At 66.1% G+C, this 57,671-nt stretch carries 45 protein-coding genes and 3 pseudogenes (2 of these 48 only partly in view); 20 read left to right on the top strand and 28 right to left on the bottom strand.

The genetic code is table 11. The annotated features are described in order from the left end of the window. The 4 genes and pseudogenes from EET10_RS13595 to EET10_RS30830 all read right to left on the bottom strand — a co-directional run. Positions 1–843: pseudogene (locus EET10_RS13595) on the bottom strand (IS1634 family transposase); its annotated part reaches 525 nt to the left of the window's first position; the annotation flags it as partial. 66 nt (positions 844–909) lie between these two features. Continuing rightward, positions 910–1,722, bottom strand: coding sequence for an IS21-like element helper ATPase IstB (gene istB, locus EET10_RS13590; RefSeq protein WP_122501800.1), 813 nt, complete (start codon positions 1,720–1,722; stop codon positions 910–912). Continuing rightward, complete coding sequence (gene istA, locus EET10_RS13585) at positions 1,719–3,239, bottom strand: IS21 family transposase (protein ID WP_122501925.1); 1,521 nt, start codon at positions 3,237–3,239, stop codon at positions 1,719–1,721. The genes istB (EET10_RS13590) and istA (EET10_RS13585) overlap by 4 nt, the downstream gene beginning before the upstream one ends. Before the next feature lie 166 nt (positions 3,240–3,405). Continuing rightward, positions 3,406–3,561, bottom strand: a pseudogene (locus tag EET10_RS30830) (IS1634 family transposase); the annotation flags it as partial. Between the two features lie 210 nt (positions 3,562–3,771). Between EET10_RS30830 and EET10_RS29185 the strand changes: the two are divergent. Both EET10_RS29185 and EET10_RS13575 read left to right on the top strand, forming a co-directional pair. Beyond that, a complete protein-coding gene (locus EET10_RS29185) occupies positions 3,772–4,470 on the top strand; it encodes a hypothetical protein (RefSeq protein WP_136624735.1) in 699 nt (232 codons plus the stop codon). Between the two features lie 115 nt (positions 4,471–4,585). Continuing rightward, on the top strand, positions 4,586–5,995 hold the full coding sequence (locus tag EET10_RS13575; RefSeq protein ID WP_036402124.1) for an IS1380 family transposase: 1,410 nt from the start codon (positions 4,586–4,588) through the stop codon (positions 5,993–5,995). Positions 5,996–6,555: 560 nt separating this feature from the next. On the opposite strand, the gene xerD is transcribed toward EET10_RS13575, so the two are convergent. The 12 genes from xerD to EET10_RS13515 form a co-directional block, all read right to left on the bottom strand. Next, complete coding sequence (gene xerD / locus EET10_RS13570) at positions 6,556–7,497, bottom strand: site-specific tyrosine recombinase XerD (protein ID WP_036403317.1); 942 nt, start codon at positions 7,495–7,497, stop codon at positions 6,556–6,558. After that, positions 7,494–8,117, bottom strand: a complete 624-nt coding sequence (locus tag EET10_RS13565; protein WP_036403320.1) for an NUDIX domain-containing protein — start codon at positions 8,115–8,117, stop codon at positions 7,494–7,496. Before EET10_RS13565 ends, xerD begins: the two co-directional genes overlap by 4 nt. Continuing rightward, entirely contained in the window at positions 8,110–9,882 is a 1,773-nt protein-coding gene (locus EET10_RS13560) for a CTP synthase (protein WP_036403322.1), read from the bottom strand. The genes EET10_RS13565 and EET10_RS13560 overlap by 8 nt, the downstream gene beginning before the upstream one ends. A 167-nt stretch (positions 9,883–10,049) precedes the next feature. Next, complete coding sequence (locus tag EET10_RS13555; protein WP_063466507.1) at positions 10,050–11,003, bottom strand: copper transporter; 954 nt, start codon at positions 11,001–11,003, stop codon at positions 10,050–10,052. A 22-nt stretch (positions 11,004–11,025) separates the two neighbouring features. Then, positions 11,026–12,207: a putative cytokinetic ring protein SteA gene (steA, locus tag EET10_RS13550; protein ID WP_063466508.1), complete on the bottom strand. Its 1,182-nt coding sequence runs from the start codon at positions 12,205–12,207 to the stop codon at positions 11,026–11,028. Between the two features lie 161 nt (positions 12,208–12,368). Beyond that, positions 12,369–14,126, bottom strand: a complete 1,758-nt coding sequence (recN, locus tag EET10_RS13545) for a DNA repair protein RecN (RefSeq protein WP_122502216.1) — start codon at positions 14,124–14,126, stop codon at positions 12,369–12,371. A gap of 3 nt (positions 14,127–14,129) precedes the next feature. Further along, positions 14,130–15,065, bottom strand: a complete 936-nt coding sequence (locus EET10_RS13540) for an NAD kinase (RefSeq protein ID WP_063466510.1) — start codon at positions 15,063–15,065, stop codon at positions 14,130–14,132. Then, on the bottom strand, positions 15,062–15,871 hold the full coding sequence (locus EET10_RS13535) for a TlyA family RNA methyltransferase (RefSeq protein WP_099188377.1): 810 nt from the start codon (positions 15,869–15,871) through the stop codon (positions 15,062–15,064). Before EET10_RS13535 ends, EET10_RS13540 begins: the two co-directional genes overlap by 4 nt. An 8-nt stretch (positions 15,872–15,879) precedes the next feature. Continuing rightward, a complete protein-coding gene (locus EET10_RS13530) occupies positions 15,880–16,056 on the bottom strand; it encodes a hypothetical protein (protein ID WP_099188375.1) in 177 nt (58 codons plus the stop codon). Positions 16,057–16,080: 24 nt separating this feature from the next. Beyond that, positions 16,081–17,091, bottom strand: coding sequence for an HAD-IIA family hydrolase (locus EET10_RS13525; protein ID WP_036403332.1), 1,011 nt, complete (start codon positions 17,089–17,091; stop codon positions 16,081–16,083). A gap of 7 nt (positions 17,092–17,098) precedes the next feature. Further along, positions 17,099–17,929: a tetratricopeptide repeat protein gene (locus EET10_RS13520; protein ID WP_099188373.1), complete on the bottom strand. Its 831-nt coding sequence runs from the start codon at positions 17,927–17,929 to the stop codon at positions 17,099–17,101. A 79-nt stretch (positions 17,930–18,008) separates the two neighbouring features. After that, positions 18,009–18,359, bottom strand: a complete 351-nt coding sequence (locus tag EET10_RS13515; protein WP_036403337.1) for a DUF732 domain-containing protein — start codon at positions 18,357–18,359, stop codon at positions 18,009–18,011. A 554-nt stretch (positions 18,360–18,913) separates the two neighbouring features. On the opposite strand from EET10_RS13515, the gene EET10_RS13510 reads away from it, so the two are divergent. The 12 genes and pseudogenes from EET10_RS13510 to EET10_RS13465 form a co-directional block, all read left to right on the top strand. Further along, positions 18,914–20,170, top strand: coding sequence for a YcaO-like family protein (locus EET10_RS13510; RefSeq protein ID WP_099188371.1), 1,257 nt, complete (start codon positions 18,914–18,916; stop codon positions 20,168–20,170). Next, positions 20,167–21,633, top strand: coding sequence for a TfuA-like protein (locus EET10_RS13505; RefSeq protein ID WP_036403342.1), 1,467 nt, complete (start codon positions 20,167–20,169; stop codon positions 21,631–21,633). The genes EET10_RS13510 and EET10_RS13505 overlap by 4 nt, the downstream gene beginning before the upstream one ends. A 444-nt stretch (positions 21,634–22,077) precedes the next feature. Beyond that, positions 22,078–22,428 (top strand): PPE domain-containing protein, encoded by a 351-nt coding sequence (locus EET10_RS13500; RefSeq protein WP_136627673.1) that lies wholly within the window; start codon positions 22,078–22,080, stop codon positions 22,426–22,428. 4 nt (positions 22,429–22,432) lie between these two features. Further along, positions 22,433–22,951: a hypothetical protein gene (locus tag EET10_RS29180; protein ID WP_136622940.1), complete on the top strand. Its 519-nt coding sequence runs from the start codon at positions 22,433–22,435 to the stop codon at positions 22,949–22,951. A 4-nt stretch (positions 22,952–22,955) separates the two neighbouring features. Next, positions 22,956–23,387: a hypothetical protein gene (locus EET10_RS30220; RefSeq protein ID WP_136624734.1), complete on the top strand. Its 432-nt coding sequence runs from the start codon at positions 22,956–22,958 to the stop codon at positions 23,385–23,387. A gap of 153 nt (positions 23,388–23,540) precedes the next feature. Further along, a complete protein-coding gene (gene istA, locus EET10_RS13490) occupies positions 23,541–25,079 on the top strand; it encodes an IS21 family transposase (protein WP_122502215.1) in 1,539 nt (512 codons plus the stop codon). Between the two features lie 54 nt (positions 25,080–25,133). Then, positions 25,134–25,889 carry an IS21-like element helper ATPase IstB gene (gene istB / locus EET10_RS13485; protein ID WP_122502214.1) on the top strand — a complete coding sequence of 252 codons (756 nt, stop codon included), beginning with the start codon at positions 25,134–25,136 and terminating at the stop codon, positions 25,887–25,889. Positions 25,890–26,211: 322 nt separating this feature from the next. Then, complete coding sequence (locus EET10_RS29170; protein ID WP_136624733.1) at positions 26,212–26,781, top strand: hypothetical protein; 570 nt, start codon at positions 26,212–26,214, stop codon at positions 26,779–26,781. Between the two features lie 11 nt (positions 26,782–26,792). After that, on the top strand, positions 26,793–27,359 hold the full coding sequence (locus EET10_RS13480; RefSeq protein ID WP_036403350.1) for a hypothetical protein: 567 nt from the start codon (positions 26,793–26,795) through the stop codon (positions 27,357–27,359). A 35-nt stretch (positions 27,360–27,394) separates the two neighbouring features. Next, positions 27,395–27,586: a hypothetical protein gene (locus EET10_RS13475; RefSeq protein WP_244601937.1), complete on the top strand. Its 192-nt coding sequence runs from the start codon at positions 27,395–27,397 to the stop codon at positions 27,584–27,586. 11 nt (positions 27,587–27,597) lie between these two features. After that, positions 27,598–28,152 (top strand): hypothetical protein, encoded by a 555-nt coding sequence (locus tag EET10_RS13470; protein WP_081260650.1) that lies wholly within the window; start codon positions 27,598–27,600, stop codon positions 28,150–28,152. Positions 28,153–28,242: 90 nt separating this feature from the next. Further along, positions 28,243–29,267 (top strand): annotated as a pseudogene (locus EET10_RS13465) (YcaO-like family protein); the annotation flags it as partial. Positions 29,268–29,270: 3 nt separating this feature from the next. Here the strand turns inward: EET10_RS13465 and tyrS are convergent. Both tyrS and EET10_RS13455 read right to left on the bottom strand, forming a co-directional pair. Beyond that, positions 29,271–30,545, bottom strand: a complete 1,275-nt coding sequence (tyrS, locus tag EET10_RS13460) for a tyrosine--tRNA ligase (RefSeq protein WP_036403352.1) — start codon at positions 30,543–30,545, stop codon at positions 29,271–29,273. Positions 30,546–30,564: 19 nt separating this feature from the next. Further along, on the bottom strand, positions 30,565–31,176 hold the full coding sequence (locus tag EET10_RS13455; protein WP_036403520.1) for a DNA-3-methyladenine glycosylase: 612 nt from the start codon (positions 31,174–31,176) through the stop codon (positions 30,565–30,567). Positions 31,177–31,233: 57 nt separating this feature from the next. Between EET10_RS13455 and EET10_RS13450 the strand changes: the two genes are divergently transcribed. Genes EET10_RS13450 through EET10_RS13440 form a run of 3 tightly spaced genes read left to right on the top strand, consistent with a single transcriptional unit; the run spans position 31,234 to position 33,364 of the window. Beyond that, a complete protein-coding gene (locus EET10_RS13450) occupies positions 31,234–32,001 on the top strand; it encodes an ABC transporter ATP-binding protein (protein WP_063467600.1) in 768 nt (255 codons plus the stop codon). A gap of 2 nt (positions 32,002–32,003) precedes the next feature. Next, positions 32,004–32,753 (top strand): ABC transporter permease, encoded by a 750-nt coding sequence (locus EET10_RS13445; RefSeq protein WP_244601938.1) that lies wholly within the window; start codon positions 32,004–32,006, stop codon positions 32,751–32,753. Then, positions 32,753–33,364, top strand: coding sequence for a TetR/AcrR family transcriptional regulator (locus EET10_RS13440; protein ID WP_036403359.1), 612 nt, complete (start codon positions 32,753–32,755; stop codon positions 33,362–33,364). Before EET10_RS13445 ends, EET10_RS13440 begins: the two co-directional genes overlap by 1 nt. On the opposite strand, the gene EET10_RS13435 is transcribed toward EET10_RS13440, so the two are convergent. The 4 genes from EET10_RS13435 to EET10_RS13420 form a co-directional block, all read right to left on the bottom strand. Further along, positions 33,330–33,548 carry a Trm112 family protein gene (locus EET10_RS13435; protein ID WP_036403361.1) on the bottom strand — a complete coding sequence of 73 codons (219 nt, stop codon included), beginning with the start codon at positions 33,546–33,548 and terminating at the stop codon, positions 33,330–33,332. The genes EET10_RS13440 and EET10_RS13435 overlap by 35 nt on opposite strands. Then, positions 33,541–36,525 carry an acyl-CoA synthetase gene (locus EET10_RS13430; protein WP_099188367.1) on the bottom strand — a complete coding sequence of 995 codons (2,985 nt, stop codon included), beginning with the start codon at positions 36,523–36,525 and terminating at the stop codon, positions 33,541–33,543. Before EET10_RS13430 ends, EET10_RS13435 begins: the two co-directional genes overlap by 8 nt. 176 nt (positions 36,526–36,701) lie before the next feature. Next, positions 36,702–37,013, bottom strand: coding sequence for an ESX-1 secretion-associated protein (locus tag EET10_RS13425; RefSeq protein ID WP_036403362.1), 312 nt, complete (start codon positions 37,011–37,013; stop codon positions 36,702–36,704). Positions 37,014–37,057: 44 nt separating this feature from the next. Beyond that, a complete protein-coding gene (locus tag EET10_RS13420; protein ID WP_063467599.1) occupies positions 37,058–38,185 on the bottom strand; it encodes an EspA/EspE family type VII secretion system effector in 1,128 nt (375 codons plus the stop codon). 1,431 nt (positions 38,186–39,616) lie between these two features. On the opposite strand from EET10_RS13420, the gene EET10_RS13415 reads away from it, so the two are divergent. Continuing rightward, positions 39,617–39,859 (top strand): hypothetical protein, encoded by a 243-nt coding sequence (locus EET10_RS13415; RefSeq protein WP_063467598.1) that lies wholly within the window; start codon positions 39,617–39,619, stop codon positions 39,857–39,859. A gap of 414 nt (positions 39,860–40,273) precedes the next feature. On the opposite strand, the gene EET10_RS13410 is transcribed toward EET10_RS13415, so the two are convergent. Both EET10_RS13410 and EET10_RS13405 read right to left on the bottom strand, forming a co-directional pair. Then, entirely contained in the window at positions 40,274–41,122 is an 849-nt protein-coding gene (locus EET10_RS13410) for a hypothetical protein (protein WP_036403369.1), read from the bottom strand. 327 nt (positions 41,123–41,449) lie between these two features. Continuing rightward, a complete protein-coding gene (locus EET10_RS13405; RefSeq protein WP_051490528.1) occupies positions 41,450–43,006 on the bottom strand; it encodes an MFS transporter in 1,557 nt (518 codons plus the stop codon). 424 nt (positions 43,007–43,430) lie between these two features. On the opposite strand from EET10_RS13405, the gene EET10_RS13400 reads away from it, so the two are divergent. Beyond that, positions 43,431–45,197, top strand: a complete 1,767-nt coding sequence (locus tag EET10_RS13400) for an ABC-F family ATP-binding cassette domain-containing protein (protein WP_036403372.1) — start codon at positions 43,431–43,433, stop codon at positions 45,195–45,197. 14 nt (positions 45,198–45,211) lie between these two features. Beyond that, complete coding sequence (locus tag EET10_RS13395; RefSeq protein ID WP_122447216.1) at positions 45,212–46,474, top strand: cytochrome P450; 1,263 nt, start codon at positions 45,212–45,214, stop codon at positions 46,472–46,474. On the opposite strand, the gene EET10_RS13390 is transcribed toward EET10_RS13395, so the two are convergent. The 4 genes from EET10_RS13390 to EET10_RS13375 all read right to left on the bottom strand — a co-directional run. Beyond that, entirely contained in the window at positions 46,457–47,518 is a 1,062-nt protein-coding gene (locus tag EET10_RS13390; RefSeq protein WP_036403377.1) for a type III polyketide synthase, read from the bottom strand. The genes EET10_RS13395 and EET10_RS13390 overlap by 18 nt on opposite strands. 161 nt (positions 47,519–47,679) lie before the next feature. Next, positions 47,680–50,724 (bottom strand): type I polyketide synthase, encoded by a 3,045-nt coding sequence (locus tag EET10_RS13385; RefSeq protein WP_122502213.1) that lies wholly within the window; start codon positions 50,722–50,724, stop codon positions 47,680–47,682. Further along, positions 50,721–57,044: a type I polyketide synthase gene (locus EET10_RS13380; RefSeq protein ID WP_122502212.1), complete on the bottom strand. Its 6,324-nt coding sequence runs from the start codon at positions 57,042–57,044 to the stop codon at positions 50,721–50,723. Before EET10_RS13380 ends, EET10_RS13385 begins: the two co-directional genes overlap by 4 nt. 21 nt (positions 57,045–57,065) lie before the next feature. Then, positions 57,066–57,671 carry the end of a type I polyketide synthase gene (locus EET10_RS13375; RefSeq protein ID WP_122502211.1) on the bottom strand. It continues 5,775 nt past the right edge of the window, so the window shows 606 of its 6,381 coding nt (coding positions 5,776–6,381); its start codon lies off the right edge, out of view; the stop codon is at positions 57,066–57,068.

The following is a 57,671-nucleotide window of genomic DNA, read 5'->3' as shown; positions in this document are numbered from 1 at the left end:
GGCCCGGTCAGCACGGTACTGGTAGAAGATGACCCGGTCGGGGATCCCGCGGGCCTTCTCCTTGCTGCTGGCCGGCCAGGCCTGGGTGAAGATGTGCCCGTCAGGGATGTCCTCGCCGGGATGCTTGTCGCGCCATTCGCGTATGACGCCGGGCAGGAACGGGATCCTGGAGCCGAGGATGAAGGTCAGCCCGGCGGCGTAGATCGCTTTCTGGTTGTCCTCGGAGATCATGCCGGCATCAGCGACCACTGTGACATCGGTGAGTTGGTGGGCCTTCTTGAAGGCGTTGATGACGGGCAGCATCGTCTTGGTTTCACCCTTGTCGCCTTCAAATGCGTGTACTGCCAATGGAAATCCAGTCGCATCGGTGAGCAGGCCGATGGTGATCTGCGGTTCGAGCCGACGTTCTTTGGAGAATCCGGGCTCGCGGAATCCGTCGGCCTTATCGGTCTCGAAGTACAGCGTCGAGACGTCGTAGAGCACCAACGACGCCGGCCCCAACGCCGCCTGAACCGCGCACGCCTTGGACAACGCCCGGCCGAAAGCCGCTGTGGCGAACCGCGGCAGGTGCCGGGTCAGGGTGCGGTAGGACACCGTGGCGATACCGGTCTCGGCCAGTACCCGCAGCGAGTCGGCCTTACTGGTCGGCTCGATGATCCGGGCCAGCACCAGATCCCGGAACACCTCATCGGCTCCAGCGGCCCGATCGAAGCCAAGCCGGACATACGCAGCGCACAAGCTGTCCCACAAAAACGCCATCCGCGAAGAGACGATTTCCAAAGAGGCACCGGATATTTCGGTGTCACCGACATCAAGGTCGAGGGTCTGCTGACCTCCAGTAAGTGTCAATGGCCAGGTTGAAGTATCCGCTGGTGGCCAGATAGAAGTATCCACCCCGTGCGGTAGTTCCTAGGTTGGTGTGGGCGTCTCCTTCCGGTGTTTGGCGTCTTTCATGCGGTAGGAGTCACCGTCGGTGATGACGACGGTGGCGTGGTGCAGGAGGCGGTCGAGGATGCTGACCGCGGTGGTCTGTTCGGGCAGGAAGCGGCCCCACTGCTCGAAGGGCCAGTGCGATCCGATGGCCAGCGAGCGGCGTTCGTAGGCGCCGGCGACGAGCCGGAACAGCAACTGGGTGCCGGTGTCGTCGAGGGGGGCGAACCCGAGTTCGTCGAGGATGATCAGGTCGACCCGCAGCAGCGATTCGATGATCTTGCCGACGGTGTTGTCGGCCAGGCCGCGGTAGAGGGTTTCGACGAGGTCGGCGGCGGTGAAATAGCGGACCTTGTGTCCGGCGTGGATCGCGGCGGTTCCCAACCCGATCAGGGTGTGGGACTTGCCGGTGCCGGCGGGGCCGATGATCGCCAGATTCTGTTGCGCGCGAATCCATTCCAGACTCGACAGGTAGTCGAAGGTCTTCGGCGGGATGGAGGAGGCGGCCACGTCGAAGCTCTCCAACGTCTTGGGCACGGGGAACGCCGCGGCTTTGAGGCGGTTGACGACGTTCGAGGCGTCGCGGGCCGCCAGTTCGGTCTCGACCAGCGTGCGCAGAACCTCCTCGGGAGTCCAGCGTTGGGTCTTGGCGGTGATCAGGACTTCGGGTGCGGTGCGCCGCACCGCGGCCAGTTTCAACCGTCGCAACCCGGCATCCAGATCGGCGGCGAGGGGTGGAATCGATTTCGGTGCAACGGGTTCAGCGTCGGTGATGGGTGGCGTCCTGCTCATGGGATCACCTCGCCATCGGCCACGGCGGGGGTGATCCTGTAGGCGTCCAGGGAGCGGGTCGGGGCCACGGGCAGGTCGAGGATGAGCACGTCGCCAGCGGGTCGGGGCTGCGGCGCCCCGGTGCCCGCGGCCAGGATGGAACGCACGTCGGCGGCTCGGAACCGGCGGAACGCCACCGCCCGGTGCAGCGCGGAGACCAGGGCGTCGGTGCCGTGGGCCGCGCCGAGGGCGAGCAGGATCTCCAACTCCGAGGCCAGCCGGGTGTTGCCGATCGCCGCGGCGCCGACCAGGAACGCCTGCGCATCGGCGCCGAGGTCGCAGAACTGCTTCTCGACCATGGTCTTCGGGCGCGGGCCGCGACTGGGTGCTAGCCGGGGTCCGTCGTAGTGCTCATCGAGGATCGAGGTGCCGCCGGGTGCGACGAGTTCGTGTTCGGCCACGATCACCCCGGTGCCGGGCTCCAGCAGACAGATGGCGCCGTGGTCGACGACCACGGCCACCGTGGTGCCGATCAACCGCATCGGCACCGAGTAGCGCGCCGACCCGTACCGGATGCAGGACAGGCGGTCGACCTTGCGCAGCACCGATGGTGCCCCGATCTGCAGTCGCAGGGATGGGAGTGGTTGCAGCAGTTCATGTTCGACGATCAACCGTTCATCGGGAACCGCGCAGATCTCCGAATGGGTCGCGGCGTTCACTTCCGCGCACCACACCTCCGCCGCGGCATTGGCGATACGCAGATCGACCGGTGTTCCGGTGACGGCGGCCTCGGTCAACAGCGGGACGGCAAGATCGTCCTGGGCGTAGCCGCACAGGTTCTCCACGATGCCCTTGGACTGCGGGTCACTCGCATGACAGAAATCGGGAGCGAAGCCGTAGTGACCGGCCAGCCGGACGTAGTCCGGAGTCGGGACGACGACGTTGGCCACGACCCCGCCCTTGAGGCAGGCCATCCGGTCGGCCAGCACCCGCGCCGGGACCCCACCCGCGGCGGCCAGGGCTTCGGCGATCAATGCCAACGTGGTCGAGGCACGCTCGTTGGTGGCGAAGCGCACGAAGCGCCACCTCGAGAACGCCAGCACCGCACAGAACAGGAACAACCCCGGTCCGACTTGAGCCCAGTCGATGACCAGGTACTCACCGGGTTCCCACACGGCTGGACGACGGCCTCGGTGATTGGTGCTGCGCCACAACGCTTTCGCCTCCGCGACGAGGCGGCGGAAGTTACGATCAGAACCCGTGTAGCCCGCCGCACGGGCCTTCGGGAGCAGCCGCTTGGCCGAGATCCGACCCTTCGATTTCTCCACGCGTTCGGCGACCAGATCGGCGACCGCGTCGTAGTTGTGGGCCCGTTCGGCCCGCGGTGGTGGCGGGACGCCGGCCTGGTCGGCCTCGAACTTGTCCACGATCTTCTTGACGGTGCGGTGGGTGGTGCCGCAGTGCTCGGCGGCAGCCCTATACGACCCGAGCTGTTGGTAGGCGGAAATGATGTCCATTCGGTCCTTCGCAGATTTCAATGGAACTCCCCGGTGGTGGCGCTGAGTGGTTGGCGCCTTCACCGTCACCATCGGGGCCCGCAGTTCCTGATCGACACGACGAACACGGGGTGGATACTTTTATCTGGCCAAAAACGGATACCTCGACTTGGCCACCAGTGGGTACTTTTTCATGGCCACGGACAGTAAGCCGCCGTACGGCCGCCGTCTTGAGTGCTTGCAATTCCACCGCGTCATGAGCCGAACCCACATGCTCGATCGAGCGTGCACCGCGCCGCGACGACCACACAATCTGCACCGCTGTCGCCCCCGACTTGGTCCTCACCGTCCGCATATAGGCCACTCCGGCACCCTACGAACCCATCCGTTAGTGCACACATTCCGGCCCCAACGACCACAAAACAGCAGGTCCAAGCGTCGCGCCAACCCCAAACCGGAAAAGTGACCGAAGTCAGGCCCCCACAATTTGCGAAGCATTTTTCTGTCTCAATGCCTTGCCAACTTCATCGACCGCCGTTGCTGCGGTTGGCCATCACCGAAAGGTCCACGACACATGACGAGACCCGCCCGCGATCCGGCACCTCAACCCAACGCCAACGCGATTGATTCTGGCTCGACTCACCTGCAGTCTCGGGGCGGCAAACCGTTGCGACGCAAAAGGTTTGCTACCGCGGTACTAGGAGCATTAGCGCTGACCAGTGGTGCTACGGCCATCGGCGACGCCAGCACCACCCCGCTGCTGGGTACCGGCGTCCGGTATATCGGTGTTGGCAGACTCGCCATCGCCCTGACCTCTCATGACGGCTTCAAACTCGACAGCTGTGACAACAAGGATGTCTTCGGCTCCTCCGGCTCAAGCAGCGAGGGCGGCGGCTCCGAGGGAAGCGGGGCCGGGGTGCAAATTTCGTCAGGAGGCTCCGACATCAGTGGCAATGACACTATGCGCGACTGGCCGGAGATAACGGGCACCTCTACTGCGACGATGCCGGTTACTTCTATAGACCCCATTGACAATGACGAGGATTGGGTAGTGGTGATAGATCCACAAGCGCAATATATCTCGAACATAAATGATCGGAGCGAAGCTGAATTTCAGAATACATTAGCTGAGAGAATGGCTGAGGTATACGGGCGAATTGAAGCGCGCCAAAATGGCAGTGTAGACCGAGTCGTGGCGATAGAGGAAGAACCGTCAGATAATCCGGCGCTAATGGATGAGGGCGAGGATGCATTTCAGCGAGCCTTAGCCTGAATGCACCGATGCAATTGGCGCCTTGAGTGTGTCGTAACAGCAGAAGTGCCCTTTGACCTGGGAAGATCGGAGTTGGTGAAGCTTCAATCCGTCCCGAGGAAAGGGCACCTCGTAAGTGCAATTGTTACATGCCGCGGCCAAGACGCACGCCAGCTTCGATGACCCGAATCTCGTGTCGCATGCCGGGCTGGTGCCGGTGATGCGGCTGGCCCAGCTGGTGGGGCTGGAAGAGCTTGTCGCCCAGCATGTTCGGCTCAACGCCGAGGTGGGCGCCAACGCAGGTGTGAAGGTCGGCTCGCTGATCGCGGGGATGATCGCCGGCGCCGACGATATCGACGGCATGGACCTGTTGCGCCACGGCGCGCTGCCGGACACCTTCGGCGGGATCCGCGCCCCTTCCACGCTGGGGTCGTTTCTGCGCGCGTTCACCCACGGCCACGTGCGTCAACTAGGAGCGGCGCACCGCATGGTGCTGGCCGAGCTGGCCGCGCGCACCCCGCTGCTGCCCGGCGCCGATCAGCTGGCATTCATCGATGTCGACTCGACGCAGAAGCGGGTATTCGGGCCGGACAAGCAGGGCGCGGCGTTCGGGCATGCCAAGATCGCGTCCAAATCGCTGACGGTGCGCGGGCTTAACGCGCTGATCGCCACCGTGAGTACCCCGATCGCCGCCCCGGTGATCACCACCACCCGGCTGCGCGGCGGCAACGCCGCCTCCGCACGCGGGGCGGCATCGCTAGTGGCCGAGGCGATCAGCACTGCCCGCGCCGCCGGGATTACCGGGCTGATCGTGGTGCGCGTCGACTCGGCCTTCTACAACGGGGCGTTCGTGGCCGCCTGCCGCCGCAATGGGGCACATTTTTCGGTCACCGTGCGCATGGATCCCAAGATCCGCCGTGCCATCGCCGCCATCGACGAGGACGCCTGGACCGCCATCGCCTATCCCAACGCGGTGTTCGACGAGCAGGCCGGGCAATGGATCTCCGACGCCGAGATCGCCGAAGTCCCCTACACCGCGTTCACCTCCACCCCAGCGCATGCCACCGAGGGGCGGTTGATCGTGCGCCGGGTGCGCGATCTGGCCAAAAGCCCCGCCGGCCACGGCCAGGGCGAGCTGTTTGCCGCCCACCGCTATCACGCGGTATTCACCAACAGCCCGTTTCAACTCGTGCAGGCCGAATCCCAACACCGCGCCCACGCCATCATCGAACAGGTCTTCGCCGACCTGTTCGCCGGGCCACTCGCCCATCTACCTTCGGGCAAGTTCAATGCCAATGCCGCCTGGCTGGCCCTGGCCGCCACCGCCCACGCGCTCACCCGCGCCCTGGGTGTGTTGGCCTCACCCGAACACGCCCTGGCCCGCGGTGCCACCATCCGCACCCAACTGATTAACGTCGCCGCCCGCCCCGCCCGCGCCGGACGTGACACGATCACCTGGCACCTACCCCGCGACTGGCCCTGGGAACAACACTGGCTCAACGCCTTTCACGCCACCCACCGCGGACCACCAGCGCTGGCCGCCTGAAAGAAAACCGCGCTCCGTCACCGCCCGCCCTGACCAAACCGCCCTACTTCAGGGGCCAATCCCAACTGGACAAGCTGGCAGAAGAGGCCAGCAGCTCAAACGCGCCACCACCCAGCGGCCTCAACTCAATCCGGTCGCAAACCGTCACACCAAGTACATCGGTGGATTCAGGCTTAGCCGAGAGGATGGCTGAGGTATACAGACGAATTGAAGCGCGCAAAAATGGCAATAACTAGTTTTGGTCAAGGCCCGACGAGAAGGCAAATTAGCGCATGTTCGACTAGACCTGTCATCGAATGAGTGAATCCGTGGTGTGTTGGGCTGCGGTTGCCCGGCGTCGCCTTCGTTACCGACGCTTACAAACGCCGGATCGGGGGAGGGTGGACTGCCGCATGGGCGTAGCGCGTCTCCGAAAACACCGCAGCAGTCTACGGCTGTCGACCTTGATTTTCGCCCGTCACGCGACGAGGCGAATCTCGAGTGTTCTTCGCGCACCCGCACAAACCATTGCGCCAACGCTTTTGGGGCCGGCGCGAACAGCGGTTGCCCGACGGCACCCGTCAAGTCGCCCGGGGGTGCGCTCCGGCCCACACCTCTCGCAATGCATGAACGGTGACCAGCGTATAGATCTGCGTCGTCGTCACCGAGGCATGACCCAACAATTCCTGCACCACCCGGACATCGGCGCCGCCCTCGAGCAGGTGGGTGGCAAACGAGTGCCGCAACATGTGCGGCGACACACCCGCGGTGATGCCGGCACGCTCGGCCGCATCCTGAAGCACCTGCCATGCGCTTTGCCGTGACAACCTGCCGCCGCGCACGTTGAGAAAGATGGCCGCCGTGCCGCGACCCCGGCGGGCCAGGTCGGGGCGCCCGCGCACCAGGTAGGCGTCCAGCGCGTGCACGGCCGGACGTCCCACCGGCACCAGCCGTTGTTTACCGCCCTTGCCGCGCAACAACACCGACCGGGCTTGCGTGTCGACGTCGTCGACGTCGAGACCCACGGCTTCGGAGATCCGCGACCCGGTGGAATACAGCAGCTCCAGCAGCGCCCGGTTGCGCAGGGTCAGCGGTCCGTCGGCCGGGTTGTCGCCGCCGGCGCCTTCCAGCAGGGCCAGCACCTGGTCGATCGTCAGACTCTTGGGCAGCCGCCGGCCCGGTGCCGGCGGGCGCACCGCGCGCGCCACATCAAGCTCGGCCAGGCCTTCGGCGGCCGCGAACCGATGCAACCCGCGCACCGCGATCAGCGCCCGGGCCGCTGACACCGCCGACAGCGCCGTCGCCCCCGATTCGGGATCGCCGCGCCGCAGGGCCATCAGAAAGTCGCTGACGTCGTCCTCGCCGACGGCGGCCAGGTCGGTGATTCCCCGGTCTTCGAGGTGCTTGGTGTAGCGGCGCAGGTCCCGCCGGTACGAGCTCAGGGTGTTGGCCGCCACGCCGCGTTCGATCGCCAGATGGTCAAGGTAGCCCTGCAGTTGTGTGTCCAGCGTCAGTGTCGTCACCGCGCGGTCTTTCGCGCCATGAAGGCCGTCGGCTTGTCGATCCAGGGGCTGTCCACCGGACGCGGTTGGGCCAGCCCACCGGTTACCGCCTGTGCGGCCAAAATCCCGGCCACCGCAATGGCATTGACGATTTCGCCGCTGAACACCTTGCGCGCGGCCTCCTCGAGGGGAAACCACTGCACCGTCATGTCGGCCTCTTCGTGGTGTGCCTCGGGTTGCGCCGCCTCGCTGAGCCCGGTCGCCAGATATACCCGCACCGATTCGTCGCTGAAGCCCGGCGTGGAGTCGAGGTCGACGAGCACCTGCCAGCTGGCGGCCTGCAAACCGGCCTCTTCCTGCAACTCGCGGGCGGCAGTGAGATGCGCCGGCTCCCCCGACGCATCGAGCAATCCGGCCGGCAGCTCCCACAGCCGCCGGCCGAACGGGTGGCGGTATTGATAGACCAAAGGGATGTTGCCGTCGTCGTCGACCGCGACGACACCGACCGCGCCGTAATGCTCGACGACTTCACGGACGGCGGTGGTGTCACCCGGCATTCGCACCCGGTCCCGGCGCAGTGCGAAAATCGCTCCGGTATGCAAGATTTCGGACGATATCGTCTCGAAGTCGTGTTCAGCCACGAGTCGCGGGTTCAGGTAGCGGCTGCGCGACGCCGTCTCGATGCTCGTTTCGCCGCTCGTTTCCGTTCGACACGGGCTCCGACATCTCGGGGATGTCGACGGGCAGCAGCTCGCCTCCCTTGTAGTCGATCGCGGCTCGGACGAATGCGACGAACAGCGGATGCGGGCGGGTGGGCCGGCTCTTCAACTCGGGGTGAGCCTGGGTGCCGACCAGGAAGGGGTGCTGGTCACGCGGGTATTCGACGAACTCGACCAAGCGACCGTCGGGTGAGGTCCCGGAAAACCGCAGGCCGCTTCGGGCGATCGGATCCCGGTAGGCATTGTTGACCTCGTAGCGGTGCCGGTGCCGCTCGGACACCTTCGTTGATTGATAGGCTTGCGCCACAATGGAATCCGGCTCCAGTACCGCGGGGTAGGCGCCCAGGCGCATGGTGCCGCCCAAATCCGCCTCGCCGGCCACGATGCGCTGCTGGTCGGCCATCGTGGAGATAACCGGATCTGGGGTGTCGGGTTCGAATTCGGCCGAATTGGCCTGGCTCAGACCGACCGAACGGGCGGCCTCGATCACGATGCACTGCAGGCCCAGGCATAGGCCCAACACCGGCAAGCCCCGAGCCCGGGCGTACGAGATTGCAGCGATCTTGCCCTCGATGCCGCGGATGCCGAACCCTCCTGGAATCAGCACCCCATGGACATCGCCCAGCGCCGCCGCGACACCGCCGTCGGTCTGGCAATCGTCGGAACCCACCCAGAGGATCTCGACCTTGGCCCGATGCTTGAACCCGCCGGCCCGCAACGCCTCGATCACCGACAGGTACGCGTCGGATAACTCAACGTACTTGCCCACCAAGGCGATTCGGACCGACTCGTGCGGTTCGTGCACCCTGCGCAACAAGTCGTCCCATTCGGTCCAGTCGACGTCGCGGAACGGCAGGTTGAGCCGGCGGACCACGAACGCGTCCAGTTCCTCGCGGTGCAACACCTTGGGGATGTCGTAGATCGAGGGCGCGTCCGGAGTGGAAATCACGCCGTCGATATCGACGTCACACATCAGGGCTATCTTGTTTTTCAGCGCTTCGGGGACATCGCGGTCGCAACGCAGGATCAGCGCGTCCGGAGTGATGCCGATGCTGCGCAGTGCGGCCACCGAGTGCTGCGTCGGCTTGGTCTTGAGCTCGCCCGACGGGGCCAGGTAAGGCACCAGCGACACGTGCAGAAAGAAGACGTTCTCCCGGCCCAGGTCGTGGCGCACCTGGCGCGCCGCCTCCAGAAACGGCTGCGACTCGATATCGCCCACGGTGCCGCCGATTTCGGTGATGACCACGTCCGGACGGCGTCCCTGCGCAGTGGGTTCGGCCATCGCCATGATGCGCCGTTTGATCTCGTCGGTGATATGAGGGATGACCTGGACGGTGTCACCGAGGTACTCGCCACGGCGTTCTTTGGCGATCACCGTCGAATACACTTGTCCCGTAGTGACATTCGCCGAGCCGGACAAGTCGCGATCAAGAAAACGCTCGTAGTGGCCGACGTCGAGATCGGTCTCGGCGCCATCCTCGGTGACAAAAACCTCGCCATGCTGGAACGGGTTCATGGTGCCCGGGTCGACGTTGAGGTACGGATCGAGTTTCTGCATCGTGACCTGCAACCCGCGGGCGGTCAGCAGCTGGCCGAGGCTACTCGCCGTTAATCCCTTGCCGAGGGAAGATGCGACCCCGCCGCTGACGAAGAGGTGCTTGGTGACAGTTTGCGGATGCTTGCGCAACTGGGCGACCTCCGTGAAGACGGGCAGGGCTTGCCTTTCTAGCCTGACCTAGCTGGGCCTGCCGACCCACGGAATCCCACCCTAACACCCGCGACGCCGGCTCGCGGCGAACACGCCCGACCGGTCCCACCGGGTGGCTAGCGGGGATTACCGGGGACTGATGGGCACTATTGGGGAACAGTCACCGAGCTAGCCCGGTGACCGGTGCCGTAGTGGGCCGGGTGACCGCCGTTGATCAAGTCGTGCAAGGCCAGGATCGCCGTGATGCGGCCGGGCGCGGCGTCGACGTCGTCGACGGTGCTGACGGTGGCGGCCATACCGGCATCGGCGCGGGTGACTGCGACGGCCGCGCTGCCGGTCGGCGAGCCATCCCGGCCGGCGAGCACGATGCCGGAACCGTGCGGCGCCAGCGCAGCGGCGAACCGCGCCACGCTGGCCCCCTGGTTGCCGGCATCTGCGGGCAGGCCCCCGCCGGTGATGACGATGCCCGCGTTCGCCACTGCGAAGTGGTCGGCGGGCTGATAGGTGATGAAGCCGGTCTCCCGCAGCGCCGCGAGCACGGTGTCGCGCTGGGCGTCGTCGACCGGGGGCGCCGGCGGGTTGGCCGGGTTGACGGGACTCAGCAGGGCGATCCCGAGCAGGTCACCGGCCTGGGAACCTTGGTCGACGAGCTTGGTGCTCAGCTGCGTACCGGCAGGCAGGATCGACGAGTTCACCACCGAGCGCAGCTTTTCCGCCGAGTTGGCTTCGACGAACTCCTGCGTCAGCGACACGGTGCCGGTGACCGAACCTCCGGCCTGTCCGACGATTTTCGACACCATGGCGACGTCGTCGTCGTTGGCATCCGGGGTCCGAAAGATCACCACCGCCTTGCCGGCCAACGCGTCGTGCACAATCCGCCCGAGCACCTGGTTATCGAAAGTATTTGCCGCGGCGAGCTTTTCGTTGAGTGCGTTGCGCTGGTCGGTGAGTCCAGTGATCTGGGCGGCCAGGTCCCGCTTTTCGTTACGCAAGCTGGACAGCAGCGTATCGGAGAAGAAGCCCGAACCGAGCACGACTCCGATCGCCAGCGCCAGGAAGACGGCAGCCAGCGAAATCGCATGTTGGCGTAACGAGATCATGAAGGCACCGTCCTCGAAGGGGTCAGGTCACCAGGTTCTGCACCCAGAGCGAGAAGCGGTTCCAGTAGTCGACGATCCAGTGCAGCACCACACCATCGGTGCGTGACACCCACAAGACGACGATGATGGCGATCAGCATCGTCAACGCCAACAGCGCAATGGCGCCAGCCGAAATGTGGTTGCGGTACAACGTCGCGACGGCCTTGGCGTCCACCAGCTTCTCCCCCACCCGCAGCCTGGTGAGGAAGGTCGACGGGTTGCTTTGCGCCCGCGTCCGGTCGAAGAACGTCTCGATGTTGGCGGTGTGGCCGGCGGTGACCAGCAATGCGGCACCATGGTGGTCGGCGAGCAGCAACGCCAGATCGATTGCCGATCCGGCGGCCGGGAACGTCATCGCCCCGACACCGAGGTCCTGGATCCGCTCCAGCCCGGGCGCGTGGCCGTCGGCGTCGGCGGGCAACACCACCTGGGCGCCGCACTTGAGCACCTCGGTGCTGATCTGGTCGGGGTCCCCGACGATCAGCTGCGGACGGTACCCGGCCTTACGCAGCACGTCCGCGCCGGTGCCGACACCGACCAGCACCGGCTGGTACTCCTTGATGAACGGTTTGAGGGCTTTCACGTCGTCGGCGGCCCTGGGCTCTTCGCCGACGACGACCACGTGCCGGCGGCGCATGTCGACGTCGATGTCGGGGATGCCGATTCCGTCGATCAGCAGCGGGCTCTCGCTCTTGATGAACTCGATCGTATTGCCGGCGAACGCCTCCAGGTGGGCGGCCAGCCCGCTCTTGGCCTCCCGCATCAGGTCGGCGATGTCGTGGTCGCTGCGCTCGGTACCGCGGACCAGCCGGCGGTCGCCCGAATACAGGCCGCCTTCGTACAACCGGATCTTCGAGCCGTCTTTGACCTTCTTGAAGACCTCGGGTCCGGTCTCGTCAATCAGGGTGACCCCGTTGTTGACCAATACCTCGGGCCCCAGGTTGGGGTAGCGCCCCGAAACCGACGACGATGCGTTGACGACGGCGGCGACGTCAGCTTCCACCAGTGCGTCCGCTGTGATGCGGTCCAGATCCAGGATGTCGAGGACCACGATGTCACCGGGGCAGACCCTGCGCAGCAGGCGGTCGATGTTCCGGTCGACGCGGGCGGTGCCGACCAGGCCTGGCCGGGCGGTGTTACGAGACAGAAGTGCTGACATCTTCATGGGGGCGATTCTGTCGGGGAAGCACGGCCGGGCCCGGGAGGCGCGCCGTAACATCAGCCCCATAAGTTATATGGAGTCACAACTGTCACACACGACGCCGCAGGGCGCCGAGTTGTTGGCCGATCGCGACCAAATGGCAACAAGACGTCCACGTTGGGGAGCTAGATCTCGTCGTTCTGCGCGGCGTCGAGCAGCTCACGGGCGTGGGCGCGGCCGCTGTCCGACTCACCCAGCCCGGCCAGCATCCTGGCCAGCTCAGCCACCCGCTCCTCGTCGTTCAGCCGACGTACCCCGCTGGCGCCGTCGCGTCCGGTGCCGTGCACCGTCAAATGCACGTCGGCATAGGCAGCCACCTGGGGCAGGTGGGTGACCACGATGACCTGGTGGGTTCGCGCCAGCTTCGCCAGGCGTCGCCCGATCTGGACGGCCGCCCTGCCGCCGACCCCGGCGTCGACTTCGTCGAACACCATCGTGGTGCCGACTGCCTGTTTTCCCGAAGTGGCCAGCACGACCTCGATCGCCAGCATCACCCGGGACAACTCGCCGCCGGATGCACTCTTGGCCAGCGGCAGCACGGTCATGGCGCGGTGCGCGGCGAAGCCGAACTCGACGTGGTCGATGCCGTCGGCACCGGCGCGGGCCGGCTCGCCCGACGGCAACGTCAACGCGACGGGATCGTCCTGCTCGGCCCGGTCGGTGGTCACGCCGATCGTGAACTCGGCGGCGGCCATTGCCAGGGCGGACAGCTCCGCCGTGACCTCGGTGGCCAACTTCTTGGCCGCTTTGCGCCGAATCTTGCTCAGATCGACTGCTGCTTGGGCTAATTCGCGCTCCAGTTGCTCGGCGCGGCGTTCCAGGGCCGCCAAGCCCTCTTCGGAGACGTCGAGTTGGCTCAGCCGGTCGCGGGAGTCCCGCGCCCACCGCAGCACCCCGTCGATATCGGCGGCGTACTTGCGCGTCAGGGTGCGCAGTTGGGCTTGGCGGGCCAGTTTGGCGTCCAGAGCGCTGGCATCGGCCGGCAGCTCGTCGACATAGTTGCCGAGTTCCCCGGCCGCATCGACAATCACCGTCAGCGCCTCGCCGATTTGTTCGGCCAGCGCCCGCAGCACGGCATCGTCGGTCGATTCCAGAGCCGCCCGGGCACGACCCAGACATTCGGTGGCACCGACGCCGAACGTGTCCTCAGGCGCGCCGGCCAACGCCGCGCGCGCCACCGACGCGGCTTCGCGCAGGGTATCCAGCTCGGAGAGCCGCACGATGTCAGCGACCAGCGCCTCGTCCTCGCCCGGCTGCGGGTCGACCGTGTCGATCTCGTGGAGGGCAAACTGCAACCGGTCGGCCTCCTGGGCCAGCTCGCGCGCCCGGTTACGCCGGTCAGACAGGTCCCGCCGCGCCGACAGCCACGCGTCACGCAACGTGCGATAGCGCTCGCACGCGGGGCCGCTAACCGCGAAGCGGTCCAGCGCGCCACGTTGTTCCTCCGGTCGCAACAACCGCAACTGGTCATTTTGGCCATGCAGGGCCAGTAGCTCGTTGGTGAAACCACTGAGCGACTTGGCGGGCACGCTGCGACCGCCGAGGTAAGCGCGCGACGGCCCGTTACCGCTGACCGAGCGCAACGCGATCACGCTGTCGTCCTCGTCGCGCTGCGCCCCGGAGGCGTCCAGGATCTCGTCGAGCCTGGCGACCGTGGCATCGTCGAGATCGGTTGTGACGAAACGGCCTTCGACAACGGCGCGATCGGCCCCGGACCGCACCCGGTTCGGGTCGGCCCGCGCACCGCCCAGCAACTGCAACCCGGTCACCACCATGGTCTTGCCGGTACCGGTCTCGCCGGTGAGCACGGTCAGGCCGCGATCGAACTCGGCGGTCGCAGTGCTGATGGCGCCCAGCGACTCGATTCGGATCTCGGTGAGCACCGGTTACTTCCCGCGCCAGCCGGTCACCGGCAACTGGAACTTGGTCACCAGGCGGTCGGTGAACGGCGCGCTGTCCAACCGTGCCCATCGCACCGGTGTCTCACAACGGGTCACCTCGAGTCGCCCCCCGGCGGGTATCAGCATTTCGCGGCGGCCGTCGCAGAACACCAGGGCGTCGTGACCGTCGGCCTCTATCTCGATCGCGATGTTGGCATCAGGACTGGTGACCATCGGCCGGCCGAACAACGCGTGAGCATTGTTGGGTACCACCAAGATCGCCTCGAGATCCGGCCACAGCACGGGGCCGCCCGCGGAGAACGCATAGGCGGTGGACCCCGTCGGCGTCGACACCAGCACCCCGTCGCAGCCGAAAGCCGACACCGGGCGGCCGTCGATTTCGATGACCACCCCCAGCACGCCCAGCCGGGGGCCCTTTTCCAGGCTCGCTTCGTTGAGCGCCCAGCCCTGGTCGATGACGCGGCCACCGTGGCGCACCGCGACATCGAGGGTCAGCCGGTCTTCCACTCGGTAGTCCCGTGCCACCACATGCTCGAGCACCAGGTCGATAGCCTCGGCCTCCGCTTCGGCCAGGAATCCGATGCGGCCCAGGTTGACACCCAGCACCGGAATGCTGGCGTTGCGGGCCAGCTCGGCTGCCCGCAGGAAGGTGCCGTCACCGCCGAGTACCAACACCAACTCGCAGCCATCGGCAGCGTGCGGGTCGGCATTGACCACCTCGATCTGGACGCCGCGGGCGCGCATGTCGTCGGGAGCCAGCCGCAGCGATCCGCGGTTGACCGCTTCGGCGGAAAGTACTCGCAGCCCAATATTGTTGTCGCCCAATACTTTCTCGACGCGGCGCGCGGTTTCGGTCGCCTCGTCGCGCCCGGTGTGGACCACCAGTAGGACGGTGCGTTCGGTGCTCTGCTGCGACGTCACTGCAGGCCCTCTTCGACCACCCGCTGCACCGCAGCCGCCAGTTGGTCACCCACCAGGGAGCGACTGGTCTGTGCGCGCAACCACAGGAAGTATTCGACGTTGCCCGCCGGCCCCGGCAGCGGGCTGGCGGCGACGCCGACGGTGTGCCAGCCCAGCTCGTCCGCACGCCGCGAGACAGCCACCACCGCGTGCGCGCGCAACTGCGGGTCCGAAACCACCCCGCCCGGACCGACCTGCCCCTTGCCCACCTCGAACTGTGGCTTCACCATGGGAACGATATCTGCGCCGGATGACGCACAGTCGATCAGCGCGGGCAACACCGTGCCCAGCGAGATGAAAGACAGGTCGGCCACGATCAGGTCGACGGGCCCGCCGATCGCCTCGGGCGACAAGTCACGCACATTGGTCCGCTCGATGACCACCACTCGCGGATCGCTACGCAGCGACCAGGCCAGCTGGCCGTAGCCGACATCGACGGCAATCACTTCGGCGGCACCGCGGTCCAGCAGCACCTCGGTGAACCCGCCGGTCGACGCGCCCGCATCCAGGCAGCGCCGGCCCTGGACGGGAATCGCGAAGGCCTCCAGCGCACCGATGAGTTTGTGAGCTCCCCGCGACACCCAGCCGCGGGCGCCGTCCGCCGCGACGGTCAACGCCGCGCTGACGGCCACGGCGGTGGCCGGCTTGACCACCGGCAGGCCGTCGATGCGCACCTTGCCGGCTTCGATCAATTCGGCAGCCTGGTGACGAGACCGGGCAAGACCGCGCCGCACCAGCTCGACGTCAACGCGGGCGCGCCGTGCCACCGTTGCCCTCAGCCCTTCTCCGCCGACTCCAGGGCCCGCAACAACACGTCGTGGGCCTCCGAGAGACGGCGCGCGATGTCCTCGAGCTCGGCAAGAGACGGCCCGTTTTCGGCGTCGGCGACATCGGGCAGTTGGGCTACCAGGGCTTCGATTTCCGAGCGAATCTGATCAGGGTCGATAGTCATTGCGCTCCCTACGCTAGTTGCCGCCTAGTCACCGTGCTCCAGGGACCAGCGACGCAATGCGTCGCGGGCCGCCTCGTCGCCGGCCCCGATACTGACTGGCCGTCCGTCCGGATGCGCGTCCCACACCGCGCTCGCGACGGCACGTACCACCGACAGGTCGTCCCCGTCCTGGTCACCGGTGGCGCTGACCGTCACCGTCGTATCGGCGACGTCGACTCGCCAGCCCGGCTGTGACCCTATCGCCAGCAGCTCGCCGTCCTGATGCAGGCAGCGCAGATCATGGCCTAGATAGGTGGGACGCTGCCGCGGTGGCGCAAACACCGCGTCTCGCGCGCTGTTGACGCCACTGAGCACCATCAGGCTCGGCAACCCGGCGGCGTGAGCGCCTTCGATGTCGGTGTCGAGCCGGTCGCCGATCACCAGCGGCGCGCGGCACCCGCCGCGGGCCACGGCGTCCGCCATCAATTGCGGACCCGGCTTGCCGGCCACGTGCGGCTTGGCACCGGTGGCCGTTCGCAGCGCCGCGACCAGTGACCCGTTGCCCGGCAGCAGGCCGCGTTCGGTGGGCAAGGTGGGGTCGACGTTGGCCGCCACCCACAGGGCGCCGGCGCGGATGGCCAGTGCGGCCTCGGCCAGTTCCGGCCAGCCGGTGGTCATCGAGAGGCCCTGAACGACGGCAACCGGTCCGTCGTCCCAGCGACGCACCGGACGCAGCCCCACCGTGGCGACCTCGGCGGCCAGCGCATCGGTGCCCACGATCAGCACCGGTGAACCTGGGGGGAGCTGATCGGCCAGCACCCGGGCGGCGCTCTGCGCGCTGGTGACGACGTCGCTGCCGGCGGCGTCGAATCCGAGTTCGCGCAGATGCGCCGCGACCTCGTCGGCGCTGCGCGACGCGTTGTTGGTGACGAACAGTTTGCGGCTGGTCACCTCCGCCAGCGATTGAACCGCGCCGTCGGTGGCCCGCCGGCCGCGAAATACCGTCCCGTCCAGGTCGATCAGCAGGCAATCATACTGCTGCGCAAGACTTTTCACCTGATGATCAACCCAGCTCGGCGACCCGGTCTTCGGCGTCGGTGACGCCTTCCAGGTCAGCGTCGGCGGCGCGCAGGAACCATCGCAGCGCCTCGTCGCGACGCCCGAGCGCCAACAGCGTCTCGGCGTAGGCGTAAAACAGTCGCGCCGCCGTCGAGCCGGTGCGGGCCGGGTCGATCTGGGGCGTCGACAACACGGTCAGCGCCTGCTCCAGCTGCCCGAGATCGGCACGCGCCCCGGCGGCGACAATGCGCAACTCGTCGGCGTCGTCGCCGCTGAGCTGGGTCGCCTCGGGTCCGCGCGCGAGTTCGATGGCCCGTAGCGGCCGGCCGAGACCGCGTTCGCAATCGGCGATCAGCGCCAGCAGCGGGGATCTGCTGCCCATCCGCCGCGCAGCACGCAATTCGGCCAGCGCCTGCGCCCAGTCGCCGCAGCGATAGGCGGCGATCCCGACGGCCTCGCGAACGACGGCGATCCGGCCGGAGCGGGCCCGGGCGGCACGCGCGTGGCTCAGGGCGGCTTCGGGATCCTCGTCGAGCAGCTCCCCGGCGGCCACCAGGTGCCGCGCCACCGCATCGGCGGTGGCCCGGTCCAGGGTGCTCAGCTCACGCCGGATCTCAGGCGCCAGCTGCTTGGCGTCCACGCCCGGCGGGATGGCCGGCCCGTCCCGGGGCTCGCGGGGTACCTCGGGAGATGCCGACCGCGGTTGAGCCGGGCGAGCCCGGCCCGGACCCGACCAGGGAACGTCATGCTTTCGCTGTGGACCACGCCGCGGTACACCACCCGATGCCGGTCGCGGCCGTCGCTCGCCGCTGCGGTCATGCCTGTCGTCGACCACTCGCTAGAGGTTACGGGCCGATCCGATCAGCTCACAATCGGTCTTCACCATCGGTCCTCACCATCGGTTTAAGCCAGGTCTAAGCCTGTAGCCGATTGGGCAACAGCGGGTAGAGCACCGCCGGGCAATACGTCGCGATCGCGACAATGGTGAACGCGGCTGCCGCATCGTGAGACATCCCGTTGTCTTCAGCCATTCTGGCGACGACCGAGTCGAACGTCCCGTCCGGCTGGACTGCCATCGGACACACCGACCGGCCGATCGCCATCGCCGCCGCCGGCTGCCCATATGAGATGCCGGCGTTGTTCAAGGCCGTCAGGAAGGCATTACCCATCATGTCGGCGTGCGTGGGTGCCGCCATGGTCGCGGACATGCCAAGCACCCCGGCAGCCAAGGCCAAGAGCCGAAGGGCCATCACCGGTGCCGTCATCTCCGCCTTCTCATCTGTCGATTCTTGGACACGTGCCACATAAATCGCTGAATACACTGCTGGGCGACGGTCACATTCACAACACGGTGCGGTAAAAGTTTGCCCACTAACCCGTTTCGCAGCCGATCTGCCTAGCAACGAACGTCTAAAGACAGCGATCTCAGGTGCGCATGTAAGCGCCGAGCGCCCTGTCCCCCAATCGGGGGACACGCGGACCCCGCCATTGGGGGACGCCAATTTTCCCCCGGCTAGTAGCCAGTTGTGGGATAGCAGCGGGGTGCGAAGCCTCGGAAGATTGGTCTCGAAGCGGAAACCGAAACATCACGAAGCCAACCGAAACAAGCCGAACCCAGAGCTGATCAGTCAGCCCCGAAACTTCGGCGGGGATCTCATCGCCTCCCACCCCCCAAGTCTGAGATCCCCGCCGAATCACCCGCCCAGCGGGGTCTCATCGCCGCCCCCCTCCCCCTCGCGATGAGATCCCGCTGGGATTTTCTTCTGCACCCGTCGCAATGTCCCGCCGTAAAGCCGGCAACTGAGTAGCGTGAAAAGTCATGTCGGAACTGTCCGGGCTCGGCACCCAGCAACTGACGAAAGCCGGCCCCGACTGGTCGCATTGGCCGCCACGCGTGCTTGGTCACGCCGACCCCACCACAATCGGATATCGGGCGGGCACTTGCCGGATCATCTCGCCCGATAAGACCTGGCAGGCAGTTCAGCCTGCGCTGGAACGGGCCGGGATCACCCGGGTCGCCGACCTGACCTGGCTGGACGATCTCGGAATTCCCACCGTCCAGGCCGTGCGGCCCGCCTCGCTGACCTTGTCGGTCAGTCAGGGCAAGGCCACCACCTACCGCGCCGCCCAGGTCTCGGCCGTCATGGAATCGCTGGAAAACTGGCATGTCGAGAGCATCAGCCCCGACCTGTTATCCAGGAGCACAACCGATCTCGCCCGCGAACTGACCTATGACCCGGCCGAGCTCAACCGGCCCGCCGGAAGCTTCTACCATCCCGGCGCCAAACTCGACTGGATGATCGCGACGACATTGCTGACCGGCCGGCGAACCTTCGTGCCGTGGCTGGCCACCGTCGTCAACGTGGCGGTCAGTGACTCCTGGGGACCGCCGATGTTCGGGATGGACACCACCGGATTGGCTTCCGGCAACAGTTACCACGAAGCCACCCTGCATGGGCTCTACGAGATCATGGAGCGCCATGGGATGGCCACGGCCGCGCCGGGATCGACCTTGTTCGAGGTGCCTCTGGACGACGTCGCCCGCTCGGGGTGCGCCGAACTGGTCGAGCTGATTCACCGGGCGGGAAGCGAACTTCGCGTTGCCCGGATCGACAGCTGGGATGGGTTCTACTGCTTCGCCGCCGAAATCACCTCGCCCATGACCGAGATTCCGTTCAGCGGCAGCGGACTTCACCATGACCCCAACGTGGCGCTGTCCCGGGCGATCACCGAGGCCGCGCAATCGCGCCTCACGGCCATCAGCGGGGCTCGCGAGGATCTCCCGTCGGCGATCTACCACAGGTTCGCCCGGGTGCACGCGTATGCCCCGACTCGTCGATCGATGCAGTCGATGCCCACCGCGCCGGCCACGTCTTGGCACGTCGACTACAGCAACTCGCTGACCGACCTGCTGGCCGTGGCGGCGACCGCCGTGACCGTCCGGTCGGGCATCGAGCCGCTCGCGGTCGTCTGCGACTTCGACGACGCCTGCGTCCCCGTGGTCAAGGTCATCGCCCCCGGACTGTCGGCTTCGATACATTCGCCGATGCGGACCCCCTTGCAGGAGCATCGATGACCACCAGCGCACGGGTCGTCGTCACCGCGGGCCCGACGATTGGCGCCGACGATATCCACGCCGTGGTGCCCAATGCCGAAGTGGTGGCGCCCATTGCGTTCGGTCAGGCTTTCGGATACGGGTTGCGGCCGGGCGACACGCTGCTCATCGTCGACGGACTGTTCTTCCAGCATGCGTCGGTGCGGCACAAGGAACTGCTGACCCTGCTCGACGACGGGGTGCGGGTGGTCGGTTCATCGAGCATGGGGGCGTTGCGCGCCGCGGAGCTGCACCCGTTCGGCATGGAAGGCTACGGCTGGGTCTTCGAGGGCTACCGCGACGGGCTGCTGGAGGCCGATGACGAAGTAGGGATGGTGCACGGCGACCCCGAAGACGGGTATCCGGTCTTTGTCGATGCCCTGGTCAACATTCGTCACACCGTCGCACGCGGCGTCGAATCGGGTTTGATATCAGCAACTTTGGCCGACCAATTGATCGAAATCGCACGCAGCACGCCGTTTACCCAACGTACCTGGAATCGATTGCTCGAGGCCGCCGGTGTCCCGGAAAGCCGTAGTCTGGCAACACAATTGAAGTCGCTGCGGGTGGACATCAAACACGCCGATGCGGTCCTGGCCCTGCGCCAGGTCGTCGGCGGTCAGGGCGGTGTCGCGGTCCGGCCCGGCCCACCCCCGACGGTGTGGTCGGAGCGGTGGCGGCAGCGGTGGGCGCCCGCGACCCCGGTACCCATCACGACCGACAGCGGCGCCGAGTCGACGGTCGGTGTCGGTGACCTTGACGTCCTTTCGTTGCTGAGCGTGTGCGCGAGCGATCGTTGGGCATACGTTCCCGCGCTGGAGCAGGTCGCCGCCTGGCACTGGAGTGCCACGCACCCCGACGACGGCGGCAGCGTGCGCGAGCGGGCCGCTCGGGCCGCCGCGGAGATAGCGGCCGACAGCTACGAACGCTCGCTGGAGACCGTAGCCCACCACTATGCGCAGGCCACCGGCATCATCGGCGAGTCCGGCTTTCCCGAACACGTCAGGGCACACTGGCTGTCCGCCGAGGAGAATGAGAGGCTGCGCGACGATCCGGTCGCGGTCTCGGCTCGACTGACCACCCGCACCCTCTTTTTTGCCCGGTCGCTACCGGCCATCCGGCACTTCCTCGAACTGCTACGGGAAGATCCCCGGCTGCCCGAATGGCGGGCCATGGTCGCACGTGCGTTGGCGCGCCGGGACGAATTAGCCCGCCAGAAGCCACATTTGAACCTGCGCCGCCCGGATCCCGGACAGCTCAAGCGTCTTTTCGCCCACCACTGGGGCACCGAGGTGGACCGCATCGAGCTGGCGCAACGTGGCCTGATGACCGAAGACGCCTTCTACACCGCCGCCACCCTGTTCGCGGTGGCGGCAGCCGACGACCAGCTGCCCTCGATCGAAGTCGGCGCGCTGGGCCGCGGCCCCATCACGGGCACCATGTAGCGTTTTGTCGCCAAGTACGTCGGATGATCCTGGTACGCAGCCATATCAATGCCCGGGTGAGCTTATCCGGTTCCTCGCGTGGCTGCTGCACGCAGCGCCGGATCGTCGTTAATTGCCCGTTGCCAATGGGGCTCCAGTTGCTTGGGTTTGCCGGGCGCGTAGGCGGTTGGTGCGGCCTCGGGGCTTTGTTGGCAGCGAGGTTCTTGGTGTGCTGCGGGATTGGTGGGCGCGGCCTAGGATCGGCTGGTGTTTGTCCGCTCGGGATGCGAGTCGGAGGTCATGGCTGATGCTGTTTGCGATGGAGCCAGCTGCGGGGGGCTTCAGCGGTGAAGCCACAGGAGTCTCGGATGTTTGCGACGCCAGGCGGTGGCCGGCGCGATGGCGGTGGCTGGTGAGGCGATACGCGCGGTGGCCCGGATCCGGTAGCGGTTAGGGGTTGTGGTGATGCACCCGTGGCCGGCGTTTCCACCTGAGGCCAACTACACAACGTTGGCCTCGGGGTCTGGTCCGGCATCGACGCTGGCCTATGCCGAAACGTTGAGCGCTCAGGCGGCGAACTTGCAGGCGGTGGTGACGGCGTCCGCAGCCACCGGGGCGGCCACTTATGGCACCAATTGGCGAGGGGTGGGAGCGACGGCGTCGGCGGTCGCCCAGAGTGCGCTGGACACTCAGCATGAGTTGCTGGCGGCGGCGCTGCTGGAGAAGGCGGCGCACGTGGCGGCGGCGGCCGGTGCGCATCAGACGGCTTTGGCGTCGATGGTCACCGCAGGAGGCGGGGGCCAATCGCAGGGATGAGGCCGTGGCACAGCAGATTAACCCGTTGGTGTGGGGGGCGTTGACCCCGCAGATCGTAGCGTTGAATCTGGCGTATTACGGGCAGATGTGGCCGCGTAATGCGGCTGCGGGGGCGGCCTATGGGGCGGCGTTGCGCGAGGCGGCGGCCGCGATCATGGTTCCGTTTCCGCCGGCGGTGGCGGGAGGGTCACCAGCAGCCGCGGTGGTGGGGTTGGCCGACACCGGGGCGATCAACGCGACCGGAGCAACCCTGCAGGCCAGCGAGCAAGCCGCCCACACGGTGCTCACCCCCGCGACAGCCGCGCCGCAGGCCGGTGTCGCCGCACTGACGGGTGTCGTCCCCCTAGCCGGCCCGGTCTCAGCGTCGGCCTCCCCGAATGCGGCCTCGGCGGCGGCCACGCCCGCCGGGGCTTCGACGCTATCCCGGGCGCCGCAGCCTCCTGGGGATGTTCGCCCAGGTCGCACCCGCCGAAGGAATCGCCGGCCCAGCCATCCAGGGACCAGGTTCTGCGCAGCTCAGTGAGGCGATGCAGAGCCGCGCTGGCACCCTCTCCCCGCCAACCGGATCGGGTCCGGGAACCGGTGGTGCGGTCGGCGGTTATCCGGCTACAGGCTTAACCAGCTACATTCGGCCTACCGGTGATGGGTTCACCTCGCCGGCCGTGCGGCAACCCGGCAGCGGCGCACCCGCTGGCATGCTCACCACCGCTACGCTGCACAGTCCCGTCACCACCGCGCCCAACCCGACGGTGCAGCCGCTGGCCTACGTCCACCCACAACCACCACGACCCGGCGGCGCGCCGTCACCAGCGCCCCCGCTCGACCCCGGCGACACCGCCCACACCCTCAACTGCCCACCCCCACCCCAACCTCCAACACCAGCTGCCCCGCAATGCGACCCGCCAGGGCTCACCACTGGAAGCGGTGATGTCAGCGGTCACGTATTTCCCCAGGTTTGAGGGGTTGTCCGTCACGTAATTCCCCACTCCGGCTGTCACGTAATTCCCCACCCTGGGCGGTGTGTCTGCCCGGTGTGGGCCTCGCACACAGGTTCGCTCTTGATCCGTCGGCTGACGGATGGAAGGGCGCTGATGGCGAGGAGAAGTATCTTGATGCTCGATTTGGTCGAGTTGTTCACCCACTGGCACGCGGGCCGCTCCCAGGTCCAGTTGTCGGCGTCGTTGGGTATCGATCGGAAGACCGTCCGCAAATATTTGGCTCCGGCGATCGCCGATGGCCTCGAGCCTGGTGGCGAGCCGCTGTCGGCTGATCAGTGGGCGGAGTTGATCGGCGGGTGGTTCCCGGGACTGGGCGATCCGGCAGCGCGGTCCTTGACGTGGCCGCTGATCGCGCCGCACTGCGATCGGATCAAGGCGTGGCTGGATGCCGATGTCACGGTGGCCACCGTCGCCCAGCGGTTGCGCGACGAGCATGAGGTGGCGGCGTCGGAGTCGTCGGTGCGGCGTTGGATCGCAACGCATTTCGCTGAGGAGGTGGCCCGCGAGAGGGTTACCGTGCCACGCGGGTCGGTGGATCCCGGTAGTGAGGCGCAGATCGATTATGGCCGGCTGGGCATGTGGACCGACCCGGCCACGGCCAAGCGGGTGGCGGTGTGGGCGTTCGTGATGGTGCTGTCGTGCTCGCGTCATCTGTTCGTGCGCCCGGTGATCCGGATGGATCAAACCGCGTGGTGCGCTTGCCATGTCGCGGCGTTCGAGTTCTTCTGCGGGGTGCCGGCGCGGTTGGTGTGTGACAACCTTAAGACCGGGGTGGACAAACCCGACCTCTACGATCCGCAGATCAACCGCTCCTACGCCGAGTTGGCCACCCACTACGGCACGCTGGTCGACCCGGCGCGGGCGTTCAAACCCAAAGACAAACCCCGGGTGGAACGACCCATGAGCTACGTGCGCGATTCATTCTGGAAAGGCCGCGAGTTCGCCTCGCTGACCGGGATGCAGGCCGACGCGGTGCGCTGGAGCCGTGAGGTCGCCGGCGGCCGGCGCTGCCGCGCCTTGGAGGGCGCCGCGCCATTGCGAGTGTTTGAGGCCATCGAAGCAGACGCGTTGATCGCGTTGCCGCCCAGAGCGTTTGAACTCACCAGCTGGTCGATCGGCGCCGTCGGGGTGGATGCGCATCTTAAGGTCGGCAAGGCGCTCTACAGCGTCCCGTGGCGGTTGATCGGACAGCGCTTGCACGCCCGCACCGCCGGGGATGTGGTGCAGATCTTCGCCGGTGCCGATGTGGTGGCCACCCATGTGCGCCGCCCGTCCGGGCGCTCCACTGACTTCACCCACTACCCGCCGGAGAAGATCGCATTCCACATGCGCACCCCGACCTGGTGTCGGCACACCGCCGAACTGGTCGGCCCGGCCTGCGAGGCGGTGATCGCCGAATTCATGGCCGACAACGCCATCCATCACCTGCGCTCAGCCCAAGGGGTGCTGGGGCTGCGCGACAAACACGGTTGTGAGCGGCTGGAAGCCGCCTGCGCCCGCGCCATCGAGGTCGGCGACCCGTCCTATCGCACCATCAAGGGCATCCTGATCGCCGGCACCGAACACAGCACCAACGAGCAAGTCACCGGCGCGGGCGGCGCGGCCGGGGCGTTTCTGCGCGGACCCGAACAGTTCGGCACCCAGCTCGCCTAACAATCGGCGAATTATTCATCTCTGCAACACAATCCACTCCCAAGGAGCCCACCCGTGTCCATCTGCGACCCAGCGTTGCGAAATGCGCTGCGCACCCTGAAACTGTCCGGCATGCTCGATACCCTCGACGCCAGGCTGGCCCAAACCCGCGACGGCGGGCTCGGCCACCTCGAATTTCTGCAAGCCCTGTGCGAGGACGAGATCGCCCGCCGCGAATCCGCCGCCCTGAGGCGACGATTGCGCCGCGCCAAGTTCGAAGAACAAGCCACCTTCGAAGACTTCGACTTCACCGCCAACCCGAAACTGCCCGGCGCCATGCTGCGCGATCTGGCCGCGCTGCGCTGGCTCGACGCCGGCGAGTCGGTCATCCTCTACGGCCCGGTCGGCGTCGGGAAAACCCATGTGGCACAAGCACTTGGGCATCACGTCGCCCGTCGGGGCGGCGACGTCCGGTTCGTCAAGTGCGCCCGCATGCTCGCCGACCTGGCCGGTGGCCACGCCGATCGCACCATCGGTCAGCGCATGCGCGAATACACCAGGCCGTTGGTATTGATCATCGATGACTTCGCGATGCGTGAACACACCACCACCCAGTCCGACGATCTCTACGATCTGGTCTCCGATCGGGCAATCGCTGGCAAACCCTTGATCCTGACCAGCAACCGCGCCCCCAAGGACTGGTATCCGCTGTTCCCCAACCCCGTCGTGGCCGAATCACTGCTCGACCGGCTGATCAACACCAGCCACCAAGTCCTCATGGACGGACCCAGCTATCGGCCCCGGAAACGACCCGGCCGCTCCACCAACTAGACACCGCCCCCCACGGGCCGGTAAGACCTACACCGAGGCCCGCACCTGGGGAATTACGTGACGCCAGCCCCTGGGGAATTACGCGACGGACGACAGTGATCCTCGCGGCGCCGGGTCCCCCGGCGCCCAGACGCTGGGTTCTGGAGCCGGCCCAGCACCCCAAACACCACCCGTGCTGCCACCACTTGCGCCGCAACCACCGATTCCACCGCCACCGTCTCCGCCGCCGGGCACACCACCGCTGGGGCAGCACCCCATTCCGCCCTGGGCCAGCCCACCGCCCCCGCCGTCGCTGCAAGCGACGCGAGACGCCTACAACAAGTTGACAAGCGACATCGACCACCACAATCTCAATCCGCCCAACCCCTCCGATTGGAACGCGGTTCAGGTTTATAACCAAGAAGCCTGGTACTACAACAGCTTGAAGGCCCAACTCGAACGCCAATTAGATGCGGCCAACGCCCAATACCCGCCCGCCAACGACGCCAAACGCGCCGACATCCCATACTGGACACAACCCGCACCACAACAACCCCGTACGCCCGGCGCCCAACCACAACCGGGCACGCCCCCAAGCCCAAGCATTGCCGAGCGGGCTAAGAAAATTGGTGAGGAAGTAAAGACGGTTCCGAAGGGTTCCGGGCAGCTCCAGGCCTTGGCGGACAAGGTAACTTCCCTGCACCTTGACCAGGAACAAGCTGCCGAGGCAACCGAGATTGCCGCTCAGACAGCGTTCGGTGAAACTGGAGGAATTGCCAACCTCCCCGATGGAACAAAGGTCATATTACCAAAATACCTACCTCAGAAGGTCGCAATGATGGTGCACCCTGACGGATCGGTAACAGCGTTCAACGGCGACCTTACAGAATTCTTGCCCTATCTTAGTCATTGACAGGAGACACGATGAATACAACCTCGTTTGCTGCAATAACTGATTTTGAGGTCTACCTGCTCATGACGACGAAGCTAAGAATGATCAAGGAAGAAGCCAGATTCTTACATGCTAAACTAGCCGAATTCGGGCTATCCGTTAGCGACGCGGAAAGTACGCATAAGCGGGTCAGCGAGACTCTTGGTGACAAAGCCTCCTACTTTCAGAATATGAAGAAGCTACTGGGCGTTGCGGACAGCGGTGTTGCATCACTGGAATACAGCAGCGTGTTGTGGCCAGGATTTGACTTCAAAGCCAGCGCAAGTGAAGAAGGCGTGCTTGAGTCGGCGCGATATTGGCACATGGGGCGCGATTCGCGCAGCGTCGAATCCCCAATCGGGCTGCCGACTTGGAGTGTGGATATCACCGAGTTTGCAGAACATTTTGGTCCCTTGACCGGCGGTCAGAAATGGTCGCTGTTTGACAAGCTTCTCCCCGGCCATGAGGAGTACGAGTTTCAATGGGATGGGGAGCGATACGGTGCGGCATTCAGCTGGGGCCTGTTTCTCTGGGTAACGAAATTGTGGCCCGAAGATTGAGGCATTCGAGGATTCCGTAAGAGTAGCAACAGGCTGTGGAGGCAACCGATATTGCCGCAAAAGCAGCTTTTGGTGATACCGGGGGAATCGCCAACCTCCCCGATGGAACAAAGGTAGTACTGCCGGTGGCACTACCTCAGCGAGTGGCAATGATGGTACATCCCGACGGATCGGTCACAGTCTTCAAAGGTGACCTTAACCAATTTTTACCCTACCTAGGTAATTGAACGGATAAGTGGTGAATACAGCCTCGGTTGCCGCAATCGTCGAGTTCGAAGTGTACCTGCTCATGACGATGAAGATAAGAATGGTCAACAAAAAAGCCTCGGTACTAGAGGCCAAACTAGCTGAATACGGGCTCTCGGTGAGCGACGCGGAGCGCATACATGCCCAGGTGACCGAAACTCTTGGCGCCGAGACGTCGCGATTTGAAACCTTGAAGAAGCTCCTGGGGGCGGATCAGGACTCCACGTCACTGACATATAGCAGCGTATTGTGGCCTGAATTCGACTTCAAAGCCACCGGCAAAGATGGACTGCTTGTGTCGGCGCGATATTGGCACGTTAGAGGTCATTCGCCAACAGTCAATTTGCCAACTGAGCTGCCCGCATGGAGCATGGACATAACAGAGTTCACAAAATATTTTGGCCCCATGACAGACGGCGACCAATGGTCCCTGTTCGATAAACTCCTCCCCGGACATGAGGAGTACGAATTCGAATGGCAGGGAACACGTTACGGTGCCGCATTTAGTTGGGGTTTATTCTTATTCGCGGCAGAGTTCTGGGAGTAGGCTAGGCAGTTGCGAGCTTCTCATAAAGCCGTAAAGTATCGTAACCTGACTTTTATCACTTCGGCTATCTCGATCTGACTGTAGGGCTTTGTCCAAGCCGTCAGACCGGCCTCGCTGACCTTGTCAGTCAGCCAGGGTAAGGTAAGGCGGCCAACTACCGCGCGGCCCAAGTCTCTGCCGTGATGGAATCGCTCGAGAGCTGGCACGCCGAGAACGTCACGCCGGATCTGTCGAATGCAGCCGCAACCGAACTCGCAACGAGTCTGACCTACGCCCCTGAACAGCTGCGCCGTCCGGTCGGCAGCTTCTACCACGCCGACGCCAAGGTGGACTGGTTGATCGCGACCACGCTGTTGACGGGCCGTCAGACCTGGGTACCGTGGCCGGCCGTCTTGGTCAATATCGAGATCCGGGATGCATGGGGCCCGCCGACATTTTCGATGAACACCAACGGATTGGCTTCGGGCAATAGCTATCACGAGGCCGCCCTGCACGGGCTGTACGAGGTCATGGAACGCCACAGTCTGGCTCAGGCCGAACCCGGGTCGACGCTATTTGCGGTGCCCCTCGACGATGTCGCCAGCTCCGACTGCGCCGCGTTGGTCGACATGATTCAGCGGGCCGGAAGCGAACTGCACATCGCGCGGATCGACACCTGGGACGGGTATTACTGCTTCACCGCCGAACTGACTTCATCAATGACGGAGGTACCGTTCGCCGGCCATGGCCTGCATCACGACCCCAACGTGGCGTTGTCGCGTGCGATTACCGAAGCCGCACAATCGCGCCTCACCGCCATCAGCGGAGCCCGCGAGGATCTGCCGTTGGTGATCTATCACCGATTCGCCCGAATGCACACCTATGCTCCGCTGCGGGGATCGACACGACAGCTGCCCACTGCGGAGCCGAACCCGTGGGACGTCCCCGACGTTAGCTCACTCGACGACCTTCTGGCGTCGGCGGCAACCGCTGTGGCGGCCGAGGCCGGCACCGAGCCGGTTGCTGTGGTGTGCGATTTCGACGACGCGTGCATTCCGGTCGTGAAAGTCATCGCCCCAGGCCTGATGACGTCGCACGCTTCGCCAATGCGCACCCCCCTCGACGAGTCGGCGTAGTGGTCAGCCGACCCGTTCGACGCCGGCGATATTCCGCTTGCCGCGGCGCAGCACCAACCAGCGGCCGTGCAGGAAATCCGATGGCCGCGGTGCCCATTCGTCGGATTCGACGCGAATGTTGTTGACCGACACCCCGCCTTCGCCGATGGTGCGCCGCGCGGCCTTCCTCCCGTCGGCAAGGCCGGTGGCCACCAACAGGTCGACGATCCCGTCCGGACTTCCCGGTTTCAGTTCGGCGACGGTGGTTTCGCGGAGCGCGGCGGACAGCGTCGGCTCGTCGAGCCGGCCCAGCTCGCCCTGGCCGAACAGCGCCCGGCTGGCGTGCTCGACGGCTGCGGTGGCTGCTTCGCCGTGTACCAGCGAGGTGAGTTCGGCGGCGAGGCGTCGCTGGGCCGCCCGCTGCTGGGGCCGCTCGGCCGTAGCCTGCTCCAGTTGGGCCAACTCCTCGGCCGACAGGAATGTGAACCACCGCAGGTAGCGGATCACGTCCGCGTCGGCAGTGTTGACGAAGTACTGGTACCAGGCGTAGGGGCTGGTCATCTGCGGATCCAGCCACAAGCTGCCGCCGCCGGTGGATTTGCCGAACTTGGTGCCGTCGGCGGCGGTCACCAGCGGGACGGTGAGCGCATGCACTGCCGCACCGAGCTTTTGGCGCACCAGCCGGACTCCGGCGATGATGTTGCCCCACTGATCGGAACCGCCGATCTGCAGTGCACAGCCGTGGCGTCGGTGTAATTCGACGTAGTCGTTGGCCTGCAACAGCATGTAGCTGAACTCGGTGTAGGAGATCCCCTCCCCTTCCAGGCGGCGCCGGATGGTGTCGCGATCCAGCATCACGTTGACCGAGAAGTGCTTGCCGACATCGCGCAGGAATTCGATGGTCGACATCGCCGACGTCCACTCGATGTTGTTCTCGACGATGGCCCCGGTCGGCGAGTCCCCAGAATCCGAGAAATCGACGAAGCGTTCCAGCTGCCCCCGGATCCGCTCGGTCCATTCGGCGACGGTGTCGGCGTCGTTGAGGGTGCGCTCGCCGACGTCGCGCGGGTCGCCGATCATGCCAGTGGCCCCGCCTGCCAGCACGATGGGCCGATGCCCGGCACGCTGGAAGCGGCGCAACGTCAGCAGCGGCACCAGATGTCCGGCATGCAGGCTCGCCGCGGTGGGATCGAAGCCGGCGTACAGCGTCATCGGGCCGGGCCGCAATGCGGCGGCCAGCGCATCGAGGTCGGTGGACTGCGCGATCAGCCCACGCCAGGCCAATTCGTCAAGAATCATGATCGAAGAGTCTTCCAGGCTAGCCGCTGGCGCCCGGGACCGGCGCTCGGGGGCTACGCCGATACACCGACACCTCCGGTCGCCCGGCAACCCACAACCGCCACGGCCGGTCGGCGGCCTGGCTGACCCCCACTCGCGGGCCGGACAGCGCCGTCGGCGGATCGTTCAGTTCCAGCCGTACCGGGCTGGCCGGGTCAAATAGGTCGATTCCGTTGTCGTCCATGGTGATTCCCAATGCCGAGCAGAGGTTTCCCGGACCGCGCGCCAGCGCGGCGGTACGAACCAGTTCACCGCGCCGAGACCGGGCGACGTCGATGCCGCCCTCGACGGCGCACGCCCGCAGCAAGACCGCGGCGGCCGTGCCGTCGGGACCGCACGAGACATTGGCGCAGACATGGATGCCGTGGCTGCGGTAGGTGTAGAGCCGCCCGGGCGGCCCGAACATCACCGCGTTGCGGCCGCTGAGTCCGCGGTAGGAATGCGCCGCGGCATCCGGCCAGGGGCCGTCAGGCACCCCGCCGTAGGCCTCGACCTCCACGACGATGCCGCTCACCCCTCGTCCGGCCAGCGTGGCGCCCAGCAGTCGGCGCGCGGCAGCGACCGGGTCCCCCACGAGTTGCTCAGCACTCACCGCAGAGATTGTGCCGTGCCCCTTGACAAGTGCCGACAACGGGTCGATATTCATCATATGATGAGTTCATCGAATGATGAATTAATTCGGGCCGGTGCCGAACTGGCAGTCGTCATCGAAGGCTTGACCGTCATCCGTGGCAAACACCCAGCGGTTCAAGATGTTTCACTGAGGGTCGGGTGCGGAACCATCACCGGGCTGCTGGGCCCGTCCGGCTCGGGCAAGACCACGCTGATGCGATGCATCGTCGGCTCCCAGATCATCACCTCCGGTACGGTGCGGGTTCTGGGGCTGCCGGCCGGGTCGTCCCAACTGCGCCACCGCGTCGGATACATGCCTCAGGACCCGACCGTCTACAACGACCTGCGGGTGATCGACAACGTCCGCTACTTCGCCGAACTCTGCGGAGTCGACGGTCAAGCCGCCGAGGAGGTGATCGACGCCGTGGACCTGAGCAGCCACCGGACTGCGCGCTGTGCCAACCTCTCCGGCGGCCAGCGGGCCCGCGTTTCGCTGGCCTGCGCCCTGGTCGGCCGGCCGGATCTGCTGGTGCTCGACGAACCGACGATCGGCCTGGACCCGGTGCTGCGGGTCGAACTGTGGGATCAGTTCACCGCGCTGGCCCGGCGTGGCACCACGCTGTTGGTGTCCAGCCACGTGATGGACGAGGCCGACCGCTGCGGCGATCTGCTGCTGATGCGCGAAGGACGGCTGCTGGCCCACACCACGCCGGACGAATTACGGAAGGAAACGGGATGCACATCACTGGAGGACGCGTTTCTGTCCATCATCCGACGCACCACCACCGCGCCCGCGGCCGGCTGAGCCTGCAGAACTATACGGCCACCACCGTACGGATTCTGCGCCAACTGACAGCCGATCACCGCAGCATCGCGATGATCCTGCTGGTGCCCGTGCTGGTCATCACGCTGATGTATTTCATGTTCGACAAGGTTCCGCCCCGTCCCGGTGTCCCCTCCGGATTTGACACGGCGTGCATGGTGTTGCTGGGCCTTTTCCCGCTTTTCGTGATGTTCGTGATCACGGCGATCACCATGCAACGCGAACGGGCTTCGGGAACGCTGGAGCGGATCTTGACCACTCCGCTGCGCAGAATCGATCTGCTCGCCGGCTACGGGACCGCGTTTTCGATCGCCGCGGCCGCCCAGGCCACGCTGGCCTGCATTGTGGCGTTCTGGTTCCTCGGATTCGATACCGCGGGTAGTCCCGCGTGGGTTTTCGTGATCGCGATCGTCAACGCGACCTTGGGTGTCGGGCTGGGGCTGCTCTGTAGTGCCTTCGCCCGCACCGAATTTCAGGCCGTGCAGTTCATCCCGTTGGTGATGGTGCCGCAACTGCTGCTGGCGGGCATCATCGTCCCGCGCGCGCTGATGCCGACCTGGCTGCAGTGGCTCAGCAATGCGATGCCGGCCAGCTACGCGCTGGAGGCCTTGCAGCAGGTGGCTGGACATTCCGAGCTGACCTACACCACCGTGCGCGACATCGTCGTCGTGCTGGCTTTCGCGGTCGCCTCGCTGGGGCTGGCGGCGGTGACGCTGCGACGGCGGACGCCGTAGTGGCGGCGCGGCGACGCCCCGGCCGGCCGGCCGGGAATTCAGACACCCGCGAGCGCATCCTGGCCTGTGCTCGAGAACTGTTCGCGCACAACGGTATTGACCGAACTTCGATCCGGGCCGTGGCCGCGGCCGCCGGAGTAGATGCGGCCCTGGTGCATCACTACTTCGGCACGAAACAACAGCTCTTCGTCGCCGCCATTCACATACCGGTGGATCCGATGGACATCATCGCGCCGATGCGGGAAACCCCGGTCGAGGAACTCGGCGTGAAACTACCGACTGCATTGCTTGCGCTGTGGGATTCCGAACTGGGCCCACGGTTGATCGCGACGGTGCGGTCGCTGCTATCGGCCGACGGCGTCACTTTTGTGCGCTCCTTCTTTCAGGACGTGGTGACATCGGAGCTGGGTTCACGCGTCGACAGCCCGCCAGGGACAGGAAGGATCCGCGCTCAATTCGTCGCCTCCCAGTTGATTGGTGTGGCCATGGCGCGCTACATCGTCAAGGTGGAGCCTTTCGCGTCGCTGCCGGCCGAGCAGATCGTGCAGACGATCGCACCGAATCTGCAGCGCTACCTCACCGGGGAGCTGCCGGAGGGCCTGGCGCCGTGAAGCGGGCATGCTCGTCGTCGCTGACGTCACGGGCCTGGTCGACCAGCAATACCGGGATGCCGTCCTCGATGCGGTAGGCGCGCCGCAGCCGCGGGTTGTAGAGCACCTGCCCGTCGTCCACGAGCAGCAGCGGACCCTGGTCAGCCGGACACACCAGAATGTCCAGCAGCTTTTCGTCAAGCATCGGCGTTCTTCTCGCCGCACAACTCGGCGCGCGCCGGCGGGGTCAGCCGGCGAAACTCGCTGGAGGCAGGGTCGAAATACCATGCCTGGCGGCCCGGCTTGGGAATGCCGGCGGCCCGCAGCGCGCTGACGGTAGGCCGGTAGGTCGCGCTGAGCGACAGCTGCGAAACCACATGCACGACATCGGGTCCCAGTCCGACCGCCATGCCCGCGACGGCATCGGTCAGGTCGGCCGCCGTAATGGTCGCTCCCGGCCGCAATGTCACCGCTGCGACCGCGAGCTGATGGCCGTTGACCGATACGTCGTAGGTGACGGCGAGGTCGACACCGTTGACGCAGCCCAGCGCATCGGTGACCGGCTCGGCATAGACCATTCCCCGCGCGGTGCGTACGACCGAGCCGCGCCGGCCCGCCAGCCAGTAGTCCCCGTCTGCATCGCGGTAGAACAGGTATTCGGTGGAGATCCAGGTGTCGGCGGGTGCGAAGACGCCCCGCTTGATCGACGCGCTCGGGTCGATCGGTCCGCTGGCGTGTGCGAGCAGCACGCCGACCTGGTTGACGTCGGCAACCTGGACGAACCCGCGTTCGTTTTCCAGGATCAGGTCGTGTTCGGCGTCGTAAGCACCGAGTTCGACCCGTCCGGCGCCGGGCAACGGGCGGCCCTTGCTGCCGATCTTGGCGCCGGACACGTTGGCCAGCACCGCCTGCCCGTCGGTGGTGGCGAAGAACTCGACGACATGTGCCGGGGCGAAGGTGTCGACGACGCGGCCCCACAATCCGGTCGGCATACCCGAGCCGATGAACAGCCGCACGGGGTGGTTGCCGTTGAGGGCAAATGCCGGGTCGTCGACCACGTCGCGCAGCATGGCCCAGGTGTAGGACACGACGGTGACGCCGTAGCGGCGTACCTCGGCGACGAACCGGTCGGCACACAGTCCGCGCGACAGTGCGATGCGGGTGCCGCCCACGACCGCGCCGCCCAGGCTGACCAGCAGCGCCGATTCGTGGTGCAGCGGTGTCAGGCAGTACACGGTGTCTCGACGGTCCAGGGCGGCCGTCGATGCGGTGCCGAAGGCCGACACCGCCCAGCGGTAGTTGGTGATCTGCTTGGCGACCAGCTCACCGCCGACCGCACTGAACGCAATGAACGCCAAATCCCTTGCCAGACCAGGGTTTTGCCGGTACCAGGCGGGCAGTTGGACGACATCGGGGTCGATCTTCTCCATGTCGATGACGTCGGCGTCTTCGGGCAGGTGCAGATCTCGTGACTCGCCGCCGCCCAGCACCAGCACCTGTCCGGGCAATTGGCGAGCCGCGGCGAGGTTGGTGGGATCGGTGATGATCTCAGTCGCTCCGCCGAGACGGACCTGCGCGGCCAGGTCGACGTCTTGGCGCATCAGCACCACGATCGCCCCCAGCCGGGACAACGCCGCGATGGCGACCAGGGCGCTGGGCCGGGTCTCCATCAGCACGCCCACCCGGTCCCCCTGGCGCACCCCCACGTCGATCAGGCCGCGAACGACATTGTTGATGCGCCGATTGACGGCCTCGTAGGTGTGCACGCGATCGTCGAACAGCAGGAATTCGCCCTGCGGTGCGTCGTGGGCCTGTTCGTCGATGATCCGGCCCAGCGATATCCGGGTGTGGTCGTTGAGTTGCCCCAGCCGGGCCAGGCGGGGCAGCGTGCGGACGGTCTCGACGGCCAGGGTGCGCATCGATTTGTTGGCGGCGACCACCGCCTCGGCCGCACCGCGGGCCATGGCCAGGGCCGCCTCGGAGACCTCTCCGATACCGTGCGCAACGCGGGAGCTGAATGCGACTCCGCTGTCGGTGTGTTCGGCCGGCTGTTCGACCATCAAGCTGATGTTGGCCGGCTTGTCACCATCGCTGGAGATCCAACGCGCCCAGTCTGCGACCGTGGGCCAGCTCTGGTGCGCCGCCCTGGATCCTACGACGAGACCGAAATGGCCGGTGCGGATGAGGCATTCGTAGACCTCGGTGTTAGGTGCGGCGCGGCGGATGCCACGCACCGAAGCCGGCTGGCCGATGTCGTCGACTTCGCCGACGAACGCCAGGATCGGGCAGGTGATGTCGGTCAGCGTCACCATTTGGCCGCTGATGGCGAAACCACCGGTCATCATCCGGTTGTGGGCGATGAACTGCTTGAGCAGTTCGGAGATGGCCGGACCGGACCAGGCGATCCAGCCTTCGGATTCGAGGAATCGGCGCTGTTGTTCCCGGGGCAGCAGGGCCTCGCGGTCGTGGAGCTGCCGCAGGAAGTCGAGGCGGGCCTTGGCCGTCTTGAGCGGATCCATCATCTGGAAGCCGGTGCGCGCCATCCAGCTGGGAATGGCCAGCCGGTTGAAGACGTGATCTGCCATGAAACTGGCGGCGGCCGCACCGAAGTTGGCCGGAATACCCATCGGCAACGCGGCCAGGGTATCCACCGGCGAGCCGAACGCCACGATGCTGGCGATGTTCTTGGAACGCCGGTACGCCGCGGCTTGATAGCAGAACATGCCGCCTTGGGAATAGCCGACGATGTGCACGTCCTGGCCGGTGGTGTCGTGCACCGTGTCGATGGCTTGGCTGAGCGCGACGATGTGGTCGGCCAGGTTGCGGCGCATGCCGCCCTCGACCTTGTCCGGTGAGCCGAAGTCGATGACCCACGGATCCAGACCGCGAGCGTGCAGGATGCCCACCGCGCCGTCCTCGCGGGTGACGTCCCACATGTCGGCAGACATCATCATCGGGTGCACCATCAGCACCGGCGGACCCACGGGCGCGTGCCCGGGCCGGGTGTCCGGCGGGAAGTACCGTCGCAGCTTGTACATCGGCACGCTCTCGACGATCTGGGACGGCGACGGCGCGCTGCCCGTTTCCAGGCCGCCCAGCCGCAGGACTTCCAGCCCGTTCTGGGCCGTGGCCACCAGACGCTCGACCGGGCGTGTGACCATCGACAAGTTGAGATCCACCACTGCTCCTGGGTGCTCCTGAGTGCTCCTGAGTTGGCCTTGACCAGCGTGGACATCATTCCACATCGGAGCGGGGCGCAGGTCATGTCATCGTGGACGGCGCCGCCGGCGGTGGCCGGGGGTGCCGCAGCCCGGATGACGTTGCCCGGGCTGCGGCCGACCCCTATCCCGGGCGGCGATCAGCGAAAGAACTTGCTGAGCACGTTGGCCGCCCCTTCATCGGTGTCGAGATAAGCACCGGCGGCCCTACGCAGATTGTCTGCTAGCTGTCCGTCGACCTGTTGAACGCACGCGCCGGTGGCACTGCGGATGGTCTCGAACCCAGCCAGGGTCTGATTGAACAGCGCGCAGAACGAACCGTGGGTGGTCGAGACCGAATGACTGATTCCGCTAACCATGTCGACCGCCGATTTCACATCGGCCGACACGTTGCCTTGAATCCGCTCCAGCACGCCCAGGAACTCCGGCACGACGTACAGAAAATGTCCCATGATTACTCCCCTCTGGTGAACAATGTCGCTATCAGGTTGGGTTGCTACGCTTTTGACACCCCGCCATTGACAAATATCGGCACTTTCCCGGTCTTCTCAGCGCTCACCGCCGGACCATCGACGGGCGCTCGCTCGGCATCCGCTCCGCCCGAAGCCCCGACATTCCCGCCATCGCCCTGCGGTCGGCGCGTCGGGGCATGCGGAACAGACCCTGGCAATCCCGGGGCGCCCGACGAGGATTGCGCGCCGGTCGTCCCCACCGAGCTACCGGCCTGGCCAATGCTGCCGACAGGACCCACTTCCATTGGGAGTGAACGCATCTGAGTCATCACACCGCCCCGCTGGCCCATCGCCGGCAAGCCGGCACCGCCGAGAGCGCGCACCGGATCGGACACCTGAGCCAGGTTCGACAAGTGGGTGAGGTCGGGCATGGCGGCCGCGCCGGGTGCGGCTGACTTCCCCGACATCCCGGCGATGCCCGACAACGACGACAGGCTGGACAGGATAGTCCCCAAGCCCATGTCGGAAAATATGCTTGCGATTTCCGACCACGCCGCGTACAAGGCGGATTCCAATTTTGAGATGAATTGTCGTATGTCGAACTCGATGTCCGACACGACGGCGATCACTTCCTCTTCGATCAGGGCTTCCAGCAGCTCGACCAGTTTCCACAACGCGGCAATCAGTTTGGCGGTGTCTTCGGCCGTCTTGTACGCCAGATATGCGAGCGCACCGGTAACCATGCTCATCATCAGCGAAGTGATCGGAAGCTGAAACCCGTCCGAGAGCCATTGTCCGACAAGGGGTATGTAGGAAATGACTATGGCGACCGGGCGTGCCTTCTCGAGGATCCACTTTGCGAATGCCAGGACATCGCGGGTTCTCCTTACCGCGTCCGCTTGATCCGTTACCAGCGTCCCGGTGATGTAGTCCAGGTCCGCCAAGATTTCTTCACGGAGCTTCTGCAGCTCATTCTTGGCCGAGTACGCTTCTGCCGCGGTGCCCATCCAGCGGTCGCCCGGAGCGGCCGAGGCCTGATCCTGGGCGCTTCGGGTGAACCATGACGAACTGGTGTTGAAGACGTCTCCGGAAACGGGCAATCCGATTCCAAGCAACGCCTCGAAGCCATCGATGGTGTCGATCGCCGAATCGATGATCCACGCTCTGTCCATTGTGATTCGTCCTCTCGCAGGCTAATTCATGCTCTTTGGATAGCAAGGGGGTTGTCAGGAAATGACGCGGTTACTGATGGGTCTGACGTACCTAGCACAAATGCAGCAGCTACTACTCGTCCGAGTTAAACGACGAATGGCCTTTTCTACAGGCGAATTCAGCGTGCGTCTGCACCGAGAGACGTCTAATGTATGGCCGACAGCTTAGCTACGACGAACAATCGTCGCGCCGGTGGAAGTCAGTTCGTCAATCAGCGACTCAGGCGCCAGCCATTGCGCAGCGTACAAGAAATGCGCAATCGGACCATCCAAGGTCTTCGTTTGGGTCGTGCCATCGGCTGCTCCTCACCCAAGACATCAACAATGCTGCACTGCGGCAACGTGTTACACGAAAAGCAGCGCTCTCAGTGCCAGGCATTGGCCGCACCCGTTCCCCGGCCGAATGGGCCGGGGTTCGGTTGGGACCGAGCACTATGATTGCCGAGCGAAAGAGTTGCTACGGATAACAGTTGTATTACGCAGGCCACAGTAGGACGCGAAAGCCGTGCGCGCAAGGGGCATTTGAGAAGGTTGGGTACCACCACGTGAAGTCAGGCAAGCGCTGGCTGTCTCACCGACTCGACGGCGTCCATCCGCAGAATCGAGAAGACTCGACCGGAAGACTGTGCTCGTCAGCAGAGCCGTTGAAGCGCGATCGCGCTCATCACTGCCAGTGACCCGTCGCGGGTCGGCGTAATCAACCGATCATGCAGTGTGGTGTTGTAACGCAATCACTTCGCAGAACGACATACCAGCCAGACCAGCGTTCCCCGGCCGAAGGTGGCCACTGAACGGCTAACCTCGCGCTCTTGTGCTGGTTGATCATGGTTGGGTGTGCTGAACGAAGAAAGGCGCTCTGTGCTTGGATAAGAGGCTATCCCGGGTCTGGTGGGAATTCCGATTGCGGTTATCCCCTTGTGACCTGCAGTGTGGTGGCGGCGAGTCCCCGGTGCTGAGTTCACCCGGCTCTAGAGGCAGGTTGACTTGACCCATCCTCTGTTGATGCTGCAGGCGACCGGGATGTCGGTGCACCTGCACGCCGGAGCGTACTCGCCCGGCCTGCGGTAGCCCTGGGCCAAGTGACAGTATCGGTGGTTGTGTTTCCTGCATGAAGTCGCCGACGACCACGCGGGCCTCGAACAGCGTGGTCCCATGGTTGCGGTTGAGACACTTCTTCCTGAGTCTGTTGTTGAAGGATTCGATGTAGCCGTCGTCTCACGGGCAGCCTGGCGGGATGTGCATCGTCCCGCTGGTGTTGTCGCAGAACCGTTGTAGCACTTGGGAAACCAGCTCAGGACCGCTATCCAGGCGTGACACTTTCGGTGGGCCGCCGTTATCACGACGGCCCTCTCGAGCTCGCCGACGAGGTGTTCGCCGGTGATTGAGCGTTCCATGAGATTCAGCAGTAGGGCCCGGGTGTGCTCGTCGATCATCGGGGCGATCTTGATTGCCCTGCCGTCGACGTGGGGAGTCAAACGGAAGTCGCTCACCCGCACCCCGTTCGAGGCATCGGCCTGCACCGGCAGGACCGAGGAGATCCCGGCCCGCTTGCGCGGGGAGACGACCTTGACCTGCAGGCCTTCCTCGCGCCACCGCCGGTGGATCTTCTCATTGACCTCACGGCGCTCGTCGTAGCGCGACGCCCAGACACGGCGGAACCCGTGGCAGGGTGCTTGGTGGCGTAGGAGCGCGACAGGCCCGCATCTCGGGGTGGGGATCAGTCGGTGGCTGCGCCACCGGCAGGCGGCGGGGGCGCTGGCGGCTCAATGGCCCTGCACGCCAACCGTTCCGACATGCTCAAAAGGGATTGGACTGCAGCCATCCGGGCGCGGCGGCCGGCGTGCACGAGGGCCCCGACGAAAAGTCGACCGTGCCGTGCCCGGGTGTATCACCATCTCGGCGCGCACTCTGCGCTCAACCAACACCATCGAGTCGATGATCTGGGTCTATCGGGCAGATACGGCTTGAATGGGCTGACCTGTTGACCACCGCCTTGGCCCGTTTGCAACCGGGCTACTGCCCACCCCGTAATCCCGCGCCACATCCGGGCTAGATGGCTCGCAGCTCCGAGAACGCGCCCCTCATCGACTGAAGCATGTCGGTTTCGGCGCATCGGGCCGACTCCAGGATCGCGGGGACGTCCTCGAGTTTGGCGTGTATTCTAGCCAGCTGCTCGAGCACACCCAGCCTTCGTTGATTGACGTCGTCCAACATACGCCGCGCCTCGGCCATGCGCTGCTCGACCTGCTCGTCGGCAAGGCGGACGCGCCGTTCGGCCTCGGCCTTGGCGTCATTGAGCCGTTTGTCGCACTCCTGCTGCGTAGTTCGCAGCTGATCATCGATCTGGAATTGGGCGTCGGACCGGAGCCTGATCAGTTCGGCATCGAGTTGCTGTTCCGCCTTCTCGCGGCGCCTGGCATCCGCGACGCGCATCTGGTCGATCTCTCGGAAAGCCTGTGCCCTGAGCTCATCTGCTTCTTCTCGCGCACGGCGGACCGCCTCGGCATGCTCGAGATCGAGTGCTCGTTGCCGCGCCTCCATCTGGGCCAACATGTCTCTCTTGGTCACGCGAGCCGCTTCGGCGTCATTCTTGGCCGCGGCAATCAACGCCGACGCCTCGGCCCGCGCCTCGGACTGCATCTGAAATACCTCGTCGACAGCGAACCGCAGCATTTTCGCCAACCGGTCGGTGACCGCCGGTGCCGACGACGAGGTATCCCGCAGGACCGCGTTTTCGTCCCGCAGTGCGGCAAGCTCCACCCTGAGTCTCTCGGTCTCGTAGTGTTGCGCCTGCCGCTGAACCATCAGTTCCGCGATGTACTGGTTGACGGCAGCCGGATCGTATCCATTGCGCGTCCGTTCGAATTTCGGAGTGGGATCGTTAACGAAGGTTGTCACCTGGTACCCCTCAGACACTCCTCGCGATGGGCTGACGGTGGTTGGCCACGGCCCACTTTCCGGTCGCTGACTGACTTGCGGACCGCCCCCGGCATGGCCGGACAACGATGCCAACACAGCCGCCGGTGCAAGGACAGACGTGACTGTGTGACTCACCGAAACTCCTTTTCGTCAGCGTCGCATCGCGACTCGCCAGTTTGGTAAGCGAGGCAGACTATAGTGCACATTGGCAATAATTGTTATCAGCTGTTTTTTTGGGGCTGGAAGGTGATTGTCTCCGGCCCGCGCCCCGCGCTGGGCGCAGCCATCGGGCCATCGCGATGACTGTCACCCAGCCCGCTGCTCAAGAGGTAGCTGGCGCGGCAGCAGTAGCCAGACGGCCACCGCGGCGGTCAACGGCACCAGTGCCATTAACAGGCTGGTAGTACGCAACGCGGACACGACGACCTCCTGGGTGGTCGCCATGAGACTGCGGGCCGCCTCCGGATCCAGCACGGCGACGCCGCCGAGGTTGCTCCCGCCGTACGAACGGGTAGCCTCCAATGCTTTGGCGGCCTGAGTGGGAGAGACGCCCGTGCCAGCGAACCGGTCCTGCGCTCGTGCCGTGTAGAAAGTCGTGGCCAGCAGGGTCACCATGGTGGGGCCGAGTGAGTATGCGGACTGGCCGACGCCGGGTTTGACCGCGGCAACCGAGCCCTCCAAGCCTGGTGGGGCAAAACTCATCATGACGCTGGCCTGCGGGGGCTCAATGAAGCCCAGGCCGGCAGTCAAGGCCACTATTCCCACACCGATCACGACGATAGAAGTGTCCATACCGAAGGTGGCGAATACACCGGTGGCCACGGTGAGCAACCCCAGACCAAACAGGATGGTGGCCCGCGCCGAGGTCCGGGTCATCATGCGGCCTGCCGCTACGGCCGCGGGCGCCTGCACGGCGGCGCCCAGCACCAACAACACACCCAGCACGGTGAGCGAATACCCGCGGACCACGGTGGCGTAGTAGCTCAGGATGAGGATGAGCCCGGCGGACAGGAAGTTGAACGCCAGCCCGGCGATGACGGCGGCATTGAACGGGCCGGCCCGGAAGATTCGCAGATCCAGGGCCGGATGGTCGGTCCGCAACTCCCACCACACGAAGAAGACTCCGGCAGCCAGCCCGATCAGCAACGGCGGCGCGGCAGCGGCCGGGCCGTGAGCCAGCCGGGACAGACCGTAGACCAGGCTGACCAGCATGAAGCCGGCGGCGGCAATGCCGGGATAGTCGATTGGTCGATCGCTGATCCGGAACGTCTCGGGAACGAACCGAACGGTGATGGGGATGGTGAGCAACGCTACGGCGGGGGCCACGACCAACGCCCAGCGCCACCCAAGTGATTCGACCAGGACGTTGCCGATCAGCGGTAGTGGTGCGCCGACCAGGAATGCGGTCCCAAGGAAGAGGCTGATGGCCTTGGGCCGCTGCTCAGGCAGGAACACGGCGTTGATGATCGCCAGCGAAAGACCCAGCAGGAAGGCGAAGAAGACACCGGTCAGAGCGCGCGCGACCATCAGCATCACCGCATTGGGCGAGGCTGCGGCCAGCAGGCCGAAAACGATGGCGCCGACCAGGCCCAGCAGATACATCCGGCGTTTTCCGTAGACGTCGCCGAGGGTGCCCGCGCCGAGTATGGCCGCGGCCAGGGTGAGAGTAGCCAGACTGGCAGCGAACCCAGCCGCAGCGGTGGACATGTGCAGTCCCTCCCGCACCGGCACGAGATTGCTGGAGAAGATGGTTGGATCGGCACCGGTGACGGCGAATCCCAGCCCCATGGCGAGCACAGTCATCCATTGGGCAAGCGTCAGCTTGTCCTCGCCGGATCGCGTTTCGATGCCTGGCGCGTCCATTCCGGTTACCTCTCGTCGTGGTGTGCGGTCGAGTCTAGGGATGATGTGGGCAGATGTTGCCCCCTGGAATGGTCCTGAACGGCCGGAAGTTTGCGGAAACGATGCTCGTCTGCCCGCGGCCGAGTCGCGCTACCGGGCGACTGGCGGCTGATTGGGTCCGCAACCGCTCGAACCCCACCTTTTCCGCGGGCCCCCGACAATGCTCGCCGCGGCCATTCCCCCGCCGGGCTGCCCAACCAGCAATTACATTGGGCGACAAGGTTTCCCGGGCCTTCGACAGCGCCCGACCGAGCGGGTACCACCGGCCCTTGAGAACCGTGCCCGGGGCGGCACAGCCGGCACCGTTGACGCCGAAGGCCATGGGGTCCGACACGGAATCTGTCCGCCGGCGGGGTCGACAATGTGTGCAGGTAGCGTCGGCCCGGTGGCACACCTGCTCGGAGCCGAGGCCGTACACCTGGCGTACCCGGCCCAGGTGATATTCGAATCGGTCACACTCGGCGTCGACGACGGTGCGCGCATCGGCATCGTCGGGCGAAACGGGGACGGCAAATCCAGCCTGCTGGACCTGCTCACCGGCCAGCTGCCGCCGGACTCCGGACGGGTCACCCGGCGCAGCGGTTTGCGCGTCGGTGCGCTGAGCCAGGCCGACACCCTGGACCCCGCTCGCACCGTCGGCTGGACGCTGGTCGGCGACCAACCGGAACACCACTGGGCCGGTGACCCGCGCGTCCGCGACGTGGTCGCCGGATTGGTGTCCGACATCGCCTGGCGTGCAAAGGTTTCCACCCTCAGCGGCGGCCAGCGGCGCCGCGTGCAGCTGGCCCGGCTCCTGGTCGGCGACTGGGACGTGATCGCTCTCGACGAGCCCACCAACCACCTCGACATCGAAGGCATCACCTGGCTGGCCGGCCACCTCCAACAACGCTGGGCCCGCAGCAGCGGCGGGCTGCTGCTGGTCACCCACGACCGGTGGTTTCTCGACGAGATCGCCACCACCACGTGGGAAGTCCACGACGGCGTCGTCGAGCCCTTCGAAGGCGGATACGCGGCCTACGTGCTGCAACGCGTCGAACGTGACCGGCTCGCCGCCGCGGCCGAGGCCAAGCGACAGAACCTGATGCGCAAGGAGCTGGCCTGGCTGCGGCGGGGTCCCCCGGCGCGAACCTCCAAACCCAAGTTCCGCATCGAGGCCGCCAATCAGCTGATCGCCGACGTGCCGCCGCTGCGCAACACCGTCGAGCTGGCCAAGCTGGCCACCGCCCGACTGGGCAAGGACGTCATCGACCTACTCGACGTGTCGGTCTGCTTTGACGGCCGCCCGGTGCTGCGGGACATCGAATGGCGGATCGGCCCGGGCGAACGCACCGGAATCGTCGGAGCCAACGGCGCCGGGAAATCCACCCTGCTGGGACTGATCGCCGGCACCATCGAGCCCGACTCCGGCCGGGTCAAGCGCGGCAAGACCGTCCGGCTGGCGGTGCTCGACCAGCAAGGTGATGCGCTGACCCCGTTCGCGCAGGACCGGATTGCCGAGGTACTGACCAGGCTTCGCAGCGGCTACGAGGTCGGCGGGCGTGAGCTGACCCCGGCCCAGCTGCTGGAACGTCTCGGCTTCGTCCGGGGTCAGCTTTCGGCGCGGGTCGGCGATCTTTCCGGCGGTCAGCGGCGACGGCTGCAGCTCATGCTGACGCTGTTATCGGAACCCAATGTGCTGCTGCTCGACGAGCCCACCAACGACGTGGACACCGACATGCTGACGGCCACCGAGGATCTGCTGGACTCCTGGGCGGGCACCTTGATCGTCGTCTCCCACGATCGCTATCTGCTGGAACGGGTCACCGATCAGCAGTACGCGATTCTGGACGGCCGGCTGCGGCATCTGCCCGGCGGCATCGACGAATACCTGCGGCTGGCTACCAAACCGTCACCGACACCGGCCGCTAAACCGGCTGAGCCCCAAGAGATCTCGGGCGCGCAGCGCCGGGCCGCGGAGAAGGAGCTGGCCGCCGCCGAGCGTCAGCTTGCCCGCCTGGCCGACCGGATTGCCGCCAAGCACACCGAACTCGCCGAACATGACCAGGCCGACCACGTCGGCCTGGCCCGGTTGAGCCGGGAATTGCGCGACCTCGAAGACGAGGTTGGCGCGACGGAGGAGCGCTGGCTGCAGATTTCGGAGGCGCTGGAATGAACGCGTACCGGACGGTGCCGTACCTGCCCGGGGAAGCACTGCTGGCGCTCTATCGGCACCGCGGTGCGGTGGTCGACGCCGGCGTCGGGCGCCATGGCTTCGTGTATCTGTTGGGCCCTGAGGCCAATAAGTTCGTGTTCGCCAACGCCGACGCGTTCAGCTGGCGTGAGACGTTCGAGAGCCTGGTTCCCGTCGACGGGCCTACCGCGCTGATCGTCAGCGACGGCGAAGACCACCGGCGCCGCCGTAGCGTGGTGGCGCCCGGACTGCGCCACCGGCAGGTTCAGGACTATGTGCAGACCATGGTGTCCACTATCGACGAAGTCATCAACACCTGGCGTCCGGGACAGCGCCTCGACCTCTACCAGCAGTTCCGTTCGGCGGTACGGCGCAGCACCGCCGAGAGTCTGTTCGGCCCGCGGCTGGCCGCCCATTCGGACTTCCTCGGTGAACAGTTGCAGCCGCTGCTCGACCTGACCCACCGGCCGCCGCAGCTGATGCGGCTGCAGCGACGGTTGAACTCACCGGGCTGGCGACGCGCGATGGCGGCCCGGCACCGTGTCGACGACCTTGTCGGCGCGGTGATCTCCGACGCGCGCCCCCGGCCCGGGCCCGACGACCACATGTTGACCACACTGATCGACACGTTGAGCGACAACGAGATACGCGATGCGATCGTCTCGCTCATCACTGCCGGCTACGAAACCACCAGCGGAGCGCTGGCCTGGGCGGCCCATGCGTTGCTCACGTTGCCGGGCGCCTGGGAGACGGTCGCCCGAGAGGTTGATCGCGTGCTCGGCGGCAACGCGCCCGCCGCCGACAACATCGGCTCACTGACCTACCTGAACGGCCTGGTGCAGGAAACACTTCGGCTGTACTCCCCCGGGGTGATCTCGGCTCGCAGAGTGATGCGCGACCTGGTGTTCGACGGCCACCGGGTCAGGTCGGGACGGCTGCTGATCTTCAGCGCGTACGTCACCCATCGGTTGCCCGAAATATGGCCCGCCCCAAGGGAGTTCCGTCCGCAGCGCTGGGACCCCGACTCGCCGGACTACCGTAAGCCCGCGCCACACGAGTTCATCCCGTTCAGCGGCGGGCTGCACCGATGCATCGGGGCGGTCATGGCTACCACCGAGATGACGGTGATGCTGGCTCGACTGGTCGCCCGAACTACGCTGCGCCTGCCTGCTCAGCGGATCCGCGCGGCCAACTTCGCCGCGCTGTCCCCTAAACCGGGGCTGACCGTCGAGTTTGCCGGCTCAGTGCCAGCGCAGTAGTACCAGCTCGGCACAGAACCCCGGCCCCATGGCCAGCATCAGCCCGGGACTTCCGCTCGGCGGCCGTTTGGCGATGGTGTCGCGCAGGATGTGCAGCACCGACGCCGACGAGAGGTTGCCGATTTCGCCGAGCGAACGCCAGGTCAGCTCGAGTGCGTCGGGGGCCAGTTCGAGGCTAGTGGTGATTGCGTCGATCACCTTGGGACCGCCCGGGTGACTCACCCACGCGCCGACGTCGTCCTTGGACAGTCCATGCGTGGCAAGGAATCCGGTTACGTCGCCGGGCAGGTAGTGCTCGATCAGGTTGGGGAGTTCGGGAGAAAGCCGCAGCTGCAGGCCATGAGAACCGACGTCCCAACCCATGATGTGCAGCGATTCGGGGTACAGCCGGCTGCGGGAGTCGACGATGGTGGGCCCGCTGGTGCGCAGCTGCTCGGCGCGGCGGTCGCCGACGGCGACCACGGCGGCGGCGCCGTCCCCGAACAGCGCCGTCCCGATAAGTCCCGACACGGTCGGCTTGACCGCGGGGTAGGTGAGCGAACAGAGCTCGACCGCTATCAGTACGGCGACGGCGTCGGGTGCGCCGCGCAGGTAGTCGTGTAGCCGGGCCACTCCGGCGGCGCCGGCCACGCACCCCAGACCGAACAGCGGCACCCTGCGTACGTCGGGGCGCAGGCCCAGCCGGCCGGCGACCCGGGCATCGAGTGCCGGCACCGCGACACCGGTCACCGTTGTGGTGACGATCATGTCGATGTCGCGCGGTTCCAGCCCGGCCTCGTGGAGCGCACCCATGAGCGCCTCGACGGCCAGATCCACGGCCTTGTCGATAAAGATCTCGTTCGCATCGCCGAAGTCGGTCAGCCCCGGGTACTGCTCCAGCGGAAGGACGAATTGACGGCTGTTCACCCGGGCGGCGGCGTGCAAGCGCCGGACGATATCTTGGTGCTCCTTCAGACCGGGAAATTCGACGAACGAATCGGTGATCTGACTCTGGCTATAGCGATGCGGCGGCAATGCACCGCACACACCTGCAACAACGCTCATGGCCCCCTGCCCTTACTTGCTCACCTGCCGGCCAGCCCACCCGAAGGGAATTCAAATTTTAGGCGGCTTCGGGCGGTCTGGCAAAGTCACGCGTATTCAACACATGTCGTATGCGGACACGGTCGGTGCTGCCGTAATTCGGCCTGCCCGGACGGATTTCGTCATTGGAGGCTGTTGTCATCGGATGGCTCGAGCGCCATCGCGACCAGGGCATCGGGGCTCAGCGAGTCGATGACGTCCTCGGTGACGGTCGATTCAGGCACCGCGTCGTCGACCTGGCCGGCCAACGCCAAGAGTTTGCCCAGTAATCCGGCTCGCCGAAGCTCGTGCAGCGGAATGCTTCTCAACAGCGGCCAGACCTGCTCGTCGCCGGATTGGTCCAGATGGCTCGACGACAGTTGTTGAGCCAGCTGACGGGCGACCGCTGCGGGAGTGGGATAGTCGAATATCAGCGTGCGCGACAACGTCAAACCGGTGGCTGAGGCCAGGCGGTTACGCAGCTCGATTCCCGTCATCGACTCGAACCCGAGGTCGTCAAAAGCGCGGCCCGCGTCGATGTCGCGGCTGCTCGAGTGACCCAACACCGCGGCCGCGTTTCGGCACACCAAATCGAGCAGCCGACGGTGCTGTTCCGCCGGTTCGAGTTCGTTCCAGGTGTGCCGCAGCCCGGACGTACCGGCATGTTCGATGTCGTGACGGGTGCCCTCGCCGAGCCAAAATCGCTGCCGCGCAAAGCCGTAGGTGGGAAGTTCGACCGGCCGGGCGCCAAGGCCGGCAAATGCCTTGGGCCAGTCTATGCTTACACCTTCGGTGAACAGCTGACTCATTGCGGTGAGCATGGATTCGGCTTCGGGATGATCCCTGGCCAGCAACCCCGGAGAGGTTGTCAAACCGGCGCTGGGGCCGATCTCGAGAAAAGTCGTGGCGCCCGAAGACTCGGCAAATGAGATACCTTCGGCCAACCGCACCGGTTTACGCACATGCTCAACCCAATACGCTGCCGATCCATAGTCGGCACCAGCCAATCGGCCAGTAACATTGGACACCAACGCGATCCGCGGCCGACTCATCGGCAGCCCCGCCAAGGCCGCAGCGAACTCCGCAAGCATCGGCTCCATCGATGCCGAATGAAACGCGTGCGACACCGCCAACCGGCGCACCCGCCGTCCCGTGCCCGCCAGCCGGTCTGCCACCGCGTTCACCGTAGGCTCGAGGCCGGAAATCACCACCGAATCAGGCGCATTGACCGCCGCGATCTCGACGCCGGGCGCCAGCAGCGGCACCACCTCGTCTTCAGAAGCGGCGACCGCCACCATCGCGCCGCCTGCCGGCAATCCCGACATCAGTCGGGCGCGGAGCGCAACCACGCGCGCGGCGTCGGCCAGCGACAACACCCCGGCCACCTGGGCCGCCGCGATCTCGCCCACCGATTGACCCAGCACGACGTCGGGCACCACACCCATCTCAGCCAGCAACGCCGCCAACGCCACCTCCACGGCGAACAACGCCGGTTGCGCAAACTCGGTATTTTGCAACGCCGCGGCATCCGTACCCCACAGCACCCGCCGCAGCGGTAGCCTCAGGTGTTCATCCAGCGCGTTGGCGGCGGCATCGAAAGCCTTGCTGAACAGCGGGAACCGCTCGCACATTCCGCGGCCCATGCCCAGGTATTGCACGCCTTGGCCGGGGAACACGAATGCGATCTTGCCGACCCGCCGTGCCCGACCAACCGCCACACCGGCGCCCGGTTCGCCGGTGGCAAGGCCGGCAAGCCCGCTCAGCAGCTGCGCCCGGCCGGTGCCCACCACCACCGCCCGGTGCTCGAACACCGACCGGGTGGACACCAGCGACCAGCCCACATCCACCGCATCCAGATCGGGGCGCTCGTCCATCCGGGCCAGCAATCGTTGCACCTGGTTGGCCAACGCTGGCGCCGACCGGGCCGACAGCACCCACGGTAGGCCGGTTGACTTGTCAGCACGTGGCATTGCAACACTTTCGGTGGCGGGCGCCTGCTGGAGCAACAGGTGGGCGTTGGTGCCGCCCATTCCGAACGACGACACCCCGGCGCGCCATGGCCGCCGTCGCTCCGGCCACCCCGTCGACGTGGTGTTGACTTGCAGCCCAAGGCTTTCCAAACCGATGGCGGAGCGAGCGCTGACATAGTTGAGGCTCGGCGGAATCGACTCATTTTCGATGGCCAACACCGTCTTGATCAGGCCCGCGATTCCCGCTGCCGCCCCGGCGTGGCCGATGTTCGTCTTCACCGAGCCAACCCTGACCGGATCATCCCGGCGCTGAGCGAATATCTGACCCAGCGCCGCGGCCTCGGCCGGGTCGCCGATTCTGGTGCCGGTACCGTGCGCCTCGACGTAGTCGACGCCGGTGCAGTCCACGCCGGCCTGGGCCAGCGCACGCCGGATCACGTCGGCTTCCGCCGAAGTCGAGGGCGCGGTCAGGCCGGCGGGGCTGTGCCCGGCGTTTCCCACGGCGCTACCCACAATGACTGCGCGGATTCGGTTTCCGTCAGCCAGGGCCGCGCGCAGCGGCTTCAGCAGAACCAGGCCACCGCCTTCCCCGCGAACGTAGCCATCGGCGCGGGCGTCGAACGCGTAGGTATGGCCGGAGGTCGACACGGCACCGAACTCGTGCTCCAGCAGGGCCGTTTCGCTTGCCACATTCAGATGTACGCCGCCGGCAATCGCCTGCTCGGAGGTTCCGGCACGCAGGCTCTCACAGGCGAGGTGAACCGCCACCAGCGACGACGATTGACCGGAATCGACAGTCAGGCTGGGACCGTGCAAGGCGAAGGCATATGAGACCCTGTTGGCGATCATCGCCCTACTGACCCCGGCAAACGAGTAGTGATCCACGTTTTCGGCGGGGCCGCGCAGCGTCAAGAACGAATAGTCGTCGTTCATGGCTCCGAGGTACACCGAGACCTGCTGCGCCCGAATGGTTTCCGGCACGATGAAGGCATCTTCGAGCAGCTCCCAGGTCAGTTCCAGCGCCAGCCGTTGCCGCGGGTCCATCGCGGCGGCCTCGCGGGGCGAGATATCGAAGAACTCCGCGTCGAAATCGGCGCTACCGGTCATGGGTCCGGTGGCTTCGCGGCCGTCGCGCAGCACTTGCCAGAATTCGCCGGGGCCGGCACCGGCGGGAAACCGGCATGCCAGTCCGACAATTGCGATGTCGCCCGGGTTCACGGACCCAGTTCCTCGTCGAGAATGGCGAACAGTTCGTTTTCGCTGGCGGTGGTGATGTCGGCGTCGTGGCTGCCGATAACGGCGCTGGGCGTGGCGAGGCCGGCCAGCATAGCGCGCAGCCGGTCGGACACCTGGTCCTTCTCTTCGGAGGTCCAGTCGGGCCGGTTCACCAGGGTATCGAGTTCGCGCGCAACGTCGTCGAAGCGGGCCAGCCGGTCAGACTGCTCGTCGGCGAGCACGGCGACGGTCGAATCGAGTTGGTGGGCAAGGTGTTCGGCCAGGGTGGCCGGGGTCGGGTAATCGAAGATCAGCGTGGGTGAAAGAGTCATCCCGGTTGCGGCCTTGATGCGGTTGCGCAGTTCCACGGCGGTCAGCGAGTCAAACCCGAGATCCTGGAAGGGCTTATGGGCATCGATGTCGACGGCGCTGGAATGCCCGAGAACGGTCGCGGCGTTGGTGATGATCACGTCGACGAGTTCGCGGTGGCGTTGGTCGGGGCTCAGCGATTGCAAACGCGAAATCAGGCCCGGCATCGACGCGGCGGTGCCGGTGCCCTCGATGACGCGCCGCGACGGGCGGGTGACCAATTCGCGCCATAGCGGGAGCACCTCGGCATTGGCGGTCATCACCGCGGTATTGAGCTGGGCGGCGACGACGACCGGGCGGTCGCTGAGTAGCGCGGTGTCCAGCAGTTGCAGCGCGTGCTCGGTGGTCAGCCGATCCAGCCCGGCCTGCTTCATCCGGGCGAAATCTCGTTCCCCCAAGTGCCGGGTCATGATGCTGGGCTGTTCCCACAATCCCCAGGCAACCGATAGTCCGGCAAGCCCGTGCTCGCGCCGATATGCGGCCAACCCGTCCAGGAACGCGTTGGCCGCCGCGTAACTGCCCTGCCCCGGGGCTCCCGCGATCCCGGCCATCGACGAAAACATCACGAACGCCGCCAGACCCACATCCTGAGTCAGCTGGTGCAGGTTCCAGGCCCCGTCGACCTTGGCCTTCAGCACCGCCTCGACCCGGCTCGGCGTCAGCGACGCGATCACCGCGTCGTCCAGCACCCCGGCGGCATGGAACACTCCCTTGAGCGGGAACCTGTCCGGTAACTCGGTCAGCACTGCTTTGACCGCATCGCGATCGGCCACATCACAGGCGGCCACCGAAACCTCAGCTCCACCCTGCTGCAAGCGGGCCACCAAGTCCGCAACGCCGGGGGCGTGCTCGCCGGTGCGGCTTAGCAAAACCACATGCCCGACCCCGTAACGATCCACCAGATGCCGCGCCACCGCCGCCCCGGCCATTCCGGTGCCGCCGGTGATCACCACGCTGCCCCCATGGAGAACCGACCGCGCCGCCGGCCCTTGGGGGATGGTCAGCACCACCTTGCCGACATGACGGGCCTGGCTGACACAGCGGTACGCCTGCTGAGCGCAGCGCACGTCAAAAGCCCTGACCGGCAACGGCTTCAAGGTCCGGCTGGACAGTAACTCGAGCACCTCGGAAAGCATCTGCGCGATGAGGTCGGGGCCGGCCTCCATCAAGTCGAATGCCCGATAGCCCACTCCCCGATACTGTTCGGTCACCGCCCGGGGGTCCCGCAGGTCGGTCTTGCCCATCTCGATGAAGCACCCGCCTGGCACCAACAGCCGCAACGACGCATCGACGAACTCCCCCGCCAGCGAGTTGAGCACCACGTCGACCCCGCCGCCGGTGGCTTTGCGGAACTTCTCCTCGAAGTCGAGCGTCCGGGAATCGCCGATATGATCGTCGTCAAAGCCCATGGCCCGCAACGTATCCCATTTTCCGACACTTGCGGTGGCGAAGACTTCCGCACCCCAATACCGCGCCAATGCGACGGCCGCCATGCCCACACCGCCGGTCGCGGCATGCACCAGGACCTTCCGGCCGGCTCGCACACCAGCCAACGCCGACAACCCGTACCACGCGGTCAGGAACGCCACCGGCACGCCCGCGGCCGCAACCAGCGAACAGCCCGCCGGAACCGCCGTGACCAACCGCTCATCCACCACCGCTTCGGAGCTCACCACCCCCAGCAAACCCATCACCAGGTCACCGACGGACAGCCCCGTGACCCCCGGGCCCACCTCGACCACCACCCCGGCTCCCTCGGCGCCCAGCTCGCCGCCGCCCGGGTACATCCCCAAGGCCACCAACACATCCCGGAAGTTCACCCCTACCGCGCCCACGGCAACCCGCACCTGGCGGGCCGCCAGGTCTACCCGCGGACACGGCCGCACCGCCACCTCCTCGAACGTTCCGCCGCCGCCAACACCCAACCGCCACAACCGATCCGGCAACGTCAAGCCCGAATTCACAACCGCCAGCCGGGCGCCGTACACCACGCCGGAACGCACCACCAACTGCGGCTCACCGGCACCAACGACCGCGTCGGCGGCCACGGATCCGTCCGAATCCACCAGAACCACCCGGCCCGGGTACTCCGCCTGCGCCGACCGCACCAGCCCCCACACCGCCGCACCCGCCAAGTCGGGGACGCGCTCACCGCCCCACCCCACCGCGCCGCACGTCAACACCACCAGGACTTCGCGACGATCATCGGCCAACCAACGCTGCAGCCTCTCCAGCGCCGCAACCACGCGTTCGGCGACACCACCGGCACTCGCTTCGGACTCCCACACGACCACCCCGGAGTCGGCGCCCCCGCGCCCCAACGTAATCGGCGACCATGCCAGTTCGAGTAACCGGTCACCGGCCACACCACCGGCAGCCAACGCCGCCGCCGACAACGCGTCACCTGACACCGGACGAATGGCCAACTCACGCACCGACAACACCGGCAGGCCCGCCGAATCGGCCAGCGCCACCGACACCGAACCGGCGTCTGCCGGGGTGATGCGCACCCGGACCCGTGACGCACCGGCTGCCTGCAACGACACCCCCTGCCAGGAGAACGGCAGCGCCAACTGGTCGGCAGCCGCGGCGAACCCCCAGGCATGCAGCGCGGTATCCAGCACCGCCGGGTGGATACCAAACCCCGCCACCTTGACATCCTCGGGAGCGGCCACCTCCGCATAGATTTCGCGCCCCCGCCGCCACACCGCCCGCAGGCCGCGAAACGCCGGTCCGTAGCCGTAACCACGTTGCGACAACCGCTCGTAGACATCGGTCATATCCACGGCGGACGCACCCACCGGCGGCCACACCGACAAGTCCACTCCGTGACCGGGACCGCCGGCCCGTAGGACACCGTCGGCATGCAGCACCCACGAATCGCCGGCTGCCCGGGTCGAATACACCGATACCGTCCGGCTCCCCGCCCCGTCGGCGTCACCGACCACGACCTGTATCCGCGTCGCTTCGCCCGCCGGCAATGCCAGCGGCGACAGTAAGGTCAGCTCCTGCACAACCGGACAGCCGACCTCGTCACCGGCTCGCAACGCCAACTCCACGAATCCGGTCCCCGGGAACAGGGTTACACCGCCCACGACGTGATCGCCCAACCACCCCTGCAGTTCGGGGGACAGCATCCCCGTCAACACCACGCCACCGACATCGGGGCGTTCCACCACCGCCCCCAGCAGCGGATGACCAAGCCCCCTCAGGCCGACACCGCTCAGTTTGGTCTGGTCGACTCCCAGGTCTTTCAACCAGAACCGGCGGCGCATGAAGGCATAGGTGGGCAACTCGACTCGCTGGGCACCCAGGCCGGTGAACACCGTGCGCCAGTCCACGGACAAGCCTTGAGTGAACAATTCGCCCAGCCCGGTGAGCAGGGATTGGGCTTCGGGCCGGTCCTTGACCAACAGCGGCGGCGACACCGTCAACCCGGCCCGGGGGCCCACCTCCACGAATGTCACCGCTCCCAAAGACTCGATCAGCGCCACACTGTCGGCGAACCGCACCGGCTTGCGCACATGCTCGAGCCAATACGACGCCGACCCGTACCCCGAGCCCGCCAATCGTCCGGTGACATTGGACACCAACCCGATCTGCGGCAGATCTGCGGTCAGATCGGCCAGAACCATGCCGAAGTCCTGCAGCATCGGCTCCATCAATCCCGAATGGAACGCGTGCGACACCGCCAACCGATGCACTCGGCGCCCCAGCGCCACTAACCGGTCGACGACGACGTCCACAGCGGTCGCGGGACCCGAAACCACCACCGAATCAGCCGCATTGACCGCCGCGATCTCGACTCCGGGTGCCAGCAGCGGCGCCACCTCGTCCTCGGAAGCGGCCACCGCCACCATTGCCCCGCCGGCGGGCAACCCGGCCATCAACCGACCGCGCGCCACCACCACGCGCGCGGCATCGGTCAGCGACAACACCCCGGCCACCTGGGCCGCCGCGATCTCGCCCACCGAATGACCCAGCACCACCTCCGGCACCACACCCATGTCCGCCAGCAGCGCCGCCAACGCCACCGCCACGGCGAACAACGCCGGTTGGGCGAACTCGGTACTTTCCAGCAGCGCCTCATCAGTTCCCCACAACACCTGCCGCAACGGCAATCTCAGGTACCGATCCAACGCGTCGGCGACGGCGTCAAATGCTTTGGCGTATAACGGGAACCGTTCATACAACCCGCGGCCTATGCCCAGGTATTGCGCCCCTTGTCCGGGGAAGACGAACACGATCTTGCCGGTCGGCCGGGCGCGGCCGGCCACCGCCGCGCCACCCGGCTCACCGGCGGCAAGACCGGCCAAACCCTGCAACAACTGCGCCCGGTCGGCGCCCACCACCACCGCCCGATGCTCGAACACCGACCGGGTGGACACCAACGACCACCCCACATCCACCACATCAAACCCGGGACGCTGCTCCACCCACGCCAACAACCGCCGCGCCTGGTTGACCAACGCCGGCCCCGAGCGTGCCGACACCACCCACGGCACCACCCCGGTAACCGGCTCGGCCAGCTCACTGGTCGCCGCACCATCCGCGGGCGCTTGCTCGAGAATCACATGCGCATTGGTGCCACTGATCCCAAACGACGACACCGCGGCCCTTCTAACCCGGCCCCGCGCCCGACCCAGCACCGGCTCAGCCGGCCAGGGCCGCGCCTGGGTCAACAACGACACCGCCCCCGCCGACCAATCCACATGCGGCGTCGGCACATCCACATGCAACGTCTTGGGCAACACCCCATGCTGCATCGCCAACACCATCTTCATCACCCCGGCCACCCCCGCCGCCGCCGACGTATGGCCCATGTTGGATTTGATCGACCCCAACCACAGCGGCCCGCTGCCAGACTCACCACCACGCTGCCCATAGGTGGCCACAATCGCCTGCGCCTCAATCGGATCCCCCAGCATGGTCCCGGTGCCATGCCCCTCCACCACATCCACATCGGCCACCCCCAACCGCGCACTGGCCAACGCCGCCCGAATCACCCGCTGTTGCGCCGGCCCATTCGGTGCCGTCAGCCCGTTGGAGGCGCCATCCTGATTGACCGCCGAACCGCGCACCAACGCCAACACCGGATGCCCCCACCGCCGCGCATCGGCGAGCCGCTCCACCACCAACACCCCCGCACCTTCCGACCATGCGGTGCCGTCGGCAGCCCCCGCATACGCCTTACACCGGCCGTCGGGCGCCAGCGCACGCTGCCGACTGAACTCCACGAACGCCGCCGGGGTGGCCATCACCGTCACCCCACCCACCAGCGCCAGATCGCACTCGCGCGACCGCAACGACTGCACCGCCAAATGCAACGCCACCAACGACGACGAACACGCCGTATCCACCGACACCGCCGGGCCCTCCAACCCCAGCACATACGCCACCCGACCCGACGCCACACTCAACGTCGAACCCGTCAGGCCGTATCCTTCCAGCTCACCCTTGACCTCGCCGCCATAGCCGGCATGAATGACGCCGACGAACACGCCGGTGGGCGAGCCGCGCAGGGTGGTCGGGTCGATCCCGGTGCGTTCCAAGGCTTCCCAGGACACCTCCAGCAGCAACCGCTGCTGCGGATCCATCGCCAATGCCTCGCTGGGCCCGATACCGAAGAACCTGGCGTCGAAGTCACCCGCGTCGGAAAGAAATCCGCCCCGTCGCGTGTATGTTTTCCCGGGCGCATCCGGATCCGGATCGAACATTCCCTCGATGTCCCAGCCGCGGTCGGAAGGGAATTCCGAGATCGCGTCGCGTCCCTCAATCAGCATCTGCCACAACGACTCCGGCGAGTCGACGCCACCCGGATACCGGCAGCCCATCCCCACGATCGCCACCGGCTCCGACAGCCGGTCCTCCAGTTCGGCAAGCCGGCGCCGGGCGCGCCGCAGATCGGCGGTCAGCCGTTTGAGGTAATCAACATGCTTGTCAGTGCCCGTCAAAGTCGCTCCTTGGTGGCTGACTCAGGAGCCGAGTTCTTCGTCGAGGATGGCGAAGAGCTGGCTTTCGCTGGCGGTGGTGATGTCGTCGTCGGCGGTGAGATGGGCCAGGATGGCGTGCAGCCGGTCGGCCAGCCGTGCCTTGTCCTCCGGTGCCCAGTCGCCGCGGTCGATCAGCCTGTCGAGCTCGCCGGCCATGTCGTTGCAGTGGGCCAGGAGATCGGGTCGGTCCGGGGTGGCGGCCAGACGGCTGTCGAGGTGCTCGGCGAGGGCGGCGGGGGTGGGGTAATCGAAGATCAGGGTGGGCGAAAGCGCCAGACCGGTCGCCGTTTTCAGCCGGTTGCGCAGTTCGACGGCCGTCAGCGAGTCGAAGCCCAGGTCCTGGAACGCGCCGCGGGCGTTGATGTCAGCGGTGCTGGAGCGTCCCAGCACGGTCGCGGCGTTGCTACAGACCACGTCGAGGAGTTCGCGGTGTCGCTGCTCGGGACCGAGCGAACGCAGCCGGAGGATCAATCCCGTCGCCGAGACGGCGGTGTCGGTGTCGTCGACGACGCGTCGGGACCGGCGGGCGGCCAACTCGCCGAGCAACAGCGAGGGCGCGGTGGTGTCGGAGCCGAGCGCGCGGGTGTT

The sequence above is a fragment of the Mycobacterium pseudokansasii genome, assembly GCF_900566075.1.
Classification (GTDB): domain Bacteria; phylum Actinomycetota; class Actinomycetes; order Mycobacteriales; family Mycobacteriaceae; genus Mycobacterium; species Mycobacterium pseudokansasii.
The sequence above is the reverse complement of the archived record's forward strand: the minus strand, read 5'-3'. Positions and strand labels throughout refer to the sequence as shown.

Coding starts and splice junctions, on each gene's coding strand:
- istB (WP_122501800.1), bottom strand. CDS start 1,722: ATGAGCAGGACGCCACCCATCACCGACGCTGAACCCGTTGCACCGAAA.
- EET10_RS29185 (WP_136624735.1), top strand. CDS start 3,772: ATGACGAGACCCGCCCGCGATCCGGCACCTCAACCCAACGCCAACGCG.
- EET10_RS13555 (WP_063466507.1), bottom strand. CDS start 11,003: ATGATCTCGTTACGCCAACATGCGATTTCGCTGGCTGCCGTCTTCCTG.
- steA (WP_063466508.1), bottom strand. CDS start 12,207: ATGAAGATGTCAGCACTTCTGTCTCGTAACACCGCCCGGCCAGGCCTG.
- EET10_RS13530 (WP_099188375.1), bottom strand. CDS start 16,056: ATGACTATCGACCCTGATCAGATTCGCTCGGAAATCGAAGCCCTGGTA.
- EET10_RS13515 (WP_036403337.1), bottom strand. CDS start 18,359: ATGACGGCACCGGTGATGGCCCTTCGGCTCTTGGCCTTGGCTGCCGGG.
- EET10_RS13510 (WP_099188371.1), top strand. CDS start 18,914: ATGTCGGAACTGTCCGGGCTCGGCACCCAGCAACTGACGAAAGCCGGC.
- EET10_RS13505 (WP_036403342.1), top strand. CDS start 20,167: ATGACCACCAGCGCACGGGTCGTCGTCACCGCGGGCCCGACGATTGGC.
- EET10_RS13500 (WP_136627673.1), top strand. CDS start 22,078: ATGCACCCGTGGCCGGCGTTTCCACCTGAGGCCAACTACACAACGTTG.
- EET10_RS30220 (WP_136624734.1), top strand. CDS start 22,956: ATGCAGAGCCGCGCTGGCACCCTCTCCCCGCCAACCGGATCGGGTCCG.
- istA (WP_122502215.1), top strand. CDS start 23,541: ATGCTCGATTTGGTCGAGTTGTTCACCCACTGGCACGCGGGCCGCTCC.
- EET10_RS13480 (WP_036403350.1), top strand. CDS start 26,793: ATGAATACAACCTCGTTTGCTGCAATAACTGATTTTGAGGTCTACCTG.
- tyrS (WP_036403352.1), bottom strand. CDS start 30,545: ATGATTCTTGACGAATTGGCCTGGCGTGGGCTGATCGCGCAGTCCACC.
- EET10_RS13450 (WP_063467600.1), top strand. CDS start 31,234: ATGATGAGTTCATCGAATGATGAATTAATTCGGGCCGGTGCCGAACTG.
- EET10_RS13435 (WP_036403361.1), bottom strand. CDS start 33,548: ATGCTTGACGAAAAGCTGCTGGACATTCTGGTGTGTCCGGCTGACCAG.
- EET10_RS13425 (WP_036403362.1), bottom strand. CDS start 37,013: ATGGGACATTTTCTGTACGTCGTGCCGGAGTTCCTGGGCGTGCTGGAG.
- EET10_RS13420 (WP_063467599.1), bottom strand. CDS start 38,185: ATGGACAGAGCGTGGATCATCGATTCGGCGATCGACACCATCGATGGC.
- EET10_RS13415 (WP_063467598.1), top strand. CDS start 39,617: ATGAGATTCAGCAGTAGGGCCCGGGTGTGCTCGTCGATCATCGGGGCG.
- EET10_RS13405 (WP_051490528.1), bottom strand. CDS start 43,006: ATGGACGCGCCAGGCATCGAAACGCGATCCGGCGAGGACAAGCTGACG.
- EET10_RS13390 (WP_036403377.1), bottom strand. CDS start 47,518: ATGAGCGTTGTTGCAGGTGTGTGCGGTGCATTGCCGCCGCATCGCTAT.